Below are 56,258 nucleotides of genomic sequence, written 5' to 3'. Positions count from 1 at the left end.
AGCCCTTTGGAGGGCTAATAATAAACCACCAGTTGAACTGGTGGTTGCTAACTAGAACTAGTGGAATGGATGTTTCATTAAAGCCGATATTAAAAAAATTAGTTGCGGAAAATCCTGATGACAGATATGAAAATGTTTTTGAATTGAGAGCTGATTTTTCAAAACTATTTACACGCTTTTTGAATTTGGATAAAACAATTATTTTGACAGCGGCATACGAACGAATAAAGGAATTGAGAAACCTTAAATTATTACCACAGTCAATAAACATTAAAATGGCAACCGAAACGTATATGCCAGAGAACTTTTTAGATTTGTATGCATTTTGTAGAAAAGAAGAATCAAATGAGAATGAAGAAACGATGATTTACATCTTCTTAGGATTTAATTTTCAGGCAGAATGTGTGTTTGATGATGAGCAAAGCGTGTTTGACGTTGTAAAATTTAGAAAGATTCTTCCAATTGATCGTGATAGACTTAAGAAAAGATTTGCTAAAATTGAGGGTGAAATAAGATTTGTAGATAAAAGAATTGCACATAGAGAATTGAAAAACGATAGTTTCGAAATAAAAAATATTATCTATGATTATTACGAAAATTATATGTCAAACAATAATGTTGATTGTGAATATAAGGAAAAGTATGGAGTATGGAGAGATTTATTAGAATTAATAAGAGAAGATATCGAGAAAAATGTTGTAAGAGTACCATATGATTCTTATGAAGTAAAGAATAATCTTTTAAGATTTAAGCTTAAAAAGGGCACTTTTATAGATGAAGAACGTTTGAATAAAGAACAAGTATTTGTTTATGAAAAAAAAGTCGGAAAAAAGAAAGATAAAATAAAGCCTGTGACAGTAGGTACTTATGAAAATGATATTTATGAGAAAAATCAAGTAGTTTTAGAAATAAATAAGCAAGGAACAATAGGATTGCCAGCAAGCGGTTTTATTTGTTTAGATTATAGGAAAGATAAAATTAATGTTGAAAGACAGTTAGATGCTTTAAATGTTCTGGAAAAAGAAGATTATCAGTGCTCTTTTAATTTGAAGAGAATAATTTCAGGTGTGGAGCCCCCGTCTGTAAATGTTATTTCGAAACCGATACATATGTTTAATGAGAAATTAGATTTTCCACAAAGGACTGCGATAAAAAAAGCATTAGATGCAGATTCTATAGCAATTATTCAAGGTCCTCCAGGAACAGGAAAAACGAATGTTATTATCGAAATTATTTTACAAATACTGAAAGCAAACAAAAAGAATCCAGATGTTGAACCTAAGAAGGTGTTACTAGTTTCTCAATCGCATCCAGCAGTAGATAAAATGTTAGAAGATTTAATTAGGGAAAGTGACGAAAGACCTGATTTGCTTCGTATTGGAAGAGATGAAAAATTAAATGAGGAAATAAGAGAAGAGTATTCTATTAATGATGTGAAGGAAAAATGGTATCAAAATGTTAGAAGAATATGTAATGATTATACTAAAAATGCACTTGAGGAAATTGGAATTCCAGAAGAGGAGTTTGAAAAATATTTTTTGAAATTGGAAAATTCAAAAGTGGAAAACATGGATTTTTCAGTAGAAGATAAATTGTTTGTTGAAAATTTTATAAAAAAAACAAAAGGGGTAAAGTCAGAAAGGACAAGAAAAATACTGGAGATTCAGAGAGAATGGACAGAACAATTAAAAAAGTGTGATGAAGTAGAACTTTATATTATTAAAAGTACGGTAATTATTGCTGGTACATGTACAGGATTTGTGTCAAACAGGATTATACGTGATGTTGAATTTGACTATGTTATTGTAGATGAAGCAGCTAAGGCAACGTTTCCTGAATTAGCAGTTTCGTTAAATAAGGCACATAAAATTATATTGGTAGGTGATCATCAACAACTACCACCTGTTTTAGATACTGAAATAATTAGAAATAATAAGGAAAAACTTGATGAGGAGGGGTTGGCGCAAGGTATTTTTGAAAGAATGTATAATATGTTTCCAGAGGATAATAAACATCGTCTTACTATACAATATAGAATGCACCCAACTATTGGTACGTTGATTAGTCATGTGTTTTATAATGATGAGATCCAAAATGGAGTAGAGGCGCAGGATAGAGAATTGTGTATAGAAGGATATGAGGGAATTGCAATTGAGTGGATTAGTACATCCAAGTATTCGATAAAAGAGCGGTATGAAAAGGAATTTGATAATAATGGAAAAAAATCATATCAAAATTATCTTGAGCGAAATATTATTGAACGAAAACTATTGGAATTAGATTCTAAACTTGTCAAAAGGACTAAGGTTGCAGTAATTACAGGATATGGATCGCAAAAGTACATTTTGCAAACAATGGTAAAACAACATTCCTTTAAGCATATTGAGGTTGACGTAGATACTGTAGATGCATTTCAAGGTAGCCAAAAAGATATTATTCTGTATTCTACTGTTAGAAGTAGTGGAAACAAATACGGTATTGGCTTTTTGAAATCAGAAGCTAGAATTAATGTTGCATTTTCTAGAGCAAGATGCTTGTTGATTATTGTTGGAGATATGAAATTTCTTGATAATTATAAAATCAGAGGAAATAAATTTCCTGAAATTATCAAATATATTACAGAATCTGAAGGGTGTCGCATTATAGAAAAGTAGGAGAAAAGAAATGAAACAATTAGTAGCAGCAGTATCGAGAAAACTTCCCCGGGAGTTAAAAAATTTTCATTTAATTAAAAGACAGAGTATATTTATTCCGTATTGTGAAATAGGTATTACCTGTTTAACAAAGGAAGTAACAGAAATAAATTTGTTTTTTGAAACAATATTAAAATTAATTGATATCGAAGTGGCTGATGTATATGAGATATCTGCAATTATGGGGGTGGAGTTTAAATTATTAAAAGAAGCCATAGTAGATATGATTGAACAGAAGTATATTATCACTTCACAGAATAAATTGATTATGACACCTAGGGGGCGAAAAGCTTTAGCGGATAGAAAACAGGTTACTATTCGTAAAAGAAATATAAATGAACTTTCTGTAAATATGATTACGGGTAATATTGAAGAAAGTGGAAAAAATGCATTTGCAAAGCCTTCTAAGAGGGATCTTTGTTTAAGTGAAGAACAAACAATTACAAAAGATTATTTAGAAAGCAATTATGCAATTATAAATGAGATATATCAGCGAAATCAGATCGAATCAAATGTTTTTAACACGAAAATTTTACAGAGAGAGTTGTATAAGATATTAGATATTGCTTATGAGAAACTGTATTATGTGAAAGATGAACTTTTTATTTATAAAAATGATGATTCAGAAGATTATGAGTTTATTATTAAAGGTGACATTGGAGAAAGATACCAGAATAGCTTTTATCATCAAGTACGAGACGTGGTATATTCAGGGATGGAAAACTTTTTTGAAAGAGATTGGGATTTTTCGAAAAATCACTATGATAAAGGACTTGTCACTCAGGAAGATAGGCAATATACAAAGAGTTTAATTGAAAAATTAAATGGAAGTGAAATTATTTCAGATGAATTAGTAGACCAATATATACATACCCGAGCATTAATTGATGAGAAAGAATTAGAAGCTATATTTTCATGTAATCAAGAATTTGATTATCAAGGAATAGTTATTTCTTGTGAAAGATTGAAAAAATTACTAAATCCAGAGATTGTTTCTGCATTAAATGCAATATCTAAGAAAAGAATCTGGTTGTTATATGATCCAAAAGAATATAATGTAAATAAAATTCTTGAACAAAATTTTGGAGATAAAATAAAGAAAAAAGAAGTGTCTGTATCAGAAAACGAGAGAATAAGCGAGCAATTTATATGCTTCTATCCTAATATTCTGGTTGAGTATGTAGAGAAGACGGAAAAAGTTTTTGATAGACCGATTACAATTTTTGAAGGGCGAATAGAATTTGATTCAGATGTTATTAAAAACAAGATAGATAAAATAATAGATGAATATGAAATATCGTTTTCGTTATCTGAACCAGAACCGGAGAAAATGGGAAAGAACAAATATAATAAACATACAAAGAAAGGTATAGCTCATACTTATAAAAAGTACAAATATAAAGAGAAAAATAAATAATATACAGTACATAAAAATGCGTATACCTGATCAGTGAAATATTTATGAATATTCCTGTTAGGTATACGCAAAATCTGATTAAATGTTCATGGCTTTTGAGATATTTTTCACTATTAGGAGGGCCTTTTATTAGTAAGCGCTTAAATCTTGGGTAGCTTTACTGTCTACGTTTTTGAACTCATAATGATAGTAAATAAATTTTTACTACACTCCGCTTGATAGGAGATAGAAATTTACTACATTTGGAGGTTTCATTATGAGTAAGAAACGTGCTCCAGGGCGTTCCCTGGACGAATGGATGGAACTGGTAACCGAATGCAGACAAAGCGGTCTGACAGATGCTGCATGGTGTAATGAGCATGGGATATCTCCCAGCTGTTTTTACAATGCAGTTACCCGTCTCCGCAAAAAAGCCTGTCAGATACCGGATCCAGGTGGAAAAGCCAGCACTCTTGACCTTACATCCCATAAACAGGATGTAGTCCAGATTGCTATAGAACCGGAGTCTTCTCCGGCAGGACTGATCCCAGATAATGGAAACAGACCTATGCACCTTGACAATTCACATACGATTGAAATCGAAGCAGACGGATTGCTTATACGAATGAGTAATGAGATCAAACCGTTACTTCTGAAGATGCTTATGGATACGCTTAAGGAGTCGTTATGTTAGCGGACATCTCAAGCGTTGATGCGATCTATATCGTCTGTGGCAGAACAGATATGCGCAAGTCCATTGATGGATTATGTGCGATCATCCAGGAACAGTTTTCGATGGAGATCGACCATGCACTTTTTCTTTTCTGCGGTCGTAAATGCGACCGTATCAAAGCTATTTTAAAAGAACCTGACGGGATCGTTATGATCTACAAAAGACTGACCGCCCAGGGATCTTACCGGTGCCCCAGGAATAAATCTGAGGTCCGGAATCTTACATGGCGGGAGTTCGACTGGCTGATGTTTGGCATTGATATTGAGCAGCCCAAAGCGATCAAGGCAACGTAAAAAAGATGCACATAAAACTCTTGCTTTTTGCTGTATTTTCGGCACTTTCAAGATCTGGTAAATCCGCTGTTTTGCTGGGAAAAGCCACTGTTTTCTGGTATAATGGAAACATTAGAAACAGGAGGAAAAAGCAGTGGCAGACAGTTCCAAAGATATCCAACTCCGTGAGCTTAAGGACATGATAAACGATCTCAAAAAGATGATAAAAACACTTCAGGCAACTGTCGATGCTGCCAATAAACGGGAAGAGGCTCTCACCCAGGAGCGGGATAATCTGAAAGAAGAGATAGACCTTCTCCGTAAAAAACTGTTTGGCACCTCCAGCGAAAAAAGGACCCTCGATATTCCAGGCCAGTTAAACTTTTTCAATGAGGCGGAACTGGAACAGGATCCGAAAGCTGCAGAAGCAGAGGATCTTAAAGCAATTCTTCCGGAAAAAACAGCAAAAAAGCGAAAAGCAAGAGCTACAGATGCGGAGCGTTTTAAGGGAGTTCCTGTTGAAAAAAAAGTATCTGGAACTTTCTGAGGAAGAGAAACTTTGCCCTGTCTGTGGTACCCCGCTGAAAGAAATCGGGGAAGAGTTTGTCCGCCGGGAACTGGTTTTGTACCAGCAAAACTGAAAGTATATGAATACTACAGTAAGAGCTATGAGTGCCCGCAGTGCAGTCTTCAGGATATTCCGGTTATCAAAAAAGGAAAAGATGGTAGAGCTCATATGCTTTATGGAATGGCTTCTGCCGGAACAGTTGCCTGGGTAATGTACCAGAAGTTTTGTAATGGTCTTCCATACTACCGTCAGGAAAAAGACTGGAAACAGTATGACGTGGAGATCACCAGAGCTACTATGGCAAACTGGGTGATCCGAAATTCTGAAGCATTTTTTCTTACTATGTATGAATACTTCCACAGGAAACTTCTGGAACGAGGATTCGCGATGGCAGATGAAACGCCACTTCAGGTTCTGCATGAACCGGAACGCCGTGCACAGACCAAGTCATATATGTGGCTGTTCCGCAGCGGTGAAGACGGAGGACCACCTATTATCCTCTATAAATACTCGGAGACCCGAGCCGGGGATAATGCCGTAGATTTTCTTCACGGCTTCAAGGGTTATCTGATGTGTGATGGCTATAGTGGATACAATAAAGTTCCAGATGCCAAACGCACAGCCTGCTGGGCACACATCAGAAGATATCTGACAGATGCCATTCCCAAGGGAAAGGCTCTGGATTATACCCAGTCATCCGTACAGGGAATGCTGTACATTAACCAGCTCTTCCACCTGGAAGATGTGATCAGATCAAAGTATTCTTCCTTCGATGTTATCAAAAAGGCTCGTCTTGAAAAAGAAAAGCCGATAGTAGAAGGCTTTTTGTTGTGGCTTGATCAGCAAAGCCCTATCCGTGGAAGCAGAATGGATAAAGCTGTCACCTACATTCAGAATCGCCGTTCCTATCTGTCCACCTATCTGGAAGACGGCCGCTGCAGTTTTTCTAATAATCTCAGCGAAAATGCGATCCGCCCGTTTACAGTAGGCCGTAAAAACTGGCTGTTCTGCGATACACCAAACGGAGCCCAGGCCAGCGCTATCGTGTACACAATGATAGAAATGGCAAAAGCCAATGGAGTAAACGTCTATCACTATCTTACTTATCTGCTGGAAAAACTGCCTGAGGACAGGATGAGTCATAATGAATTAGAACTTCTGGCACCATGGAACGAAACCGTCAAAGCTGAGATCGAACGTCGTGCAAACGAATCAAATCAATCATATGTGAATTGTCAAGGTGCTCCGGCTACTGAAAAGTAGTCGGGGATTTTTCTATCATACCTAAAAATTAAGCGCTTACAGGACATATAATAGTCCGGTGGGAGATTATGCTGAATGGATTGTGAGTACGAAGCTTAATCTTTTACTAGAGAAAAACAGTAAGAAGGGTTATGATGCAATTGATGATGCTAGTGGTATTAGATATCAGATTAAGAGCCGTTGGATGCATCCTGGAAAAAATAGTCGTGAATTGAATGTGATAAGAAATTATGAAGAAAAACAGTTTGATTATCTTATTGCTGTTATATTTGGAAATGATTTTGAGGTCGCAGAAGCATATAAAGTACCACATGATGTTATAGGTGAATATTTTCTTTATAAGGAGCATCAGAATGGTGTTGTTGTAACACTGGGATCTAACTTTATTCAAGATACTCGTGGTGAAGATATTACATATATTTTTAGATGATAAAATAACAAATGATTAGCAGGAGGTGGTTCTGTGGCATTTGATCCAGGACTAAAGATAGGTCAGATACTAAAAAATGCGGATGTAGTTGATACATTCAAATGTGGAAATATGGGTGGTATGCGTCGTTCTAGAACTACGAATACTTTGGTAATAGTATCTGATTATACAAAAGGAATTTATCACGATAAGTGGATTGGTGGAGTTCTTCACTACACCGGAATGGGAAAGAATGGGACCAGAATATTAATTGGGCACAAAATGCAACACTTGCAGCGTGTGGGCGTAATGGCGTTGATGTGCATCTATTTGAGGTAATGGATGCAGGGGGAGTATATTTATTGCGGAAGAATTGAGTTAGTTGATAAACCATACACAGAAGAACAGCCTGGTGAAGATGGTGTTCCAAGAAAAGTATGGATGTTTCCGATTCGCCCGGTTCCTGATAATGATGTTAAGAAACCAGCTATGTTTGTATTTAAAGATATGGAAGACTTTAAGAATCGCGGTAAGGATGTTGATACGCAATATATGAAAATGATAGCTTCTAAGAAAAAAGGCAGCAGCAAACCAGCATATGTTCCACCAGTTATTCCAAAGTCTGAACCGAAACCACCTGTAGCTATTCCAGTAGATATTGTTGGAAAGCATGTAAAGCATAAGGCATTTGGTGTAGGAACGATTACTGCTATTGAAGGAACATCTATTGCTGTTGAATTTGATAAAGTTGGATTAAAAAGGATGGGATATGAATTCTGCATGGAAAAGAAAATGCTGGAATTTATTTGATGCGATATGAAGACGATAAAAGTAGTAGCTGCAGTAATCTGTGATTCGATCAAAGATAAGAAACAGATTTTTGCTACAGCAAGAGGATATGGAGAGTTCAAGGGCCAGTGGGAATTTCCAGGAGGAAAGATTGAAGAAGGTGAAACACCTCAGCAGGCTCTTTTGAGAGAAATAAAAGAAGAATTGGAAGTAGATATTAATGTTGGTGAATTGATTGATACTATTGAATATGATTATTCTGCATTTCACCTTTCGATGGACTGCTTTTGGGCGGAAATTATATGCGGCCAAATTGTGTTAAAAGAGGCTGAGGATGCAAAATGGCTTACGATAGATAAATTGGATAGTGTTCAATGGTTGCCGGCAGACGTTGCATTGATTTCATGTATTAAGAATAATTTGCGTGTTCAAGAAATGCTTGCCAGAAAAGTGAGTGTTGAAAAAATGAATGAGGAAAAAACAAAGAAGCTTTGGGGCGAAATAATCGTAGGTGTAGGAGGTCAGAAAATAGAATGGTGTTATACAGATGTCCTATACTCGTTTAAAAGTATGTATTTGTTAGGAATTAAAGCAAAGCATCAGGAGTTGGTTGAGGTATGTGGACATACCATTAGGCCACAAAATAGAAATTCCCCAAGAGAATTGGCATATAGCGAAGATTTTATTTTGAGTTGTGTTGATAAGTGTAGAGAACTCAATAATTATCAGGGCTTGCAACAATTTATCGATGTTTATGAAACTGTTGGAAATGTAATACCAGTTTGGCCGGGGGCAAATGTTCACAGAGGACAATTTTGTTGCTACGATTGTCCGGATATTTATTTTAATAATGAGAAAATCAGGGATCACGCATTGGCATTTTATAACAAATACTCAAATTCATATATGTGTGGAGATGATGCAATAATTGCTGGAATATACAATAACATGTCTGTAAAAAGTTTGATTAATATGGACAAAGACGAATATGAAAACTATATTGAGCATGCAATTAATGTCATTAAATGGAGAACTAAAAAAATAGAATGATACCGGAAGATGTTCTGGAGTCGTGTAAATATATTTTGGAAATGGAGATAAATTATGCCTAAATACACAGATGAAGATATTAGAAATATGAGTAAAATAACATGTAAGATAGCGGCAGATTACCTAGGCATATCCCCTATGGCGGTTAGTATCGGCATGAGAAATGATCTTTTACCGATCGGTTTTGCAATTCACAATGAAGAAAGAGATAGAACATATTCTGAGAGTTGGTCCTATCACATAATTGGTGAGAGATTGATTGCATATAAGTACGGGAAAACATCAGAAGTACAAGTTCAAAATATAGAAAAGAGTCTAAATACTATAATAGAACAGTTTGAAGAAATGAAAAAAGATTTGGTTTTTCTATTAAGCGAAAACGAGGATCAGCAGAATTAGAGCTTTATGAATATGCGTTTTCGCTGGGAAAATACAAAGATGTTGACAAAAAATATGCAGGAAAGGAGCTGCCAGGATGGAGAATGAAAAAGGAATAGTTAAATTGACTCGTAAGCAGCTCTATGATGAAATATGGGCTCTTTCAGTTGCAGGGGTAGCCAGAAAATATAATTTGAATTATGGTAAACTGATAGCAACTTGTAAAGTAGAAAATATATCTTTTCCTTCTTCTGGTTATTGGACTAAGAAGAATATGGGAAAAGATGTATCGAATGAGATTGTAGAATTTTCTGGATTGGAAGATACAGAAATTTCATTGATAACGAAAGACGCGGTTGTTAAGCGTATTCGGAAAGCTAAGGCAGAAGTAGTAGAGAAAGTGCATACTGACGTAACAGAAGAATTGGACGTAGTAACGGAGGAGGATTTACCGCAGAAAAAAACGGACAACATACCTGAGTGGCCGGATGGAATTCTTGATTATTTGGATGAGACGGAAAGAAATAAAGTATTAGAATATGCATGCAATCTGCAGATAAGTCAAAGTACACGATTGCATAAAATGTTGGTCCAATACAAGAAGGATATTGCAGATTATAAGTCAAAGCTGAAAGAAGTACAGAGTAGACCATACTATAATTCAAGACATAACAAACCAGAAAACGAGCCTGAATTCTTTAAGGAAATGTCTGATGAGTGTATGTCACGTGCAATTGCAATATTAGATACCGTATTCAAAACAATTGAATCTTTAGGTGGAAGTATTAATAGTGATTTGTCTGTGAAAATTAGAGATGATATTGTTAGATTTCGTATGGTTGAGAGTCAAGACCAAGTGAAGCATGAAATGACTAAGCAAGAGGCACAGGCGCTCGTAAAATATAATGATGATATCAAAAATCACAGATGGGTTTCAAAACCGCAAATTAGAAAGTATGACAAGGTATATAATGGTAAACTTCGTATTGTGTTTGGGGCGCGAAGCTACATAAGAGATAACGATTCTGAAAAATTAGAAGATAGACTGGGTGATATTTTGGTTACCCTGTATGAGAAGGCAGAAGAGAATAGAATTGTACGAGAAGCACGTGAAGAGGCAGAACGTAAGAGAGTTGAAGAAGAGAGACGCAGAGAAGAAAATAGACAAAGAAAAGAACAAGAAATTCGTCTTGTAAAAGAACTTGTAAACAAAGCTGAAGACTATAGAATTGCAAAGGAAATAAGAGAATATATTCAGGCTATGATAGATAGTGGAAATGAAGATATTACTCCAGAATGGATTGAATGGGCTCTGAAGAAAGCTGACTGGTATGATCCGTCTATAGCGACTGAGGATGAATATCTGGGAAAACGTCAGCATGAAAAAAGTGCTGAAGAAAAGGAAAAATCTTTGCAAGACAGTATCAGAAAGAGCTGGTATTGGTAAAAATGAATGGAGGCAATTTGATGGATAAAGATCCTTTTAAAGAGTATATAAGGCAATCAGAACCAAGTAAAAGAGACAAAGGTTACGCCTGGCATACAGCTATCGGACTTCAAGCAGTGGATGGATTAAAGCCTTCGAAGTATTTGATTGATACTGCAATAAAGAATATTGAAGGTGATATTTCGATTGATGAAGCGCAGAAACTTCTAAATACGTATTATGAAGAAAATCCAAAAGCAGATACAAACGACCGTACGGAAGAGGCCGACAAAGTTGCTGTTAGAATTGCAAAAATTTTATCGGAGAAAGCATTTAGTTTTACTCCGAATGAGTATATCTCTATTCATAAAAAGTTGTTTGCTGGGACTTATGGACATGCAGGAAAACTGAGAGATTATAATATTACAAAAAAGGAATGGGTGCTGAATGGAGCAACGGTTCTTTATGGAAGTGCATCAGAACTTCGCGCAACCTTGGACTATGATTTTGCAGAGGAAAAGAAGTTTAGCTATAAAAACCTGAGTATGGAAGATATTATTCATCACTTGGCACTCTTTGTATCAAGATTATGGCAGATACATGTATTCGGAGAGGGAAACACACGAACTACAGCAGTATTTTTTATTAAGTATCTTAGAACGCTGGGATTTGACGTAACCAATGATATTTTTGCGGAAAATGCGTGGTATTTTAGAAATGCACTTGTTAGGGCCAATTATAACGATTTGAAAAATGGTGTTCATGAGACAACTGAGTATTTGGAATTGTTTTTAAGAAATTTATTGTTGGATGAGAAGAATGAACTTCATAATCGTACGATGCACATTAGTGGAAGGTTTGCAGAAGTGGACATTGAAAGAGTAAAAGTGGACATTGAGAGTGGAAAAGTGGACATTGAAAGCACAAAAGTGGACATTCGAAATAAATTACTTTCTTTCTCAGATACGATTTCAGAAAAAACAATAAATCATACAATAGAAATATTTTCAAAATGTGGAAAAGAAAATTGTTTCGGAAGAACGATAGTTGAAGAAATTACTGGATTAAAGCCATCAGGAGCTTCCAAGTTAATAAAACTGTTGGTTGATAGTGAGGTAATCGTACCTGTAACAGGACATGGAAAAGGAAAATATCGGTTTCAATAAAAGTGAACATTGAAAGGGTGTTAATGCCATTCGCAAAAATGCTCAAAACAAATCGGCGTACCCGCCACACGTTTACAAAGTCAAACGGTCTGTACGCCATGTCTTAACCTTATGATTGCAGATATTAGCAACCTGTCAAAGAGTGTAAAAACTCAGTAACTATGCGGGTTCGCGTACTGTTAAAGCAGTGAAAAACGACACCGCATGTTGAGACGGTTGTTCTTTTGTCCCAACTGAAACAAAAGCCGGATGATTACATTAATGTCACGATTGAACTTGATGATATGGATATAACATCTGCAGAGACTAAGGCTACATATGATGAGATAAAGAAGTATGTGGCTGAACATAATGCCGGCATGAAGGTTTCCAATCTGTATATCTCACAGGTAAAGAGAAAATGCGGAATTGAGGTTGGAAAGAATTTGCGCGTTGCAACGAGGAGAATGGACTGCTTGCAGGGCAATTCGACGACTGCCGTGACAGACTTGGAACTTGTTCCAAGTCCTAATTTACCTAAAAATGAAGATAGCAGGCAACCGCAGTGTCCAGAAGATAAAGAGAGTGCAATTGTGGAGGCATTGAAGCATTTTAAGATGAATAGTTAATAAAGAGAGGTGCAGATGCTATGCCAGGTATACTCGTGGTTGAAGATGATGAAAATTTAAATCGTGGAATTACATTTTCACTGAAAAAATCTGGATATGAGGTTTTTTCAGCAGAATCAGTGAAAAAAGCGAAAAGAATTGCAAGTGATCATAATGTGGATGTTACCATTTGTGATGTGAATCTTCCGGATGGGAATGGACTGGAATTTGTAATGTGGATGAGATGCAATTATAATACATACATTATTTGTCTTACAGCACTAGATCAGGAGATGGATCAGGTCATGGGATATGAAGCAGGGGCAGATGATTATATTACAAAGCCGTTTAGTCTTTCGGTACTTCTTTTGAAAATAGAAGCACATTTCCGCCGCAGACAGGAGAAAACGGAAGCCGGAAAGATGATTTCGGGAGATATCGTATTTATTGCAGGAGAAATGAAAGTCCTGATAAAAAGTCGTGAAATCAGTCTGACAAAAACGGAGTTGAAAATGCTGACTTTTTTTCTTCAGAATCCGAAACAGATTCTTTCAAAAACACAAATATTGGAAAATGTGTTTGATCTGGAAGGGGATTTTGTGGATGAAAATACAATCGCTGTCAATATCAGAAGACTCCGTGAGAAAATCGAAGACAATCCGGCTGCACCGGCCTATATAAAGAATATCAGAGGTCTTGGGTATATATGGAATCAGGAGGTAAGGCAGTGACAAAGAGATATCGCAGGAAGATTACAGTAGTGCTCTCCTTGGTATTACCTGTCATATTATTGTTTGCAATATTAAATTGCTTTACCACGTATGTGTTTTATGAAGATTATAAATATAAAATGAATCTTATGACAGAGATTGCTGCAAAGGAAGAATTTTCCGGGCTGGATGCTGTTTCGGAATTGCTTAAGGATAAGGATATTGAAACCAACGAACAGGGAAAGCAATTATTGGAGCAATATGGATACTGGGGAAATAAAGGGAATGCATTTTATTCGCAATTCCAGCATCAGGTTATGGTGACCGGTGCTGTAAGCACTGTGATATGCGTGTTTTTTTTGACTTTTTTACTTTATTGGAAGAAAAAAGAAGATGCGTGTCATCAGAAAATATTAGACCAGTTGGAAGAAATTCTGATCAGATTCCGTGAAAATAAATTTGATGATTTACTGAAAACGGAAAATTACGCAGAACTGGAAAAATTGAATGACCAGCTTGAAGCAATCGGACATCATATTCAGTTGCTAAAGGAAGAAGCACGGACAGAAAAAGAGAGCACGAAAGAAATGGTTTCTGACATCTCACACCAGTTAAAGACACCGGTTGCAGCTTTGGATATATGTTTTAGTGTGCTGATGCAGAATGACTTAAGTGCCACAGAACAGGAGGAGTTTCGTATCCGTTGTCGGAGTGCTCTGGATGGATTGGAGACATTATTGCAGTCGCTTCTTGAAATATCCAAGATGGAAACTGGACTGATTCAGATGAATAAGAAAAAACTTCCACTTATAGATACTGTCATATCTGCTGTGAATCGTACATATCCAAAAGCGGATGAGAAAGAAATTGAATTCGTTTTTGACTATGAAAAAGAGCTGGAAACATGCACGATTATGCAGGATAAAAGGTGGCTTGGCGAAGCTGTGATCAACGTTCTGGATAATGCAGTCAAGTACAGTCCGGGTGGTTCAAAAATATTTATCCGGTTACAAAAAAGAAACGATCTTGTAAGAATGGAAATTGAGGATCAGGGAATTGGTATTCCGCAGAATGAGTATCACAAAATTTTTCAACGATTTTACAGAGGAAGTTCCAGGGAGGTCATGGAAAAGAGTGGTACAGGAATCGGACTTTTTCTATCGAGAGAAATTATCGAAAAGCACGCAGGTATGATTACGGTAACCTCCGGCAAAAAGAAAAAAGGAAGCACGTTTGTGATTCAATTACCCTATGTTAGTTAAATTTTAAATGAGCAGAAATCTTACAATTCTGTAAGACTTCTGCTCGTTTTTGAAAGTGAAATGAAAGATTATCCTGATACAATTTGGATGTAGGTTGAAAAATGACCAAATACATAAACAGGCAAAGAAAGCGTGTTGAAAAGGTACGTTTTACAGAATTGAAAAGGAGGTAGCACATTGAGTGTGATATTAGAAACCAAGCAGCTTTGTAAGTTTTATGGCGCAGGTGAGAATCAGGTCAAAGCGGTCAATCAGGTGGACATTCAGATTGAGCAGGGAGAATTTGTCGCAATTGTTGGAAAGTCAGGTTCCGGTAAAAGTACATTACTTCATATGCTTGGAGGGCTAGACACCCCGACAAAAGGCAGTGTTACTTTAGCAGGGAAAGATTTATACAGGATGAAGGAAGATGCCCTTGCTGTTTTCCGCAGAAGAAAAATCGGATTTGTTTTTCAGGCATTTAATCTGGTTTCATCTGTTAATGTCTGGGAAAATATTGTACTGCCACTGGGGCTGGATGGAAGAAAAGTGGATGAAGCGTATGTAAATGATATTATTGCAACTCTGGGGATTGAAAAGAGGATTTACAATTTGCCAAATCAGTTATCCGGAGGACAGCAGCAGAGAGTAGCAATTGCAAGAGCACTGGTGAATCGTCCGGAAATTATATTTGCAGATGAGCCGACAGGAAATCTTGATTCCAAGACCAGTGATGAGGTGATCGCCCTGCTTAAGATGACAGCAAAAAAATATGGGCAGACAATTGTAATGATTACCCATGATGACGAAATTGCACAGGTCGCTGACCGTATTCTGGTGATTGAGGACGGACAGGTGGTGGATTTCAGATGAAGACAATAAGCAGGATTGCATATAGCAATGACAAAAAGAACAAGACAAGAAGTATACTGATTATGATGTCCATATGTCTGACTACGATGCTGCTTGTGATTATCAGTACTGTGGGAAATGGAATGATACGTTTGCAGAAAAGTCAGGCGGCAGGCTCATATGGAAGCAATTATGGTCTGTTTGTCGCAGCAGATGGTACGCAATTAAAAGAAGTGGAACGCAGAGCTGAGATATCTGATATCGGCATCATGTGTACGGAGGGCATCCTGAAAGGAAATGAAAATGGCGGGTTTGTCTGCATGGATGAGACTGCAAGAAAAATGCTTCCCTATAATAAGGAATATGAGTTAAAGGAAGGAAAGTATCCGGAAAAAATGCAGGAAATTGCCGCCGGAAGAGCTTTTTTTCGTGCAATGGGATATGATGATGTAAAGGTCGGAGATACGGTTACACTGGATTACCGTGTAGGGATGCGGTCAGAATATAAGCCGGAAGAGTTTGTTGTCAGCGGAATCCTATATGATCGGGATGAGTATACCATCGAGGCATCTTATGTTGCTTTCGGGTCACAGGAGTTTTATGATGAGCACGTCGCAGAGAATGACAGACAGTATAATATCTATTTTACGTTAAACGATTCTGCAAATGTATCTATGAATAATATTGAACCGGTTATAAAGCAGATTGCAGCATCTTGTGGAATCGAAGAAAAAAACGTTATAGTCAATGATCTCTATTTGCAATGGGTCTTGCAGCCGAGTTATGAAACGATTGCGGTATGTGGAATTCTGATTCTTGCAATTGTACTTTTCTCTGTTGTGGTCATTTATAATATTTTTCAGGTCGGTATTGTCAACAAGATACAGGAGTATGGAAAAATCAAGGCTCTGGGAGCGACAAAAAAGCAGATGAAACAACTGATCTTCAGAGAGGGCATTTTTTTGACCATTTTTTCCATACCAGTTGGATTGCTTCTTGGTTTTCTGATTGCAAAATGCGGTTTTAACTGGCTGGTAGAACAGGGAAACCTTGTATCAACCGGAACTGGCTCTATGGGAGTTCAAAATCAGCAGGTGCCTCTGTTTTCCCTGCCTGTTATGCTTCTCTGTATTTTCGTATCATTTCTTACCGTTGCTTTGGCACTGCGTAAACCAATGAAAATTGTTTCACGGATTTCACCTATCGAAGCAACACGGTATTTAGAAAATGCAGAAACACACAAAAAAGGAAAACGAAATGGCAGAAAAAATGTCACCGTGTTTTCTATGGCAATGGCAAATGTAACGGGTAATCCCAAAAGAACTATTGGTACTATCCTCACAATGGGTTTTTCTTGCGTATTGTTTGTGATTATCTCTAATTATGTGGGAAATATTGACACGGAGCATGAAGCACGTCTTTCCGTTAATCATGGACAATTTGAACTGCAGCTTGACTATTCTGCTGAGTATGATGAAAGATATCCGGAGAATAACCTGGATACGATTCTGACGGATGATCCATTGAATGATTCGCTGATTGAAGAAATCAAAAGCATTCCAGGAGTGACAGATGTCATGACGAGAGAGATTGTCTCTGTAAATCTGAACGGAACAAGATTTCCGGCTGATATTGTGAGTAAAAATGATTTTGATTTTATGCGCCAAGACGGGGATATTGGCTCTATGGACTATGATCAGGCGGTAAAGAATGGTGAGATTTTCTTTGGCTGGTCGACGTGGATGGAACAAGATGGATATGCTCCGGGAGAATCCATTGCATTTGACTTTGAGAATGGAAGTGAAACCTATACCTATCAGGGAAAGATTGCAGGATCCTTTGTAAGTGCGGACACTTATCTTGTCATTCCGGAAGGTGTATACCGTTCCATGAATCAGAGGGGAACAGCCTATGGCTATCTGTGGGTGGACTGTGATAAAAAAGATGTTGCATCTGTGGAACAGAGTCTGAATACTTTGATTTCTAATACTTCGCATATAAAAATGGATACCTATCATGCACAGTTACAATCTGCAGAATACGCAAGCCGTATGATGAAGCTTGGCTGCTATCTGTTCATGGCAATTGTCGGTCTCATTGGGTTTATGAATCTGGCAAACACCATGATCATCAATATCATCACGAAGAAGCAGGAATACGGTGTGCTGCAAGCGGTAGGCATGACCAATAAGCAGTTGAATCTGAGCTTACAAATACAGGGCTTGATTTTTACGGTTGGCACCATCTGCGTCGCACTTGCTGCCGGTCTGCCCCTTGGCTATGCACTGTTTTCCTATGCGAAGCATAATGGGATTTTTGGAATGAACGTTTATCACGTTCCTCTTATCCCGATTCTTGTTATGATTCTTCTGGTTGGTATTCTACAAATTGTGCTTTCCTGTATTTTAAGCAGTAATCTGAAAAAGGAAACGCTGGTAGAAAGAATAAGGTATCAGGGATAGCAAGTAATATGTAATGAACTAGGTCTTAACGAAGAGGAGAAATAGATAACTTCCATTTTGTATGTATGATAAATCTAAACAGTATTTTAGCAACATTTCCTGAGTGGGGACAGAAAGTGCCCCCACTTTCACGATTTGGGGGCGAAAAGCACCACCATATATCATAAATGATGGATTCAAGGGAAAAATCCCTTATAAGTTTTTTGAAAACTGTCGTTTGGTAAAATCTATTCCATTTTTAAAAGCCTTGCGATAAAATATGTTCTGTGAGACGGTAGTTCTTTTGTCCCAACAAAAGCCAGATGACACGATAGAGATCGACTTAGATTTAGAAGTTGGATGCAACCAGTGCTGAGTTGAAAGCTCGTGATCAGATGGAATGGGTCAGATTGGTAAATGGTATTCGTAATATGGCAGAAGAACTTGTGCTAAAAGAATTGGTGTAGATCTAAAGCGTGGAAAACTCCTTCGGGAGCTTTTGGCTGTTTATAAGATAAATTCTGTCGGAGATTTATTATAAAACATTGCTTTACAAGAAGAATAAAAAAGCATATAATTCTTTTATAATATATTTAATAAAAGAGGGTAAGAAAACGGAAAATAAAGATAAAAAAAATACAACAAGAAAAAAAATAATTAATTATGTGCTAAACAAGCATGTTACATCCAAGGCGGAAATCGCAAAAGAGTTAAACTTGAGTATGCCGACTGTGTTAGCAAATGTGAATGACTTATTAGAAAAAATGGTGTTGGAAGAAACTGGGGAATATGCTTCGACCGGTGGACGAAAGGCAAAAAGTATAGGGATTAATAAGTCATACTGTCATGCAATGGGAATTTTGATTACAGCGAATCATATAGAAATGGTATTAGTAAATCTTGGAGATGAGATTATAAAAAAAGATCGCATCCGTTTAAAATTTACGGCAGAATTATTCTATTGTACAGAGGTGGCACAAAAGGTCAAAACTTTTCTTGAAGGCGAATTAGCGAAGGACACGCTACTTGGGATTGGAGTGGCGATTCCAGGAATTATTGATCAGAAAGAACGGATCGTTTTAAAATCCCATGCTTTAGGTATAGAGAATTATAGTCTGCGCTTTTTAGAGCAGGCTTTGGAAATTCCAGTATATTTTGAAAACGATGCTAATGCTGCAATGCTTGCAGAAAAAAAGCAAAAATATCCAAATGCGATATATCTGTCTTTGAACCACACCTTAGGAGGTGCATTCTGCATAGATGGAAAGCTGTTTCGCGGGCAGAACCAGAAAGCAGGGGAGTTTGGTCACATGATACTCGTTCCCGGTGGAAGAAAATGTTATTGTGGTAAATCAGGATGTGCAGATGCATATTGTGCAGCAAGTGTACTGACACAAGATAACAGGCAGTCACTGGATGCATTTATGGAAAAAATTGAAAGTGGTGATGAAAAAAATTTGCAGACATGGAATGAGTATTTGGATCATCTTGCTGTTTTGATATCAAATCTGCGGATGGCATATGATATGGACATCATACTAGGAGGTGATGTGGGAGGCGTATTGTCAGATTATATGATACCATTGGGAGAAAAAGTGATGGCATATAATGGCTTTGAGCATGATGTTTCATACTTGAAAAATTGTTCGTATAAGAAAGAAGCGTCGGCTGTTGGAGCCGCGAAATACTTTTTTACAAAACATATGGTAGAATTGTAATTTTTTTGAACGCAGATAAGCAGTCCACCGCATCTGGTGCGTAGGGAATTAAGCGTTGGGTAAGGGGATGTTTAGTCTGTTGGAGTTAAAAACTCCCACTGACAAGTTGCAAAGCGAATGCGATGTCCGATTTATATGTGTGAAAAACGAGAAGTTGTGTAAAATTAGAAAAAGATATTATAGTAAAAAAACGGAAAGAAAACAGTAACTACGGTTTCCTTTCCGTTTTTTGCATATTAATTGTGAAAAATATACAAAAAATATATTTTGAAATTATGAAATATATAAAAATATGAAAAAACATATTGACAAATTGTGTTTATAGGACAATAATATAATTACTTTAATAAAACGTTTTATAAAACGCATAACAATATAAAAAAGGAGGAAACAACTATGTTACAGCAGGTAATGACAAATCCAGGAGAAATTATTTTCAGAGAGATTCCGGTTCCGGAGGTAAAGGAAAATCAGGTGTTGGTAAAGATTATGAATATTGGTGTTTGTGGATCAGATATTCATGTTTATCATGGAAAACATCCGTTTACAAAATATCCGGTAACACAGGGACATGAGGTTTCTGGTGAGATTACAGAACTTGGAAAAAATATCACCGAGTTTCATGTGGGACAGAAGGTGACGATAGAGCCGCAGGTATATTGTGGACATTGCTATCCATGTCGTCATGGAAAGTATAATCTCTGTGAGGAATTAAAAGTAATGGGATTTCAGACGACAGGAACAGCATCTGAGTATTTTGCAGTGGATGCATCTAAAGTAACACCTATTCCGGAAGATATGTCCTATGAAGAAGGAGCTATGATCGAACCTCTTGCTGTGGCAGTTCATGGTGTAAAACAGATGGGCGATGTGGCTGGCATGAATATTGCAGTCCTTGGAGCAGGACCGATCGGAAATCTCGTGGCACAGACAGCAAAAGGAATGGGAGCAGCGAAAGTGATGATCACAGATATCAGTGATCTTAGATTGGCGAAGGCAAAAGAATGTGGAATTGATGTGTGTGTGAATACCAAAAATAAAGACTTCGGTGAGGCGATGATCGAAGCATTTGGACCGGATAAGGCAGATGTGATCTACGACTGTGCCGGAAACAATATCACAATGGGACAGGCAATTAAATATGCAAGAAAAGGAAGCACGATCGTACTGGTGGCTGTTTTTGCAGGAATGGCAGAAGTAGATCTTGCAGTGGCAAATGACCACGAACTTGACATTAAGAGCACGATGATGTACCGCCATGATGATTACATAGATGGAATCAGACTGGTAAATGAGGGCAAAGTTCATTTGAAACCGCTCATCTCAAAGACATTTGCTTTTAAAGATTATCTGAAGGCATACCAGTATATTGATGATAACCGCGAGACAACGATGAAAGTAATTATCAACGTCAGTGAAAAGTAAGGAGTTCGTATGGAAAATAAATATGGAATTGTCGGAATTGCCAATGTCGGGCTTCCGACAAACGATTTACAGAAAACAGTTGAGTTTTATAAGAGTCTTGGATTTGAAGTAATTATGCAGTCTTATAATGAAAAAGCAGGGGAAAAAGTGGCATTTTTACAGATAAAAAATTACTGCATAGAGACTTTTGAAAATGGGAAGGCGGAAATGTCAGACGGTGCATACCAACATGTTGCACTTGATGTGGAAGACATTGAAAGTATGTATCAGAAAATCTGCAATGAAAAATACACAGTTATTACAGACGGAATCGAAGAACTGCCATTTTGGGAAAAAGGTGTGAAGTTTTTTATGATTAAGGGACCAAATGAGGAAAGAATAGAGTTCTGTCAGAAAATCTGATAAAAATAGGAGGGCCATATGGGAGGCGAAAGCAAAAATGGAAAAGTACCGCTGATCAGTAAGATTGCATATGGGTTTGGTGATGTTGGATGTAATTTCAGCTGGATGTTTGTCAGTAATTTTCTGATGATATTTTATACAGACGTGTTCGGAATCAGTATGGCGGCTGTGTCAGCACTGATGCTTTTTTCAAGATTCTGGGATGCAATCAATGATCCAATCGTCGGGGGACTTACGGATAAAACAAAATCGAGATGGGGACGGTACCGTCCATGGCTGTTAGTAGCGGCACCAATTACAGCAATTCTTCTTGTGATGACATTCTGGGCAAGACCTGACTGGCCGCAGAATGGAAAGATCATTTATATGGTAATTACATATTGTCTGCTGGTTTTGGGATATACCTGTGTGAATATTCCATACGGAACCTTGTGTGGTGCTATGACACAGGATATTGATGAACGTGCAAAAATAAATACATCCCGTTCGGTTGCAGCGATGATTGCAATTGGTGTGTTAAATATTATCACAGTTCCGCTGCTCAGCAAATTCGGCAGTCACAGTGCAAAGACAGGATATCTGACGGTTGCGGTCATATATGGATGTATTTTTACAGCCTGTCATTTCTTCTGCTTTGCGAAGACGAAAGAGGCAGTGATTACTCCGGAAAAAGAAAAAATTTCTGTAAAGGTTCAGTTGAAAGCAGTCATGCAGAATAGACCATATCTTCTTGCATTGGCAGGGCAGATATTATTTGGATTTACATTATATGGTAGAAACGCAGATATTCTGTATTATTTTACATATGTGGAAGGAAATGCCTCTTACTACACAACTTATTCGATGTGCATCATTATTCCTTCTATCATCGGGGCAGCCTGTTTTCAACCATTATTCCGCAAGCTGAATAATAAAGGAAGAACAGCATCTCTCTTTGCTTTGTTTACAGGAATTTCCATGTTGTCTATGTTTTTCTTCAATGCCAAAGAATCATCAGCTATTTTTTATGCATTATCTGGTCTTACACAGTTTTTTTTCTCTGGATTTAATACCGCAATCTATGCAATTATTCCAGACTGTGTGGAATATGGGGAGTGGAAAACCGGACTTAGAAATGACGGTTTTCAGTATGCATTTATTTCACTTGGAAATAAAATCGGAATGGCAGTTGGAACAGCACTTTTAGCAGGATTACTTGGAAAATATGGTTATATTGCAAATCAGACACAAAATGCAATTGTACTTTCAATTATGAAACATGCATTTACGACGATTCCAGGTGCACTGTGGATTGTGACTGCGGTTGTATTATTTTTCTACCGGTTAAATAAAAAACGTTATAACGAGATTGTGGAAGAACTGAAAAATGGAAGAAAAAGTTGATATCGTGGCATTGGAAGAATTGCTGATTGATTTTACGGAAGCAGGACACAGCCAGGATGGGAGGAAATTAAAATACCGATACCAATAGAAATTTTAAAATCGGATACAATCTGAATGGCGTTTGCTTTTCTTCCGCCGGTGGATGCAAAAAGCCGTTTTTTTTTCTATCAGACCTTCCTGCTCCAGAAGGTTGAGGTTCTGGCTGACTGTGGATAAACCCATCTGCAGTTCCTGAACGATCTGCTGCTTGGAGGTCTTTTTCTTTCTGTAAATATATTGGTAAACCTTTGAGTTATTTATTTTTTGAGACTAATGTTGGTCAGTCCCTTTTCATTCATGATGTTCTCCTGATTGTGTTACAAGATAATATTAAGTATCAAAATTATTGTAGCATAGAACGAAAAAAAGCAATAAAAAGGATATGCATTACAGAAAGCTGACGGAAAAGCAACAACGATACACAAATATGTTGGAATGATTTCTGGAAAGGGTTTACATATCTTCAAAATGCCATTAATATAAAGAAGGGATCTTCCCATCCATAAAAAATAAGATACGGAGAATTAACATGAAAAAACAATTGAAGGATACTCAGATTCTGTTGGAAATCCTGATCCTGACAGCAGCTGTTGCTATTATTGCAGCGGCAGTCTATTTTTTTCTGGTACCAAGCCATACTTCTGTCAGCAGTATTTCGGGTCTTGGTATCGTACTTTCCAACTTTGTACCGTTGCCCCTTTCCGCCATCACCATGATTCTGAACGTAGTACTTCTGATCATCGGCTTTTTTACCTGCGGAAGAGAATTTGGTGTAAAAACCGTCTACACCAGTATCATGCTTCCTGTTTTTCTTGGACTTTTTGAAAAAATCTTCCCGGATTTTGGTTCAATGACAAACAGTCAGGAGCTGGATGTTCTGTGCTATACACTTGTAGTCAGTGTGGGACTCAGTATTCTTTTTAACAGAAATGCTTCTTCCGGCGGACTTGATATTGTAGCAAAGATCATGAATAAATATCTTCATATGGAGCTTGGAAAAGCCATGTCTCTGTCTGGTATGTGTGTTGCTCTGTCTGCAGCACTCGTTTACGACAAGAAAACGGTAGTCCTGAGTATTCTTGGAACGTATTTTAACGGAATTGTTCTGGATCATTTTATTTTTGACCATAATATCAAACGCCGGGTATGTATCATCACTCCAAAGGAAGAAGAACTTCGGGAATTTATTCTTCATGAGCTGCACAGCGGTGCTACGATCTATGAAGCCTATGGTGCCTATAACATGCAGAAGCGCAAAGAAATCATCACGATCGTAGACAAGACCGAATACCAGAAGCTGATGAATTTTATCAACAAACTTGATCCGAAAGCGTTTATCACAGTTTATAATGTATCCAACATGAGATATCAGCCTAAAATGTAAAAAAGTTCCGCAGCACCTCAATCACAGAAGTGCTACGGAATTTTTTTACCGTAATTTCCTGTGAAAACGTTTCTTGAATTACCCCATGGAGCAAAAACTCCGGCGCGGCGGAAGGAGAAGAAGGGTGGACGGATTCAGATGGATACGATCAATGACGTATATTTTTTTTCAGCAGATGAAACAGGCAGATACCTGTTTTGAGGTCGCGATCGTGCAAATAAGGACACTTTTTTAGACAAAGCGTGTTCTTTTTTTACCACATAAAGTTATCTATAATTAGAGACAGAAAATGGAGGAAGGGTATGAAAAGATATTATTTAGCAATTGATATAGGAGCATCCAGCGGAAGACATATTCTCGGGCATATGGAAGATGGGAAAATGGTTCTCGAGGAAATTTACCGTTTCCCGAATGGAATGCAGAAACGGGACGGTGAGAAGGTGTGGGATATCGAGGCACTCTTTGAAGCCGTGTTGGCCGGAATGAAAAAATGCAGAGAACTTGGAAAGATCCCGGTGAGTGTCGGAATTGATACATGGGCAGTTGATTTTGTCCTTCTGGACAAGGATGATCAGCGGATCGGAAATGCCGTTGCTTATCGCGATGACCGCACGAAAGGAATGGATGAGGAGGTTTATCGCACAGTGCCGGAGGAAGAACTCTATGCATCGACCGGTATTCAGAAACAAATTTTCAACAGCATTTATCAGCTCATGGCGTGGAAGAAGAAAAAGCCGGAACAGCTGGAAAAAGCAGAGACTCTTCTGATGATTCCGGATTACCTGAATTTCCTGCTTTCCGGCGTGAAAGCGCAGGAATACACAAATGCAACAACGACCCAGCTTGTCAATCCGGAAACCGGGGACTGGAACAGGGAGATGATTCAAAAACTGGGATATCCGGAGAAAATCTTCCTGCCGATCCGTGAACCGGGGACTGTGATCGGTCGTCTGAAAAAAGAAATTCAGGAGCAGGTCGGCTTCGACTGTGAGATTGTTCTTCCCGCAACACACGACACAGGCTCCGCAGTAGTCGCTGTGCCAAGCAATGAGGAGCACGTGCTCTATATCAGCTCCGGAACCTGGTCTCTGATGGGAACAGAATTAAAAGAGGCCGATTGCGGGACAGAAGCCATGCAGCACAATTTTACCAATGAAGGCGGCTACAACAGAAGATACCGTTTTCTGAAAAACATTATGGGGCTGTGGATGATTCAGTCTGTACGAAAAGAAATCGCAGAGGAGGTAAGTTTTGGAACCATTTGCGAAATGGCATCGAAATGCAGGATTTCATCCATCGTGGATGCAAATGACGATCGTTTTCTGGCACCGGAACATATGACAGCAGAAGTGCAGAAGGCATGTGAAGAAAGTGGCCAGCAGGTACCGCAGGGAATTACAGAGATCGCAGCAGTGATCTACAACAGTCTGGCAGTATGCTATGCCAAGACATTAAAAGAACTGGAAGAACAAACGGGCTGTCAGTACCGGAAGATTCATGTTGTAGGTGGCGGCGCCAACGCCGATTATCTGAACCGGCTGACAGCAGAAAAGACCGGAAGGACCGTACTGGCGGGACCGACAGAGGCAACTGCCATCGGCAATCTGGCGGTGCAGATGATCACCGGAAAGGAATGCAGCAATTTGAAAGATGCGAGAAACTGTATTTTCCATTCCTTCGAAATCAAACAATATGAGCCATAAAAAATGAGACGAAAGGTTAAAAGGGGCAAAGAACATGTTAGTTGAAACAAAAGCAAAAGTAGGTGTATTTGCAATCGCACTGGGTGCATATCTGCCGCAGTTCCCGACGCTGGTTCCGGAATTTGAGGCACAGTATGATGCGTTCAAAAAGACGATTCCCGATACCGTTGAAATGATCGATGGTGGAATCGTTACAACGAAAGAATTATCCATGGAAGCAGGAGATAAGTTCCGTGCAGCGGATGTAGATCTTGTTATTTTACAGCTTCTGACCTACGCGACCAGCTACAATATGCTCCCGGCAGTCCGTGACCTGAATGTGCCGGTTGTGCTTGTGAATGTGCAGAAACGGAAAGCACCGGATTATGCCAATACCGATACGCCAAAATGGCTGGGTGAGCTGTATGCCTGTGGAGCAGTCGGTGAGATGGTAGCCGATCTGGAGCGTGCAGGAAAACGTCATGCCGTCATCACCGGTGTTGTAGAAGGCGGAGATGCTTACGTGGCAAAGGAAATCGATGAGTGGTGCCGGGCAGCCCAGGTACGCAGAAGATTCCGTTACACCAATATTGCCCAGATCGGAAGACCATATCCGGGAATGATGGACCTGTATATCGATGAAACCAATCTTTACAACCGGATGGGACTTTATACGAAACAGTTCGACTGGGAGAAAATATGGGCAATCGCGGATCCTGTTACAGATGAGGCCGCAATCCGCGCCAAGGCAGAGGAGATTCTGGATACCTTTGACATCGAGGGCGGTGCAACGGTAGAGACCGTATGGGATATGGCAAAATATGTCGTTGCTTTTGAAGAATGGGTAAAAAAAGAAGATCTTGGTATGGTGGCATCCCATTATGACGGCTTTGCCAAGGGGGTTGCCGGAAAACTGGACAGCATGCTGATCCCGGCATTTTCCATGCTGATTAAACAGGGCACAGCCTGCGCCGTAGAGGGTGATATGAAAGTTGCAATGGCAATGAGCATTCTGAAAACAATCGCCGGAACCGGTCAGCTTTCTGAGATGTATTCGATCGATTTCAATGAGGATATCTGTATTATCGGCCATTCCGGATCGGGAGATGCTGATATTTCGCAGGTGAGAAAACCGTCTATGAAAATCGTTGATGTCTTTCATGGCAAGACGGGCGGCGGATATCTGACGCAGTTTTATCCGCCGGTTGGCGATGTTACATACCTTGGAATTACGCAGGATAAAGACGGTCACTTTAAATTTGTTGCTGCAGAGGGTGTCAATGAGGATGGTCCGATCTTTACCTTTGGCGATACCAATATGAGAACACGTTTCTCTATTGGGGCAAGAGAGTTCTGCAACAGATGGAGTGAAGCGGGACCAACACATCATATGGCAGCTGCGGTCGGACACCATATTGATACGATTCTGAAAGTGGCAAAAATCCTGGATGTGCCGGTAGAGGTTGTGTGCCGGTAAATATCGATAAAAGAAGAGGAAAAGAGAGAAAGAAGAGGGAAAAAACATGAAATTTTTAGATGCAGAATTTGTAAAGGGCTTTATCCGCATGGCAAATGACGGCTGGGAGCAGGGATGGCATGAGAGAAACGGCGGAAACCTTTCTTACCGTGTGAAACCGGAAGAGGTTGAAGAGGTAAAAGAAAACTTTGAGGCCAGAGAGTGGAATCCGATCGGAACCGCCGTTCCAAATCTTGCGGGAGAGTATTTCCTGGTAACCGGAAGCGGAAAATATTTCCGAAATGTCACAATCAAACCGGAAGACAGCATCTGTATGATTGAGCTGGATAAAAAAGGTGAAAATTACCGCATCGTCTGGGGCCTCGTCAACGGAGGACGTCCGACCTCAGAGCTTCCGAGCCATCTGATGAACCTGGAGGTAAAAAAACTGCAGGACGAAAGATACCGCGTTGTTTACCATGCACATACCACCAACGTGATCGCGCTTACCTTTGTTCTGCCGCTGGAAGATAAAGTATTTACCCGCGAACTCTGGGAGATGGCAACCGAGTGCCCTGTTGTATTCCCGTCCGGAATCGGTGTCGTTCCGTGGATGGTTCCGGGAGGCAGAGAGATCGCCGTTGCCACGAGCGAGCTGATGAAGAAATATGATCTTGCTATCTGGGCACACCACGGCATGTTCGCCGCCGGCTTTGATTTTGACCTGACCTTTGGGCTGATGCATACCGCAGAAAAATCTGCAGAAATTCTGGTAAAAACACTTTCCATGCAGCCAACGAAACGTCAGACGATCACACCGGATGAATTCCGCCATCTGGCAAAGGATTTTGGTGTAACACTGCCGGAAGAATTTTTGTATGAGAAATAAAACTGGAAACTGATAGTGAAAAATGGCCGTCTGATCCTTGCACTGAGGAATGGGACGGCCATTTTTTTGCTGTGCAGAAGAAAAAGTCTATTAATTTCTTTTGGAATTTGATAAACTATAAGATAAGATTATCGATTAGAAAACAGTGGAACATTTCATTATCAGACAGAAAATGCTGGTGTGTCTGCGCTCAGAAAGGAAAGATGAAATATGACTTCAGCGATTAGTATAGGAAAGCAGGATTTTGCTTCCCTTCGAGAAAATCATTATTTTTATGTTGATAAAACCGATTTTATCAGACAATGGTGGGAAAGTGGAGATGACATTACGCTGATCACACGTCCGAGAAGATTTGGCAAAACATTGAATATGAGCATGCTGAATTGTTTCTTTTCCAGACAGTATGCAGAAAAAGGTACCATCTTTGAAGGGCTTTCCATCTGGAAACAGGAAAAATACCGCAGACTGCAGGGAACTTATCCGGTGATTTTTCTGAGCTTTGCGGACGTAAAACAGAATAACTATCAAGATGCAGTGCAGAAGATAAAAAATATTATTGTAGATGCTTATCGCCAACATCGGTATTTGGAGCAGGAAGAATGCTTTACGCAAAATGAGAAACAGCAGATGCTGGAAATTACAGAAAAAATGAGTGATGTGACAGCACAGGATGCATTAAAAAATCTTTCCAGTTATTTGAATCTTTTATATGGAAAAAAAGTTTTGATCTTTCTGGATGAATATGACACGCCCATGCAGGAAGCCTATATTCATGGATACTGGGATGAATTTGTAGGATTTATGAGAAGCCTTTTCAATGCGACATTCAAAACAAATCCATATCTGGAACGCGCTGTGATGACTGGAATTACCCGTATTTCCAAAGAATCTGTCTTTTCAGACCTCAATAATCTGACAGTTATTACAACAACATCGGATGCCTATGCAGACTGTTTTGGTTTTACAGAAGAAGAGGTATTTCAATCATTAGATCAATTTGGAATGCCGGAAAAGAAAGATCTGGTAAAGCAATGGTATGACGGATTTTGCTTTGGCACGCATCGTGATGTTTACAATCCGTGGTCTATTACAAATTATCTGAAAGAGAAAAAACTGCGGCCCTACTGGGCAGCTACAAGTTCCAATGGATTGATCAGCAAACTCCTGCAGTCGGCATCGGTAAATATGAAGGAAGAACTGGAAAAACTGATCAACAGACAACAAATTGTAGTTAATTTTGATGAGCAGATTATATTTGGACAATTAGAACAGGATGAAAGTGCGGTATGGAGTCTGTTGGTGGCAAGCGGTTATCTGAAAGTGGAGGAGATTGAATACAGAGGACTGACGCTGGAGCCGTGGTATTCTCTTTCCATCACAAATCTGGAGACTGTGAGCATGTTTTCGAATATGTTCAAAAGCTGGTTTGCAGCGGCATCTGCCAATTATAATGAATTTATCAAAGCATTGCTGAATGGGGATGTAAAAGCGATGAACCTCTATATGAATGATATTGCACTTGCTACATTTAGTAATTTTGATGCTGGAAAACATGCGTCCGAGCGGAGCCAGCCAGAGCGGTTTTATCATGGATTTGTACTTGGGCTGCTGGTGGAAGTGCGAGATCTTTATGAGGTGCGTTCCAATCGGGAAAGTGGGTATGGAAGATACGATGTGATTCTAATTCCCAGAAATTTGGATCGAGATGCTATGATTCTGGAATTTAAAGTAAAAGAAACGGAAGAAAAAACGCTGCAGGAAACGGTACAAAAAGCACTGGCGCAGATTGAAATAAAGAAATACGACGTGGAACTAAAAGAACGGGGAATTCCAAAAGAAAGAATCCGGTATTATGGATTTGCGTTTGAAGGGAAAAAGGTACTAATTGGGTAATAGAAAACGCTGTCAATGCTTCTCTGGAAGGGGAAGCGGGACAGCGTTTTTCTGTTAATTGTGATTAGAGTACCATTTGAAGCAGCATCGCCAAAAGCGGCATCGTCACAATAGAAGCCAGCATAGTAACAACATTGATGGCACTGGCATAGCGTGAATCGTTTCCGTATACCTGGCACATCTGTGTAACTGTAGAGGCAGATGGCGTGATGACGGCGAGAAAAACAATCAGAATCAGCGTCGGTCCGTCTGCAGAAAGATCGGCAAGATGGCTGATTTTCAGAAGAACAAGCGCCATCAGCGGAACGGCGATCAGGCGGAGAAAGGTCACGAAGTAAATCCGTTTATTCGCAAAAATCTGCCGGAAGTCCATGCCGGCAAAAAGCATACCCGTAACAATCATACTGGCAGGGCCAACCATGCTTCCGACAGAATGAAGCGTATTGTTGACCAGCGCAGGAAGCCGGATGCCCGTGAAAAAAAGAAGAATTCCGACGAAAATAGAAATAATATTGAGGTTCAGAACAATCTTCTTCCAGTCATAGGAAGCCTCACGGCTGATCACCTTTTTGCAATGCGTCCAGAAAAAGACAAGCTGTACGCTCATATAAACACAGCTGTAAAGCACCCATTCCGCTCCTAAAACAGCCGTCACAAGCGGCACAATCAGATTGCCGGAATTGGAGTAGTAAACAGAAGTTATCTCAACCGCATCCAAATGAAACACCCGTCCAAGAGCTGAAACCGCAAAAAGAAGCACAACCTGCATCAGAAACGAAGCCGCAAACGCAACCAGCAGCCCCCGCACCGTTTCCGGCGTGTAATCGACCTGAAACGCATTCAGAATCACGCAGGGAATGATCAGGTACAGCACAATTTTCGACAGAACTTTGCTGTCCTCATCCTTTAAAAGTCCGGCTTTTACGATTAAAAAGCTCATAAAAATCATAAGAAAAAGCTGCGCGATCTGCTGCGCAAGAAGAATACTGATCATCATAAAATCCACCCGTATTTGTGCCTTATGGGAAATATTATAAGACGATGGGGAGGGAATTTCAAATTCTTTTTTGGGGGATTTTGGTTGAAAAGGATGACAAACATGTAAGAAAAATGGCTGTTGACCAAAAGAAAATGCTGTCGTATAATATATTTGACAAGAGAACCGTTGGTCAGTGCACACCTGACCGCCGGATAAAGTTTTTAGCTAAAAATAGCGCTTTACTTTACCAGAGCAGGAGCGCTATTTTTGATTTGACAAAGTTATACTATTGCAATACAATATATACTGCAAGACAGCTGGAAGGTGAGCGCAATCACCCATCTGGCGAAATGTTAAATAGCTATAAGAAATGGTCATCCATGCTTACCAGAGAGCAGGATGGCCATTTCTTATGTGCATATATTTGAAAAATTGATTACATGTAAAAAGAATAAATGGATGGATTTGTTCTGACCGTTTCCTTTTGAATAAGTGTTTTGATTTGTACACTCTAACCAATGCAGGCGTTTTTACCTGCATATTTATTATAGGTGTTGTGCGAAAAAAACAATAAAAATTAAAAATGAATACTACAATTCAATGTGAATTGATTTTATTTACGATTTGTCCTATAATTTTGAGTAAAGAACAGATCTGCAAATCTGGATTTAGCGAGAGGTTTATGGAAATCTATTTGTATAATTATCAATGCAAATTGTAAAAAAGGATGTTATGGTGGATCAATTAAAGAAGGAGTAGAGCGTAAATGGCGGATAAAAATACAGCGAATATTGGATTTGAAAAGCAGATATGGGATGCTGCATGTGTACTGCGTGGTAATCTGGATGCTTCGGAATATAAGAGTGTAGTTTTGGGGCTAATTTTTCTGAAATATATTTCTGACAGATTCGACGAGAAATATCAAGCCTTGGTTGAGGAGGGGGAAGGTTTTGAGGAAGATATTGATGAATATACTTCCGAAGGAATCTTCTTCGTACCAGCAGGAGCCCGGTGGAATGAAATTGCGGCAAAAGCGCACACGCCAGAAATCGGCACAGTAATTGATGATGCCATGCGTGCAATTGAAAAAGAAAATAAACGATTGAAAGATATTCTGCCAAAGAATTTTGCACGCCCCGAATTGGATAAGCGAAGACTGGGTGATGTTGTAGACTTATTCACAAATATCCAAATGATTGAGCATGGAAGTGAAAAAGATATTCTTGGACGAACCTATGAATATTGTCTGTCTATGTTTGCAGAACAGGAAGGAAAACGTGGTGGTGAATTCTTTACGCCATCCTGTGTGGTTCGGACTTTAGTGGAAATTTTGAAACCATTTAAAGGCCGTGTCTATGATCCATGTTGTGGATCGGGTGGAATGTTTGTACAGTCGGCAAAATTTGTAGAAAATCATAGTGGAAATATTAGTAACATTTCTATTTATGGACAGGATTCCAATCCGACAACCTGGAAGATGGCACAGATGAACCTTGCCATTCGCGGAATCGAACCAGATCTTGGAAACTATGCGGCAGATACCTTTCTGGAAGATCAGCATCCTACTCTTCGAGCAGATTATATTATGGCAAATCCGCCGTTCAATCTTTCTGACTGGGGAGCAGATAAGTTAAAAGAAGATTTACGCTGGAAATATGGAACACCACCGGCGGGAAATGCCAACTTTGCATGGCTGCAGCATATGATTTATCATCTCAATCCTACGGGAGGCCAGATCGGTATGGTGCTTGCAAATGGATCGCTTTCTTCACAGTCTGGCGGAGAGGGAGAGATCCGAAAAAATATTATCAATGCAGATCTGGTAGAATGCATCATTGCTATGCCGACGCAGTTATTCTATACCACACAGATTCCGGTATCACTTTGGTTTATCAACAACCATAAGAAACAGACAGAGAAGACGTTGTTTATTGATGCACGTAAAATGGGAACCATGGTAAGCCGCAAACTTCGGGAACTGACAGAGGAAGATATCAAGAAAATTGCGGATACTTATACGGCGTTTGTAGATGGAACGTTAGAAGATGTGAAGGGATTTTGTGCAGTAGCAGACACCACAGAAATTGAAAAACAAGACTACATCCTGACACCAGGACGGTACGTCGGCATCGAAGAGCAAGAAGACGATGGGGAACCATTTGAAGATAAGATGAATCGATTGACATCGGAACTTTCGGAAATGTTTGCGAAGAGTCATGAGTTGGAAGAGAAAATACGGAAAAATTTGGGGGCTATTGGATATGAGATCTGAGTGGAAAGTTGTAAAATTATCTGACATTGCAGAATTTAATCCTAGAGAATCTCTTCCAAAAGGAACTATTGCAAAAAAGGTGGCAATGGATAAACTTCAACCGTTTTACAGAGATATTCCGTCGTATGAGATAGAAGCGTTTAACGGGGGAACGAAATTTCGAAATGGCGATACTATAATGGCTCGAATCACACCTTGTTTGGAAAATGGAAAAACAGCAAAAGTAAATATCTTAGAAGAAAATGAGGTTGGTTTTGGATCAACAGAGTATATTGTTTTTCGTGCAAAACAAGGGGTAGACGCAGATTATCTTTATTATTTGATCAGTAGTCCTTGGGTACGGGAACCAGCAATTAAATCAATGGTAGGATCATCGGGAAGGCAACGTGTTCAAACGGATGTGCTTCAAAATTTGAAAATTTTAAATCCGGCATATAATGAACAGAAAAAAATTGGTGGTATTTTAAGTGATTTGGACGACAAAATTGCGATGAATGCAAGGATAAACAAGAATTTATATGCGGCTTAGAGGTCGATGTCGGAGACGTCGATCTCGCCGGACATGAGTTTCGGAAGTAAAGAGTCTCTAATTGCTGCAAGATTCTCGGATTCTTTATTGTTATAGGATGCAGTCTGATAAAAGGGAGACACTTGTGCTTCAAAAGTTGAAAGCATTTGATCATCAGGAATCTGGAGTGGAATGGCGTTAAGGATCTTAGTGGTCATGCTAGGAACGGCAGATCCGGCGTTCATGGATGCTAAATCCTTCCCTTTAAGGAAATGAAAAACAAACTTTGCAACATTCTGTCGCTTCATTTTCGTAAAGAACATCGTATCCACTGACCAGAATGGCTCGTTAACATACATAACGTTGTTGAGTGTTCCTTTACGAGGAACGAGAACCGATTCCTGTTCATATAAAGCCCGATCAACATGGCGCATAATACCTCCTGAACCATAAACAGGTATATCGCCATCATGCAGTTTCTTATGATCTTTGCCATAACAAACTTCGATGAGATCAGAGAGCTTGCCTTCAGGCCATAAAGAATCTGCGTCAGTGATGAACATTTTCGTGTATATGGCTTGAGCTTGCTCAAGTAAATTCTTGTTTAACCTAAATACTCCCACCAACGGCGGGAGCTAAAGCCAACGGAACTGCCGTTGAGTCGTTCTCTGGAAAATAAATTTGAAGGAGAATGACCTATGAAACAACAAATTATTTCAGAGGTGGTGCAGCAAATGCTGCCACACCTCGACAATGCCCAGATGCAGCAACTGCAAAAGGTGCTTGAAAATGCACTGTTTGGCTGCGAGATTACAGCGCAGACAGAAAAGAGCGATACAGACAACAACCCAAAGCTGATAGACGCTTTTGTTGCAGCAAAACGGATTGAAGGCTGTTCAGAAAAAACGCTGAAATATTACCGCACAACCATTGAAACGATGGTGGCTTCGATAAACAAAGGTATTCGCCACATTCAGACGGAGGACCTGCGTTCCTATCTGACAGATTATCAAGGTAAGAACCAGTCCAGCCGTGTGACGATAGATAATATTCGCAGGATTTTGTCCAGCTTTTTCTCATGGTTGGAGGATGAGGATTATATTTTGAAAAGTCCTGTTCGCCGTATTCATAAGGTGAAAACGGCAACTAATATCAAGGAAACATACACAGACGAGGACTTGGAGAAAATGCGCGACAACTGCGCAGAACTTCGGGATCTGGCGATGATTGATATGCTGGCCTCTACCGGAATGCGTATCGGTGAAATGGTTTTGCTGAACAAAGCGGACATCAATTTTAACGAGCGTGAATGTGTGGTTTTCGGTAAAGGCGATAAGGAACGCATCGTATACTTTGATGCTCGGACAAAGATTCATCTACAAAACTACATTGACAGCAGAACGGATGATAATCCGGCATTGTTTATTACCCTGCGTTCTCCGCATGAGAGAATCAAAATCGGCGGCATCGAATCCCGTCTGCGTGAAATGGGTAAACGGTTGGATATTCCGAAAGTCCATCCACATAAGTTCCGAAGAACGCTTGCAACGATGGCGATTGATAAAGGAATGCCGATTGAGCAGTTACAGCAGCTCTTGGGACATAAACGAATAGATACGACCTTGCAGTACGCAATGGTCAAACAGAGCAATGTTAAGTTGGCTCACAAGAAATACATAGGTTAAGGAAGGTGGTTATATGACGCAAATTAAACACTATGAATTGGGTGAACTTGCTGATGTTACAAAGTTGGCAGGATTTGAGTTTACAAAGTATATAAAATACAATAATTATGGGGAAATTATAGCATTAAGAGCTTTGAATCTTCGGCATGGAGAACTGGATTTAACAGATATCAAAAGAATTGATAGAAGTGTATCTGAACTTTTACCGAGAAGCAAATTATATATAAACGATATTTTGCTTACATATACAGGAAATGGGTATGGAGATTGTGCAATTATTGAGGAAAATGATAAATATCATTTAGCACCCAATATCTGTAAAATTGCATCGAATGTTGAAAAAGTTGTTCCATATTATTTATATAGCTATATTAGAACCAATGAATTTTATAAGATTATGTCGAGTCATATGACAGGATCAAGTCAGCCAACAATACCGATGAAAACAATTCGAATGCTTCCGATTCCACTTCCACCTATTGTTGTTCAGGAAAAGATTGCAGAAGTTGCATATTGCATAAATGAAAAAATAAGGAAAAATAATGCCATAAACAAGAATTTAGAGCAGCAAGCTCAGGCTATATTTGCAAATGAGTTTTTATCTCTTGAGACGTTACCCGAAGGCTGGAAACAAGCCAGTTTGATAGACATTGCAGACTATCTAAATGGTCTTGCTATGCAAAAATATCGTCCAACCGCTGACGAAAGCGGCATTCCGGTTCTTAAAATCAAGGAACTTCGTCAAGGGTGTTGTGATGATAATAGCGAGTTATGCTCTCCAAATATTAAATCCAATTATATCATTCACGATGGTGATGTTATTTTTTCTTGGTCGGGCAGCTTATTGGTTGACCTTTGGTGTGGCGGTATCTGTGGTTTGAATCAGCATTTATTCAAGGTCACATCAAGCAAATATGACAAATGGTTTTATTATGCTTGGACAAAGCACCACCTTGACCGCTTTGTAGCTGTTGCCGCCGATAAAGCTACAACCATGGGGCATATTAAACGAGATGAACTTGCAAAAGCAGAAGTTCTTATTCCTAATAAAAAAGACTATGACCGCATAGGTGCTTTACTCCAGCCCATCTATGAAATGATCATATCAAATCGAATAGAGAATAAAAAACTTGCCGCAACAAGAGATACTTTGCTTCCTAAGCTGATGAATGGTGAAATTGATATATCGGAGGTGGATTATGAATAAGAAAGACCTCTCAATACCATTTAGTGCACCGCTTAATCCACAAGATACCGAACAACAGACCTATGGTTGCAGAGCCAACAATCCAGACATATGCGGAAATAATGGCTTACCTAACATCTGTGCTTTTTCTTCTACGGATTGTATATGCAAAAAGCCGTCAAGAGCTTGGAAAAAGCAATACAACAAACTCAAGGATTAAGCCGCTAAATTCTTGTTTAATTATTCGTGGAGGAATATTTTATGCTCAAAGATTGGAATTTTTGGTGTTCTATAATCACGGCGTTAGTAGCTATAGTGGCATTGTTTTTATCAATTCATCAAATAAAACTTAGCAATAAACAGAGTTTATTTGATCGTAGATTGAAAGCATATATGTTGGCAAATGGACTGATTTCCCTTTGCAAGGATAATTATAAGTGGATCTCGGAAGAAAGAGAGGCTGAACCTCAGTTAGCCAATGATTACAATTTTAAGTTGCTAACTAATAATACTTATATGGAAAGCCAGGCAGATGCCATTGATCATCCATTGGAACAGCCTTTTCATAAAGAATTTTTGCGGAAACGAGAAGAACTCAGAAATTCAGCAATGGAAGTTGAGTTAATTTTTAGAGGAGAAGCTGCCCTAACATATAGCGAATTTTTGAGGGCATATGAGTCTGCGTTGGCTACGATGTATCAATATCAGATTATCATTGACAAAATGATGAAAGAAAATGAAAAACATCCTATGACTCTGGAAAAAGCTGGGAAAATGTTTTCGGAAGAAAATTATAGGAATAATCTTTATAATGCATTAGAAAAATTAAAAAAAACATATGATGTAGCGATTCAAGACAACATAAAAAAGCAGATGGAAAAACAACTTAGATTGATATAAGAGCATTGATAAGGTACATTTAAGTGAACTATGAGATTCTATCATAGAACCACAATAAAAACCACAGGAGGCCAGTCATGCCAAGTTTATTTACAGAAGATACCTACGAACAAGCCGTCATCGAGCTGTTCGAAAATATGGGCTATGATCACCTGTACGCCCCGGAGATGGAGAGGGACTACACGAGTCCTCTGCTTGATTCTGTCTTGCGGGATAGTTTGGTGCGCATTAATCGTGGTCTGCCTGTAGATGCGATTGAAGAGGCAATAACGAAATTAAGAACCTTTGATACAGGAAGTCTGCTGCAGAAAAATATCATTTTTATGGACTATTTGCAAAATGGAATCACAGTTAAGTTCTTTGTAAAAGGGGAAGAGCAGTCATCTATTGTGCGGTTAGTTGACTTTGAGAAAGAACAGAATAATACATTTTATGCAGTGAATCAGTTTACCTTTATTGAAAATGGAAACAATCGACGCCCTGATATTATTCTGTTTATCAATGGCCTTCCGCTGGTGCTGATGGAGCTGAAAAGTCCTGCAAAAGATGAGGTCGGAGCAGAAAATGCATATAATCAGATCCGTAACTATATGCAGGACATCCCCGCTATGTTTTATTACAATGCGATTTGTGTAATCAGCGATTTGTCTACGAATAAGGCAGGAACGATTACATCCGGTCTGGATCGTTTTATGGAATGGAAAACAAAAGACGGGGACTATGAAGAGACGGCATATGCGCAGTTTGACACGTTTTATGAAGGCATGTTTCAGAAAGCACGACTGCTTGATCTTTTGAAAAACTTTATTCTCTTTTCCGGCACAGGAGCAGGGCGTTTTAAAGTTTTAGCAGGATATCATCAGTATTTCGCAGTCCGTAAAGCAATTGAAAAAGCCAAAATAGCAACAAAAACAGATGGTAAAGGTGGTGTGTTCTGGCATACACAGGGATCAGGAAAATCGCTGTCTATGGTATTTTATGCTCATTTACTACAAGAAGCATTAAACAGTCCGACAGTGGTTGTTATGACAGACCGCATTGATCTGGATGACCAGCTTTATGCACAGTTTTCACAGTGTGCAGATTTTCTGCGTCAGACACCAGTTCAGGCGGAGAGCAAAGAACATTTGAAAACACTTCTTGAGGGAAGAAGTGCGAATGGAATCATTTTTACTACGATGTTTAAGTTTGAACGGGGAGAAAAACCGTTATCGGAGAGACGAAATATTGTGGTAATGGCGGATGAAGCGCATCGGGGCCAGTATGGATTTGATGAAAAGATCGTGATTTCTGAAAATGAAGATGGAGAAAAAGAGGCCCGTACCGTGATTGGAAATGCGCGTGTTATTCATGATGCATTGCCGAATGCAACGTTTATCGGATTTACAGGAACGCCTATTTCAGCGAAAGACAGAAATACAAGAGAAGTATTTGGCGATTACATTGATGTTTATGATATGACGCAGGCGGTAGAAGATGGTGCGACAAGACCAGTTTATTATGAGAGTCGAGTTGTTCACTTGAAGCTGGATGAAAATACATTGGCATTGATCGACTCTACGTACGATATTCTGGAGCAGCAATCTGACAGCGCAACGATTGAGAAAAGTAAGAAAATGTTGGGACAAATGGAAAGCGTGCTGGGAGCAGATTCTACGATTGAGTCTCTTTGTGATGATATTGTTGAGCATTATGAAAAATACCGGGAAAATCTGCTGACAGGAAAAGCGATGATCGTAGCGTATTCACGAAAGATCGCAATGAAAATTTATCGCCAGATTTTGAAAATTCGTCCAACGTGGGAAGAAAAAATCGGAGTGGTCATGACAGGGGGCAACAGTGACCCAGAAGACTGGAAAAAAATAATTGGTACAAAAACACATAAGGAAGAACTGGCGAGAAAATTCAAGGACAATAACGATCCGATGAAGATTGCGATTGTTGTGGATATGTGGCTCACGGGATTTGATGTTCCTTCGCTGGCAACGATGTATGTATACAAGCCGATGCATGGATATAATCTTATGCAGGCGATTGCGCGTGTGAATCGTGTGTTTAAGGATAAAGAAGGCGGATTGATTGTGGATTACGTCGGCATTGCATCAGCGTTAAAAGCGGCAATGAAAGAATATACGAAACGGGATCAGTCAAGATATGGTGATATGAATATCGCAAAAGTGGCATATCCGAAATTTCAGGAGAAGCTGCAGGTCTGCAAGGATTTACTGTATGGATTTGATTTTAGTGGTTTTATTGACGGGTCGCCGCTTACGATGGCAAAACTTATTACAGGCGGCGTCAATTTTGTATTGGATGCAAAAGTACCGAAACGGAAAGAGCTGTTTTTGAAAGAAGCTATGCTTTTAAAGCAGTCTCATTCCCTGTGCTCCAGCATGACGACAGAACAGGAGCGTCATGAGGCAGCATATATGGAGGCTGTCCGGTCTACGGTTACGAAGATTACTTACGGTGGTACAGGTGGAAAGAATCTGTCTCTGAAAGAAATCAATGAGCAGATCAATGCACTTTTAAAAGCAGCAATTCAGAGTGAAGGTGTGATTAGTTTATTCGACAGCAGCAAAACGGGCGGCGAAAAATTCAGTCTTTTTGATCCGGCGGTGCTGGATGAGATTTCGAGGATAAAGGAAAAGAATATTGCCGTAGAAATATTGAAAAAATTGATGACTGAACAGATTACCCTGTACAAAAGAACAAATGTAGTGCAGTCGCAGAAATTCTCTGAGAAAATAGCAAAGTTAATGAATGCATATTACAATGGATTGATTACAAATGAAGAAGTTATAAAAGAGCTTTTGAGAACAGCGGAAGAAATTGCGGCTTTACATAAAAATGGTCAGAAACTAGGCTTGTCACAGGAAGAACTGGCTTTTTATGATGCGTTGACAAAGCCGGAGCATATCAAAGATTTTTATCAAAACGAAGACCTTATCGCAATGACTAAAGAACTCACAGAAATGCTTCGTAGAAATCGTACCATTGACTGGCAAAAGAAGGAGACGGCCAGAGCATCTATGCGAAAGATGGTTAAGCGTCTTCTGAAAAAATATAAGTATCCGCCGGAAGATTATGATTTTGCAATTAATACAGTGATTAGCCAGTGTGAGTTATGGACAGATCACGCAGAAATGCCAGAGATAGAGAAAAAAACTACAGTCTATGCCATGAATCAGGAGCAGGTGCTTGGAATGGTGGCAGAAGAAGATGGGGGATATGGGAAGAAAAAATAATAAGGGTAAGAAAATTATTTCCATGGACAAAAGAAGATAGAAATTGTACCATGTAGGTATCAAATGATACCACATGGAGAGCGACTAAGTTGTCTATGGAAACAAGATCTCGAATTGAGTCGGAACAAGAAGTTAAAGCATATATACAAGATTTAAAGTTTGCTCTCAACAATGGAGCAAGAATAGATTTTCAGGCACGGAGAAAAGTGGACGAAAAGCGGAAAGAAAAATATACAAATCAATATACAGTAGAGGCATTATTTCCGAATGAGAACCCATTAGAGGCATTGAAAAGAGAACTGTTGACACTTTTTGTGGAAGAATATATGAGAACGGTAAAAGATCTCGCTTTCCCGGGAGAAAAGAAATGCGGGAATTTGGAAAAGTCTATAATGGGAAAGATGACGTATACATAAAAATAAGAGTGGAATTATTTGGAATGTATGGAAATGCAACAACATTTGTCATGTCGTTCCACTTTGCTGAGAAACCATTTACAGCAGAAATGTTTCCCTATAGGAGGTAGGAGGTGTTTTCATGCATATGAAAATTATAAAAAGTGAAAAACGTTTGTGCACATGTTGCATGGAAGAGCATGAAGTGAAAACAGTTCTTGTTGAGGAGCAGATGACATTTAAGAATGTGAAAGTTGCTTATAAAGCGACCTATTTTTATTGTGATGCAGCTGAAGAATTCTATATGGATGAGGAGCAGATACAGGAAAATGATATACATCTGAAAGATGCCTATCGAGAAAAAGAAGGACTTTTGACATCGGGACAGATTCGGAGCATTCGGGAGAAATATGGAATTAGCCAGAGTGATTTATGCACGTTGCTTGGATGGGGCGGCAAAACAATTACCAGATATGAAAGTCATCAGGTCCAGGATAAAGCGCACGATACTATTTTGAAAAAGATAGATCAGGATCCAGAATGGTTTTTGACACTGCTGGATGATGCAAAGAGCGATTTATCTGAGAGTGCTTATGAAAAGTATTTAAATAAAGCAACGTCCTTATATGAAGAAGATCAGGATCTTTATTTAAAAAAAGCAATCGAAGCGAGCTATGTAAAATTTCAGGGAAATACAAGTGCGCAGGGAAATACAAAATTGTCTCTGAATAAAGTTGTTGATGTGATCCGATATCTGGCCGCATCCAAAAAAGTTACGAATCTTTATAAAGTCAAGTTGATGAAGCTTATGTGGTATGCAGATGCATTATCTTACCAAAAAAGAGGATTTGCTATTACTGGATTGGTGTACCAGGCATTGCCAATGGGGGCTGTTCCGGTGGGACATAATTCAATTATTAATTTGAAAGATGTGCCATGCGAAGAAGTAGATATGGGAGAGACAAATGCGTATCATTTTTCTTTAAAAGGGGAACAGAAATTTTCTGCATTGTCAGGGGAAGATATTAAAATTCTGGATGTTGTAATAGAAAAACTTGGTCGGATGTCAAAAAATGAAATTGTATCATTTATGCATAAAGAGCAGGCGTATGAGAGGACTTTACCAAGAGATAATATTTCTTTTGAATATGCAAAACAACTGAGAATATAAGAAAAATGGAAGGATAAAAACGCTTCTACTCTATTGTGGATTGGTATTTTAAAGAAATCTGCCAGGTTAAAATCAAAATTCATTTGTATGGAAAAGAAAACTTACGAAAATAAAAAAAGAAACGAGCAACCCGATTGAGCCCTAAGGCTGTACACGACAAAAAACCCATTTCTTAATTTCTATAATAAAGGAAGGCTGAATTATAGTCAAGAAATTTTTGCGATTTTAAAACAAAGTAATAAAAAGTGTGATATAATAACCTCATAATGAAAAGTAAAATTCCGCCTATTTTTCAACATTGTAGGCGGCAATTTTACACCTACAAGTTAGTGAATCCTAATAAAAGTAAGATGGAGGTACCTGCCTATGATGGAATACACCAGTAAATACTGGAATATGCTGACTCCTTTAATAAAGAAAAGTCTGCTAAAACGCTACGGAAAAGAGGAGACCGCAGAGCTTCTCCGCAAGACTAACCAGATCTACCGCGACATGCTTCGCCGCGCCGATGATATCGGAAAGGACAACCCGATGGCGTCGAATCTCTATGAAGGCCTCATTTTTCTTGCGCTCTGGGATGCGTCGGACAGACAGATTTCTGTGGATGAACTGCGTACAATCTCAGAGGAGATGATGTCCTTCCCGTTTCTGAAAGCCATGGGCCTGATGATTAATGCGAATAAGAAGAGCGGCATGGCGCGGATTGCGAAGATGATGCATAAGGATGCCGCCTGGCTGGAAGCACATCCGCAGTATAAGGCGTATTCGTGGGATTTTCATTTTGATGAGACGAAGCATCAGGACGGTTTTTATTACCACTTCACCCAATGTCCCCTGAACACCCTCGCCCGAAAAGAGGGCTATCTGGAAGTGCTGCCGATTATGTGCGACATTGATTACAAGACAGCAGCCCTGATGCACGCGAAGCTCTACCGTGACCATACACTGGCAGGCAGCGGTGAGGTCTGTGATTACTGGTTCGTGGGGGACAAGGTGGAAAATCCGAAATAAAATAAGACCGGGACGGAACCGGTGAAATGGAAGGGAGATCACCCAGAATGAGCAATGAAAAAATAAAACCAAAACTGAACGGAACTGCCGAGACGATGCTGCAGTGCTTCTACGCCCGTGCCATGCACAGCAGAAATCCGAAAAACAAGTTCCGCGACACCAAAGCAGAAGAGCTGATTGACCGCATCGACTATGATTTCAGCAATGCGAAAAAGGACACAGCAATGAGCGGCGGAATCGTAGCGCGGAGTGTTGTGTTTGATGAGCTGGTCAGCGACTTTATCCGAAAAAACCCGGATTGTACCGTCGTCAACATCGACTGTGGTCTGGACACTCGTTTTTACCGCATGGATAATGGAAAAATTACCTGGTACAATCTCGATCTGCCGGAGACGATTGAGGTGCGCGATTCGATCTATCAGGAATCCGGCCGCGTTTCCACGATTGCGTGTTCCGTGCTCGACCCGGCATGGGCCGATCAGGTAAAAGTGTGGGGCAAAATGCTTTTCATTATCGAAGGTCTGACCATGTACATGAAAGCGGATGAGGTCAGAATGATGCTCGCCATCATCCGCGATCATTTCGACAATGCCTACGTCTGCATGGAAACGCTGTGCCCGTACTTTGTAAAGAAAGAAAACATCGAAAAATCTATTCAGGCGACGGGCGCGACGTTTACCTGGGGTGCGAACAGCTTTGCAGACCTGGGCGACATTGCCGCCGGTTTCCGAAAAGTAAAAGACGACAACATCGCCCGCGGTATGGAAACGCTGAATCCCATCTACAAGCTGGTGATGTGGATGCCGATCATCCACAAATTCGCAGAGAAAATTCTGGTGTTTGAAAAAGCGTAAGAAAAGAAATGAAAAGAAACAGGCAGCCCGGCAGCGGAAAAGCCCCAAAAGCTTCCGTGCAGGGAATCTGTTTTTTGCTTGTACAGGAAATTAACAAATCATTCATCCGGCCACACAAAGTGTGCGTTTCCCGCCTCAAGTCCGTCGATCAGAATATTCTGTCCCGTGCAGAACCGGTTCGTCACGGTCATAAAATACGCCCAGTCCGCCGTTTCCTCGACGGTCATCCACCGTTTCAGCGGTGTCAGATCCATGATCTGATCCCAGAGCTTTTGGTCTTCTGTGACAGGCAGATTCAACTCGGTCAGTACGCCGCCGAAATCAAGGCTGTTGCACGTTCCGCCATACGGTGCAATGCGGAGTGCCACGTTTTTCGTGTAGGCGAGCACACCGCCCTTGCTTGCCGTGTATTCCGGAAACTCAGCTCCGGTATGGCCGCTGGCCGAGCCGATCATAAGGACGGCGCGGATGGTGTCATGAATGCCATACGCCTCTGTGATTGCGATGGTTCCCTTTAAATTGATATCAATATCATCCTCGTTCTGCACACCGGCGTTGTTGATGACAATATCGAAAGGCGCAAGCGCCGGATACTGTTCCCTGTCGCGGATATCAAGGCAGAAATGAGTATACGAATCCTGGCTGATGGAAGCCTCCTTCCGGTCAAATCCGGTAACATCAAAGCCTTCTTTTAAAAATTTCTCCGCAATCGCCTTTCCGATTCCGGAGCTGGTTCCTGTAATAAGTACACGCATACGATAACCTCCCGATGAAATATTACCCTCATTATACCGCAAACACAGCATGCGATCCAGAAGAAACGAAAAAGAATGCAGGAAAAGAAAATGTTACGGGAAAAATCACTGCATAAAACAAAAGAGTCTCTCAAAACCACAACAAATAATTGACAGATTTTAGGAGAAGGAGTAGAGTTTTTGAAAGGGGGATTATCCCTGCAAAGAGTGAAAACAAAAGAGGTGCAAATATGCTGAAAGTAGACAATCTTACCTTTGAAGTAAACGAAGAGGGAAGAAAACGCTGCCTCGTCAACCACATCAGTTTTGAGGTAAAGGACGGGGAAATGCTGGTGATTACAGGACCGAACGGTGGCGGAAAATCAACGCTGGCCAAAGTGCTTGCAGGAATTGAGGACGCCAATGGCGGAGAAATCTTCCTGGATGAGGAAAATATTACCGGTTATGATATTGACCACCGTGCAAACGCCGGCATCGGCTATGCATTCCAGCAGCCGCCGCGTTTTAAAGGAATGACGGTGAAAAAAATGCTGTCGCTGGCAGCCGGAAAAGAACTGACGGAAGCCGAGAGCTGTAAACTCCTCTCCGCCGTCGGACTCTGCTCTGCCGATTACCTGAACCGTCAGATGGACGGTACGCTCTCGGGAGGAGAGATGAAGCGTCTGGAGATCGCAACGGTGCTTGCAAAACCGCATAAGGTCAGCATTTTCGATGAGCCGGAGGCCGGCATTGACCTGTGGAGCTTTTCCATGCTGATCAGGCGGTTTGAAGAAATCCACAAAGAGAAAAAAGAATGTCTGATTCTCATTTCCCATCAGGAACGCATTATCCAGATGGCAGACAAGATCATGGTGATCGAGGACGGCCAGGTGAAAGAATACGGTACAAAGGAAGACGTACTGCCGACCCTGTTCCAGCAGAAAACAGGCCGGATGTGCGGCCAGGAAGGAGGCACATGCTGATGGTACAGGTAGATGAGACAACCCAGGGCGTATTAAATCAGATCAGCGAGGGATTTGAGCAGAAAGGGGCATACAATCTCCGCCAGAACGGCATTCCGCTCTGCCATGGTGACAGTGAACATATCAAAATCCGCAAAAAAGAGGATAAGCCGGGCATTGATATTTTGATTGACGGCGAGACAAAAGGCGAAAAAGTATTTATCCCGGTTGTCGTCAGCGTTTCCGGTATGACGGATCTTGTTTACAATGATTTCTACGTTGCGGACGGCGCCGATGTTACGATTGTAGCGGGCTGCGGCATTCACAACGGCGGCTGCAACGACAGCCGGCACGACGGTATCCATACGTTCCATGTAGGAAAAAATGCCAACGTGCGCTACGAGGAAAAGCATTACGGAGAGGGAAACGGAACGGGACAGCGGATTCTGAACCCGGTGACAAATATTGAAATCGGAGAAAATTCCGTTTTTACGCTGGATACCGTACAGATTAAGGGCGTTGACTCAACAATTCGTACGACGAATGTTGTGATGGATGCAAACTCCAAACTGTTCGTGCTCGAACGTCTGATGACAGACGGTGACCAGAAGGCAGAGTCGGATATTGAAGTATGTATGAACGGAAGCGGTTCTTCCGCACAGATTATTTCACGTTCTGTCGGAAAGGGCAATTCCTCCCAGGTCTTCCATCCGAAGGCAGTCGGCAAAAACAAATGCCACGCCCATATCCAGTGCGATTCTATCATCATGGATCACGCACAGGTCGGATCTATTCCGGAGATCCAGGCAAAACATGTGGATGCGGCAATCATCCACGAGGCGGCGATCGGACGGATCAATGACGAGCAGCTGTTGAAACTCAGAACGCTCGGCATGACGGAAGCGGAGGCGGAAAACGTCATTATTGAAAACTTCCTGAGCTGAAGAAAAAAAGGAAACAAGAGAAGTGTTTGCAACTTAATCAGCAGACACTAAATATAGATTATCGCAGCTGTCAGGAATTTCCCAGTCGTCACTGGGAAGAATCATGGCGCAGGAAAACCTGCCGTCGCTGATCACACTTGAAAAAATATGTGCAGCTTTGGGCGTGACATTATCGCAGTTTTTTCAGGAAGGTAATTCAGAGAATCTGACAGAAAAACAGAAAGAAGTTCTAGGGATATGGAACGATCTGAGTACAAATGAGCAGGAAACAGTAATGTCAATGCTGCGTGGACTTCGGAAGTAGAAGAACAGTTCGAGTATATGTATCGGCTGTTCTTTTTTTATTTTTTGGCGTTAAAACGGTAATGTTTTTCTTGTGTACAGTAGAGTGCTATAGTATAATAAAACCAGTTTTTTGCATAAGTATTAAAGCTATAATATGGAAATCGGCAAACCAGATGAAAGTCTGGGACGCAAAGCTACAGGGCCTGTAAAATGGCAGCCAGTTGCATAAAATGAGGTGCACTGTCTGTCTGACAGTGCTTTTTTGTGGTGTTATTTCATAGACGTGACAATAATAAATTTTATTAGGGGGACTTGTAATGAAAAAGAAAAGATGGAGCAAGGTTTTGTCTGTATGTTTAGTGATGGTGACCTCTTTATCACTTTTGTCAGGATGTGGCGAGAAGAGTGCAAAAAAAGAAGACGAAGAAACCATCACGGTGTATTTATGGAACACAAACCTGTATGAAAAATATGCACCATACATCCAGGAACAGCTCCCGGATATCAATGTTGAATTTGTAGTAGGGAATAATGATCTGGATTTCTATAAGTTTCTTGATGAAAACGGTGGATTGCCGGATATTATAACCTGCTGTCGTTTTTCCCTGCATGATGCAAGTCCCCTGAAAGACAGTCTGATGGACCTTTCCACAACCAATGCGGCAGGTGCTGTCTATGATACCTACCTTAGCAATTTCAGGAACGAGGATGGAAGCGTAAACTGGCTTCCTGTGTGTGCGGATGCACATGGTTTTGTAGTGAACGAAGATCTTTTTGCAAAGTATGGTATCCCGTTGCCAACAGATTACGAGAGTTTTGTTTCCGCCTGCCAGGCATTTGACAAAGTGGGTGTTCGTGGATTTACGGCAGACTATTCTTATGATTATACCTGTATGGAAACACTGCAGGGTCTGTCTATATCAGAGTTGTCTTCTGTGGAAGGACGCAAGTGGCGGACGGTCTACAGTGACCCGGAAAATACAAAGAGAGAAGGTCTGGACGATACCGTCTGGCCAGAGGCTTTTGAACGTATGGAACAGTTTATTCAGGATACAGGGCTTAGTCAGGAAGATCTGAATATGGATTATGATGATATTGTTGAGATGTACAAAAGTAGCAAGCTTGCCATGTACTTTGGCAGTTCTTCCGGTGTAAAAATGTTCCAGGATCGGGCATTAACACAACATTCCTGCCATTCTTTCAGGAGAACGGTGAAAAGTGGATTATGACTACGCCATATTTCCAGGTGGCCTTAAACCGTGATCTGACAAAGGATGAAACACGCAGAAAGAAAGCAATGGAGGTACTGGATACAATGTTTTCAGAGGATGCGCAGAACAGGATTGTTTATGATGGACAGGATCTGTTAAGCTACAGTCAGGAGGTGGATATGCAGCTTACGGAATATCTGAAAGATATAAAACCTGTGATCGAAGAAAACCATATGTATATCCGTATTGCGTCAAATGACTTTTTCTCTGTTTCCAAGGATGTGGTTTCGAAGATGATCTTAGGAGAATACGATGCAGGGCAGGCATACCAGTCATTTAATTCTCAGCTTCTTGAGGAAGAAACTGCTTCTGAGGATATCGTGCTGGATTCACAGAAGTCGTATTCCAACCGTTTCCACAGCAGTGGAGGAAATGCAGCATATTCTGTTATGGCAAACACGCTACGTGGCATCTATGGGTCAGATGTGCTGATCGTAACCGGAAACAGCTTTACGGGAAATGTGCTGAAAGCCGGCTACACAGAAAAAATGGCAGGTGACATGATCATGCCAAATGGTCTGGCGGCTTACAGCAGCAAGATGAGTGGGGCTGAGCTGAAAGAAATGATCAAAAACTTTGTAGAAGGCTATGAGGGAGGATTTATTCCGTTTAACCGTGGTTCTTTGCCAGTGGTTAGTGGTATTTCTGTGGAAATTAATGAAACGGAAGATGGCTATACATTAAGTAAAGTTACAAAGGATGGAAAGGCAGTTCGGGATGAGGATGCTTTCACGGTGACCTGTCTTGCCACACCGCAGCATATGGAAACTTATCCTGTAGATGAAAATATGATATTTGATGGAGAAGCTACCTCTGTGAAAGATACCTGGACAGCATATGTTTCAGGTGGCAATGCCGTTCTTGCAGAAGCTGAAGATTACATAACCCTGAGGTGAGAAGAATGGATGTTAAGAATTCTAATAGAAATAGAAAGAAACCTGTCAGGAAAAAAGGATTGAGAATAGTTGCCTTTCTTCTTCTCTTTATAGGAGTTGTTCTGGCTGTTTTCCGATATTATAAGTTTATGTCGAAATCTATTTATGAGGAAAGTGTTTCTCATCTGACGGAAGTTTTTCATCAGTCTGATCAGATGCTGAGAGAACTGACAAATAAGAACCTGACTTACCTCCATATTTAGGGTGAAAATCTGCAGAATATCTCTGGTGAAAGCGAAATCCTTGATTATATAGAGCAAGCACAGGAAGATGCAGGTTTTTTAGACTTCTATTTTCTATCAGCGGTCGGAGACTATAAGAGGGTAACAGGAGAAACTGGGTACCTTGGATTGCAGGAAAATATTGAAGAGGAGATCCGGCAGGGAAAAGATGTGATCGCGAATGTAGCAGTTCCCGGAAAATCCCAGCAGCTTGTTTTTGCCACACCTGAGGCTCATGGAATTTATCAGGGATTTGAATACGATGCAATTGCCATTGCTTATGAAAATTCTGATATCGTAGATGTGCTGGATATTTCTGCTTTCCATGGAAATGCTCAGAGTTTTATTGTTCATTCGGATGGTCGTGTTGTAATTGCTCATTCTTCCGAGTTATGGGGGAACGTGTATAATTTCTTCGGCTTTCTGAGAAGGCATTCTGATATGTCTGAAAAAGAGATCAATGTCCTTTTGGAGAAGTTTAAAGCGGGACATACTGATGCGATGTTGCTGAATCTGGATGGAAGAAATTATTATCTGGTCTATGAAAAATCGGATATTCAGGACTGGATGTTTCTGGGACTTGTCCAGTCTGATATTGTCAATGCCAGTATGAATAATCTGCAGTTTACCACGATGCTTCTTGTTGGAGCTGTTGTACTTTGCATTGCTGCCTTTTTTATCAGTCTTATTATCCAGAAAAACAGGACAAATCTCAGAAGAAAGGATGCGGAGATCCGGTACCGTGATGAGCTGTTTCAAAAGCTTTCCATGAATGTGGATGACGTTTTCCTGATGCTGGATGCCCAAACATATCAGACGGATTACATCAGCCCTAATGCGGAAAAACTGCTGGGTATTACAGTAGAACAGATCCGCAAGGATATTCGTGTTTTAAGAAAACTGCACCCTGCAGATTCCGAAGACTCGCAGAAGAATCATCTGAAAGAAATTCCGGTTCATGAACAGCAGGAGTGGGATTTTGAATCTATACATCAGAAGACAGGGGAAAGGCGCTGGTTTCATAATATTGCAATGGGAAGTGAGGTAAACGGGGAAAAGAAATATATTCTGGTTATGTCAGACCGTACCTCTGACTGGAAAATGAACCAGGCTCTTTCTGAGGCAGTCCATGCGGCAGAGACTGCAAATAGGGCGAAGAGTATTTTTCTTTCCAATATGTCTCATGATATTCGGACACCAATGAATGCGATTATTGGATTTACGACACTGGCTGTAAGTAATATTGATGACAAAAATAGGGTTCAGGATTATCTGGGCAAAATTCTTTCTTCCAGTAAGCATTTGCTTTCACTGATCAATGATATATTGGATATGAGCCGGATTGAGAGCGGAAAGATCCATCTGGAAGAAACAGAAGTCTGTCTGTCGGATGTGCTTCATGATCTGAAGACGATCATCAGTGGACAGATTCATGCGAAGCAGCTGGAGCTTTATATGGATGCCATGGATGTTACGAATGAGGATGTCTATTGTGACAAACTGCGGCTGAACCAGATACTGCTGAATCTTTTGTCAAATGCGGTTAAGTTTACTCCGGCAGGCGGAACCGTTTCTGTCCGTCTCAGACAGTACCCGGGAAAAGCAAAAGGCAGCGAACTGTATGAATTTCGGGTAAAGGATAACGGAATTGGAATGAGTCAGGAATTTGTACAGAAGATCTTTTCTCCTTTTGAGCGAGAGCGGACTTCTACAGTCAGCAGGACTCAGGGTACGGGACTTGGAATGGCCATTACCAAGAACATCGTGGATATGATGGGCGGTACTATTGAGGTTCAGACAGAGCAGGACAAGGGCACCGAGTTTATAGTCCGTCTGCCATTTCGGACTCAGCCTGAGCATCATTGCATAGAGAAGATTTCGGAACTAGAGGGTCTTAAGGCATTGGTTGTAGACGATGACTTTAACACCTGTGACAGTGTAACAAAGATGCTTGTAAAGGTTGGAATGCGTTCGGAATGGACAGTCTCGGGTAAAGAGGCTGTTCTCCGTGCACGACAGTCAATGGAGCTGGGGGATGCATTTCATGCTTATATCATCGATTGGCTTCTGCCGGATATGAATGGAATTGAAGTTACACGTCAGATCCGGAGTCTTGATGACAATACGCCGATCATTATTCTGACTGCATACGACTGGTCAGATATCGAAACAGAAGCCAGAACTGCAGGAGTGACTGCATTCTGCGCGAAACCTCTGTTTATGTCAGATATCAGAGAGACTCTGATGGCTGCCATCGGTCAGAAACAGGCCCGGGCAGAGGATAAGATTCTTCCGGCAGCAGATTTAGATTTCAGAGGCAGGCGTATACTTCTTGTGGAAGATAATGAACTGAACAGTGAAATTGCAGTGGAAATTCTGAAAGCATATGGATTCCTGGTTGATACAGCAGAAAATGGAGCAGAGGCAGTGGAGAAAATTAAAAATTCAACACCGGAGGATTATGATCTGGTACTGATGGATGTGCAGATGCCTGTAATGAATGGATATGAGGCTACCAGGCAGATTCGTGCGCTTACTGATCCGGCACTGTCGGGAATTACCATTCTTGCCATGACTGCTAATGCTTTTGATGAGGACAGAAAGAAAGTTCTGGAATGCGGTATGGATGGATTCTTATCCAAGCCAATAATTATTGAAGAATTGATTGATACGTTACAAAAGAATCTGGATTAGGCGCCTGGAACATCATAAAACCCACAAGGTAGAAGAGGGAAATGGAAATCAGGCAATCAGGAGCCTTCCAGGTGCATGGGAAAAGCAGACAGGAAACAGAGGCTGTGTATCGGAGAAACTGTATCAGCTTTGTGATACAATGGTTGCACCGGAATATCGTCCGCTGATACGTCCATTTCGGGTGTTTCTACACTTTCAGCCAGATTGAAGACGGAAGAATGTATTTATACAGAATACAGGATGTGTGATGGCAGCTGGCACAGGATGCTTTTTATTGTAAAAAAGCGGGATGAGTCTGGAAATGTAACCCATGTTTTATGAAAATCCGGCAGTGCAGGCGAAGGTGAATGAGCAGGTAACAGTAATGTCCATGCTTCGTGGACTTCGGAAGTAGAAGAACAGTTCGAGTATATGTATCGGCTGTTCTTTTTTGTTTTTGCACATTAATACGACAATGTTTTTCTTGTATACAGTAAAGCGCTATAGTATAATAAAACTAGTTTTTTTACATACGTTTAAAAGCTATAATAAGGAAATCGGCAAACCAGATGAAAGTCTGGGACGCAAAGCTACAGGGCCTTTAAAATGGCAGCCAGCTGCATGAAATGATGTGCACTGTCTGTCTGACAGTGTTTTTTTGTGGTGTTATTTCATAGGCGTAACTATAATAATTTTACTGGGAGAGAGAAAAATATGAAAATAAATAAATCAGTATTGCAAAGGGGTATCATTTTAGTATTGTGCAGCTGCATCCTTTTTTCAATCTGTCCGGTTTATGCTTTTGCAGCAGAAAATCAGAAAGAGAGAGTTGTCAGGATTGGTGTACCGGATGATACATATGATAAGATAAATGAAAATGGAAAAAGAAGCGGATACGGCTATGAATATCTGCAGAAAATCGCAGGTTATACCGGGTGGAACTATGAATATGTAGATTGTACATGGGAAAATTGTTTTGACAAATTAAAAAATGATGAGCTGGATATGATAGAAGGAATCTCTTATACGGAGGAACGGGCAGAGACTATGCTTTTTTCCGCTATTCCAATGGGAGACGAAAGATATTATGTCTACGTAAAACCCGATCATACAGACATCTCATCCTCTGACACTGCATCTTTCAATGGGAAAAAGATTGGGGTGCTTATGGGTTACCTGTCGGAAATGGTATTGAACGAGTGGGAAAAGAAATATGATCTGCATACACAGCATGTCAATGTTTCAAATAATGAAGATGCTTTGAAGAAAATTGCAGACGGAGAAATTGACGTTTTTGTATCGTTAGAGGATTCCCGTCTGGGTGGGTACGGAATGGTGGCCTTAACGAATCTCGGAAGTTCAAAAATATATTTTGCGATTGGCCAGAGTCATTCTGATTTAAAGACAGAGCTGGATAATGCTATGAGAAGGATCACAGATGATGATCCTTATTATGCAGATGAACTGCATAAGCAGTTTCTGTCAGTGGCCAGTGTATATTTTCTGACGGGAGAAGAACAAAAATGGCTGTCAGAGCATGGAGAAATCAAAATCGGTTATTTGATAAACGATGGCGGGGTCAGTACTCTTGATACAGAAACCGGAAAAGTGAGCGGCCTGATCACGGATTACATCCAGCTTGCACAAAACTGCCTGAAAGGGCAGACTTTGAAATTTAATATCAAGGGGTATGATTCACAAGAGGATATGCAAAAAGCGTTGCATGATGGAGAAATTGATATGATTTTTCATGTGATGCAAAATACGAATGCTGCCGAAGACCTGGGCTATGATCTGACAGATACTGTCTGGAAGTATAATATGGCGGCTGTAACGGTTAAAAAGAGTTTTGATGAAAATGCTGAAAATACGGTTGCGATACCAAGAGAAGAGAGTGATTTGAAGTCTTATGTTTCCTATAATTATCCACAGTGGCATGTGAAGGAATATGCTACCTGGATGCAAAAAAGGCTGTATATAATGGAAAAGCAGACTGCATGATTATGGCCTCAGGCAAGCTGAAACAATATTCCGATGATAATAAACTGTACAGTGTTTTTCTGGAAAAGTACGGTATGGTGTCGTTTGCAGTCAGACGTGGAAACAGCATGCTGCTGTCTGTCCTGAATAAGACGATAAAAACAATGTCTGCTTCAAAATTCTCCAATGCTGTGTATATGTATGACAGTAATCTGAAGAAAGTTACGGTAAAGGAGTTTATAAGGGACAATTTCTGGAGTTTTATGTTGCTTGTTGTATCTGTTTTTTTGATCGTGCTGATACTGATACTTGGATTCCTCCGAAAAGCCAGAATTGCAGAGAAAAAGGCAAAAGAGGCACAGCAGCAGGCAGAAAAGGCGAACAGTGCAAAGACACATTTTTTGAGACAGATGAGCCACGATATCCGGACACCTTTAAATGGAATTATTGGGATGATCAATATATCAGAGCGTTATTATGGCGATAAAGAAAGATTATATGAATGTAAAGCAAAGGTAATGGAATCCATGGACTATCTGCAGTCCCTTCTAAATAATGCTCTGGATATCGGAAAAGTAGAATCTGGAACATTACAGTTGGTAAACAAGCCATTTGATCTGGTTGCAATGCTCGTAAAACAGATTTCGATTATTGAGACAAATGCAAAGGAGTATGGTATCCGCTTTGAAGGCGGAGCTTCCATGAGTACTTTTCATCACAGATATGTTATTGGCAGTGAGGAATATCTAAACCGTCTTCTTATGAATCTTGCCGGAAATGCCGTTAAATATAACCGAAGAGGTGGTAAAGTAAGCCTGTATTTCAATGAGATTTCAAGTGATGACAAGACGGCAGTTTTTGAATTTGTATGTTCCGATACGGGACTTGGTATGAGCGAAGAATTTCAGAAACATGCATTTGAATCCTATGCCCGGAAAGGAAAAGAAACAACGAATGGATATAGTGGTGCCGGACTTGGACTTTCTATTGTAAAAGATATTGTGGACAGGATGAATGGAACAATCAAACTGGAAAGTAAAGAAAATGTAGGTACAACGTTTACCGTTACGATACCACTTGAGATTGATCATAATGCTGAGAAGGAACAGCAAAAAAAAGTGGAAAAGCCTGATCTGTCGGGGAAGAGTGTATTATTAGTTGAGGATAATGAGCTAAATCTGGAAATTGCAAAAATGCTGCTGGAAGATGAAAAAATGGTTGTGACTACGGCAGAAAATGGCAAGGAGGCTGTGGATATTGTTTCTCAGTCAGTTCCAGGCAGATTTGATTTTATTTTTATGGATATTATGATGCCGGTAATGGATGGATTAGAAGCAGCCAGACAGATAAGAACATTGAACCGTAAAGATACAAAAGAGATACCCATCATTGCGATGACAGCGAATGCATTTCAGGATGATATCAGGAACTGCATAGATGCCGGAATGAATGCACATATTGCAAAACCCATTGACAGTAAAAAAATAGAGGACACTTTGCTATTGGTTTTAAAACAAAAAATGCAGTAAGAAAATTCTTTGTGTTGTGTTTCTGGCAGCCCCGGTCAGGGCGGCAGATTCAGATGAAGATATTGATGCGGCAGTGCAATTTTGTTAAACCAGGAGGTTGACAAGGAGATGTATAGAGAAATATATTTGACAGACAGACAGACAGACAGACAGACAGACAGACAGACAGACAGGAGATTTAATATGATTTCGAGAGCAAAGAAATATGTGGCAGTATTACTGGCTTTTGTATGCGTGTGTATGATATTTTCTCCCCAGACTGCATATGCA

44 protein-coding genes, 6 pseudogenes and 2 riboswitches are annotated in these 56,258 nt (G+C 40.1%); of the genes and pseudogenes, 47 read left to right on the top strand and 3 right to left on the bottom strand.

The window, feature by feature from the left end:
- From DW769_RS02780 to DW769_RS02650, 27 genes and pseudogenes are all read left to right on the top strand, one after another.
- Positions 1-2,654, top strand: a 2,654-nt coding sequence (locus DW769_RS02780) for an AAA domain-containing protein (protein ID WP_118749941.1), incomplete at its 5' end; no start/stop codon positions are given.
- Positions 2,655-2,664: 10 nt separating this feature from the next.
- The gene (locus tag DW769_RS02775; RefSeq protein ID WP_117801911.1) at positions 2,665-4,110 is read left to right on the top strand and encodes a hypothetical protein; all 1,446 of its coding nucleotides are present in this window, start codon (positions 2,665-2,667) and stop codon (positions 4,108-4,110) included.
- Between the two features lie 256 nt (positions 4,111-4,366).
- Complete coding sequence (gene tnpA / locus DW769_RS02770) at positions 4,367-4,783, top strand: IS66 family insertion sequence element accessory protein TnpA (protein ID WP_117801912.1); 417 nt, start codon at positions 4,367-4,369, stop codon at positions 4,781-4,783.
- The gene (gene tnpB / locus DW769_RS02765; RefSeq protein ID WP_118749935.1) at positions 4,777-5,115 is read left to right on the top strand and encodes an IS66 family insertion sequence element accessory protein TnpB; all 339 of its coding nucleotides are present in this window, start codon (positions 4,777-4,779) and stop codon (positions 5,113-5,115) included. Before tnpA ends, tnpB begins: the two co-directional genes overlap by 7 nt.
- Before the next feature lie 133 nt (positions 5,116-5,248).
- Positions 5,249-6,925 (top strand): annotated as a pseudogene (gene tnpC, locus DW769_RS02760) (IS66 family transposase).
- A 58-nt stretch (positions 6,926-6,983) separates the two neighbouring features.
- Complete coding sequence (locus DW769_RS02755; RefSeq protein ID WP_147343064.1) at positions 6,984-7,355, top strand: DUF6998 domain-containing protein; 372 nt, start codon at positions 6,984-6,986, stop codon at positions 7,353-7,355.
- Positions 7,356-7,388: 33 nt separating this feature from the next.
- Positions 7,389-7,673, top strand: a complete 285-nt coding sequence (locus DW769_RS16760) for a hypothetical protein (RefSeq protein ID WP_238061362.1) — start codon at positions 7,389-7,391, stop codon at positions 7,671-7,673.
- A 3-nt stretch (positions 7,674-7,676) separates the two neighbouring features.
- Positions 7,677-8,144: a hypothetical protein gene (locus DW769_RS16755; RefSeq protein WP_238061361.1), complete on the top strand. Its 468-nt coding sequence runs from the start codon at positions 7,677-7,679 to the stop codon at positions 8,142-8,144.
- A gap of 6 nt (positions 8,145-8,150) precedes the next feature.
- A pseudogene (locus tag DW769_RS17240) lies at positions 8,151-8,546 on the top strand ((deoxy)nucleoside triphosphate pyrophosphohydrolase); the annotation flags it as partial.
- 681 nt (positions 8,547-9,227) lie between these two features.
- Positions 9,228-9,572, top strand: a complete 345-nt coding sequence (locus DW769_RS02740) for a hypothetical protein (protein WP_005339644.1) — start codon at positions 9,228-9,230, stop codon at positions 9,570-9,572.
- Between the two features lie 76 nt (positions 9,573-9,648).
- A complete protein-coding gene (locus DW769_RS02735; protein WP_117801916.1) occupies positions 9,649-10,998 on the top strand; it encodes a hypothetical protein in 1,350 nt (449 codons plus the stop codon).
- A 20-nt stretch (positions 10,999-11,018) separates the two neighbouring features.
- Positions 11,019-12,143, top strand: coding sequence for a Fic family protein (locus DW769_RS02730; RefSeq protein WP_118749934.1), 1,125 nt, complete (start codon positions 11,019-11,021; stop codon positions 12,141-12,143).
- 197 nt (positions 12,144-12,340) lie between these two features.
- Positions 12,341-12,751: pseudogene (locus tag DW769_RS02725) on the top strand (hypothetical protein); the annotation flags it as partial.
- A 20-nt stretch (positions 12,752-12,771) separates the two neighbouring features.
- Positions 12,772-13,461: a response regulator transcription factor gene (locus tag DW769_RS02720; RefSeq protein ID WP_118749933.1), complete on the top strand. Its 690-nt coding sequence runs from the start codon at positions 12,772-12,774 to the stop codon at positions 13,459-13,461.
- On the top strand, positions 13,437-14,702 hold the full coding sequence (locus DW769_RS02715) for a sensor histidine kinase (protein ID WP_118749932.1): 1,266 nt from the start codon (positions 13,437-13,439) through the stop codon (positions 14,700-14,702). The genes DW769_RS02720 and DW769_RS02715 overlap by 25 nt, the downstream gene beginning before the upstream one ends.
- Positions 14,703-14,879: 177 nt before the next feature.
- Entirely contained in the window at positions 14,880-15,554 is a 675-nt protein-coding gene (locus tag DW769_RS02710; RefSeq protein WP_015520995.1) for an ABC transporter ATP-binding protein, read from the top strand.
- Positions 15,551-17,995: an ABC transporter permease gene (locus DW769_RS02705; protein ID WP_118749931.1), complete on the top strand. Its 2,445-nt coding sequence runs from the start codon at positions 15,551-15,553 to the stop codon at positions 17,993-17,995. The genes DW769_RS02710 and DW769_RS02705 overlap by 4 nt, the downstream gene beginning before the upstream one ends.
- Positions 17,996-18,342: 347 nt before the next feature.
- Positions 18,343-18,441: pseudogene (locus DW769_RS17135) on the top strand (TnpV protein); the annotation flags it as partial.
- Between the two features lie 78 nt (positions 18,442-18,519).
- Entirely contained in the window at positions 18,520-19,692 is a 1,173-nt protein-coding gene (locus DW769_RS02695; protein ID WP_330415454.1) for an ROK family transcriptional regulator, read from the top strand.
- Positions 19,693-20,088: 396 nt separating this feature from the next.
- Positions 20,089-21,117: a zinc-dependent alcohol dehydrogenase gene (locus tag DW769_RS02690; RefSeq protein ID WP_055268459.1), complete on the top strand. Its 1,029-nt coding sequence runs from the start codon at positions 20,089-20,091 to the stop codon at positions 21,115-21,117.
- A 9-nt stretch (positions 21,118-21,126) separates the two neighbouring features.
- Entirely contained in the window at positions 21,127-21,519 is a 393-nt protein-coding gene (locus tag DW769_RS02685; protein WP_118749930.1) for a VOC family protein, read from the top strand.
- An 18-nt stretch (positions 21,520-21,537) separates the two neighbouring features.
- A complete protein-coding gene (locus DW769_RS02680) occupies positions 21,538-22,902 on the top strand; it encodes an MFS transporter (RefSeq protein WP_118749929.1) in 1,365 nt (454 codons plus the stop codon).
- Between the two features lie 568 nt (positions 22,903-23,470).
- Positions 23,471-24,325 carry a YitT family protein gene (locus tag DW769_RS02670; RefSeq protein WP_022461234.1) on the top strand — a complete coding sequence of 285 codons (855 nt, stop codon included), beginning with the start codon at positions 23,471-23,473 and terminating at the stop codon, positions 24,323-24,325.
- Positions 24,326-24,627: 302 nt separating this feature from the next.
- A complete protein-coding gene (gene rhaB / locus DW769_RS02665) occupies positions 24,628-26,028 on the top strand; it encodes a rhamnulokinase (RefSeq protein ID WP_118749928.1) in 1,401 nt (466 codons plus the stop codon).
- 34 nt (positions 26,029-26,062) lie between these two features.
- Complete coding sequence (locus tag DW769_RS02660) at positions 26,063-27,484, top strand: arabinose isomerase (protein ID WP_118749927.1); 1,422 nt, start codon at positions 26,063-26,065, stop codon at positions 27,482-27,484.
- Between the two features lie 46 nt (positions 27,485-27,530).
- Positions 27,531-28,352, top strand: a complete 822-nt coding sequence (gene rhaD / locus DW769_RS02655; RefSeq protein ID WP_118700342.1) for a rhamnulose-1-phosphate aldolase — start codon at positions 27,531-27,533, stop codon at positions 28,350-28,352.
- 210 nt (positions 28,353-28,562) lie between these two features.
- On the top strand, positions 28,563-30,245 hold the full coding sequence (locus DW769_RS02650) for an AAA family ATPase (RefSeq protein ID WP_118700341.1): 1,683 nt from the start codon (positions 28,563-28,565) through the stop codon (positions 30,243-30,245).
- Between the two features lie 64 nt (positions 30,246-30,309).
- On the opposite strand, the gene DW769_RS02645 is transcribed toward DW769_RS02650, so the two are convergent.
- Positions 30,310-31,242: an AEC family transporter gene (locus DW769_RS02645; RefSeq protein ID WP_118749926.1), complete on the bottom strand. Its 933-nt coding sequence runs from the start codon at positions 31,240-31,242 to the stop codon at positions 30,310-30,312.
- A 44-nt stretch (positions 31,243-31,286) separates the two neighbouring features.
- Between DW769_RS02645 and DW769_RS02640 the strand changes: the two genes are divergently transcribed.
- From DW769_RS02640 to DW769_RS02630, 3 genes are all read left to right on the top strand, one after another.
- Positions 31,287-31,652, top strand: a complete 366-nt coding sequence (locus tag DW769_RS02640) for a hypothetical protein (RefSeq protein WP_118749925.1) — start codon at positions 31,287-31,289, stop codon at positions 31,650-31,652.
- 338 nt (positions 31,653-31,990) lie between these two features.
- A complete protein-coding gene (locus DW769_RS02635) occupies positions 31,991-33,496 on the top strand; it encodes a class I SAM-dependent DNA methyltransferase (protein WP_118749924.1) in 1,506 nt (501 codons plus the stop codon).
- Positions 33,486-34,025, top strand: coding sequence for a restriction endonuclease subunit S (locus DW769_RS02630; protein ID WP_118749923.1), 540 nt, complete (start codon positions 33,486-33,488; stop codon positions 34,023-34,025). The genes DW769_RS02635 and DW769_RS02630 overlap by 11 nt, the downstream gene beginning before the upstream one ends.
- Here the strand turns inward: DW769_RS02630 and DW769_RS02625 are convergent.
- Positions 34,022-34,567, bottom strand: coding sequence for a restriction endonuclease subunit S (locus tag DW769_RS02625; protein ID WP_118749922.1), 546 nt, complete (start codon positions 34,565-34,567; stop codon positions 34,022-34,024). The two genes, DW769_RS02630 and DW769_RS02625, sit on opposite strands and share 4 nt — an antisense overlap.
- A 135-nt stretch (positions 34,568-34,702) precedes the next feature.
- Between DW769_RS02625 and xerA the strand changes: the two genes are divergently transcribed.
- The 9 genes from xerA to DW769_RS02580 all read left to right on the top strand — a co-directional run bounded on the left by xerA (position 34,703) and on the right by DW769_RS02580 (position 44,454).
- Positions 34,703-35,689 (top strand): site-specific tyrosine recombinase/integron integrase, encoded by a 987-nt coding sequence (gene xerA, locus DW769_RS02620; RefSeq protein WP_118749921.1) that lies wholly within the window; start codon positions 34,703-34,705, stop codon positions 35,687-35,689.
- 13 nt (positions 35,690-35,702) lie between these two features.
- Positions 35,703-36,896 carry a restriction endonuclease subunit S gene (locus DW769_RS02615; protein WP_118749920.1) on the top strand — a complete coding sequence of 398 codons (1,194 nt, stop codon included), beginning with the start codon at positions 35,703-35,705 and terminating at the stop codon, positions 36,894-36,896.
- The gene (locus DW769_RS02610; protein WP_118749919.1) at positions 36,889-37,095 is read left to right on the top strand and encodes a hypothetical protein; all 207 of its coding nucleotides are present in this window, start codon (positions 36,889-36,891) and stop codon (positions 37,093-37,095) included. Before DW769_RS02615 ends, DW769_RS02610 begins: the two co-directional genes overlap by 8 nt.
- Before the next feature lie 41 nt (positions 37,096-37,136).
- A complete protein-coding gene (locus DW769_RS02605; protein WP_118749918.1) occupies positions 37,137-37,775 on the top strand; it encodes a hypothetical protein in 639 nt (212 codons plus the stop codon).
- A 77-nt stretch (positions 37,776-37,852) separates the two neighbouring features.
- A complete protein-coding gene (locus tag DW769_RS02600; RefSeq protein WP_118749917.1) occupies positions 37,853-41,023 on the top strand; it encodes a type I restriction endonuclease subunit R in 3,171 nt (1,056 codons plus the stop codon).
- A gap of 89 nt (positions 41,024-41,112) precedes the next feature.
- Positions 41,113-41,439, top strand: a complete 327-nt coding sequence (locus DW769_RS02595) for a hypothetical protein (protein WP_243105414.1) — start codon at positions 41,113-41,115, stop codon at positions 41,437-41,439.
- Between the two features lie 127 nt (positions 41,440-41,566).
- A complete protein-coding gene (locus DW769_RS02590) occupies positions 41,567-42,589 on the top strand; it encodes a type II TA system antitoxin MqsA family protein (protein ID WP_243105412.1) in 1,023 nt (340 codons plus the stop codon).
- A 366-nt stretch (positions 42,590-42,955) separates the two neighbouring features.
- Positions 42,956-43,600, top strand: coding sequence for an L-2-amino-thiazoline-4-carboxylic acid hydrolase (locus DW769_RS02585; protein WP_118749916.1), 645 nt, complete (start codon positions 42,956-42,958; stop codon positions 43,598-43,600).
- A 47-nt stretch (positions 43,601-43,647) separates the two neighbouring features.
- Positions 43,648-44,454, top strand: a complete 807-nt coding sequence (locus DW769_RS02580) for a class I SAM-dependent methyltransferase (protein WP_118749915.1) — start codon at positions 43,648-43,650, stop codon at positions 44,452-44,454.
- Between the two features lie 98 nt (positions 44,455-44,552).
- Here DW769_RS02580 and DW769_RS02575 read toward each other — a convergent pair whose 3' ends face one another.
- Complete coding sequence (locus DW769_RS02575; RefSeq protein ID WP_118749914.1) at positions 44,553-45,209, bottom strand: SDR family NAD(P)-dependent oxidoreductase; 657 nt, start codon at positions 45,207-45,209, stop codon at positions 44,553-44,555.
- Positions 45,210-45,439: 230 nt separating this feature from the next.
- Between DW769_RS02575 and DW769_RS02570 the strand changes: the two genes are divergently transcribed.
- From DW769_RS02570 to DW769_RS02540, 8 genes and pseudogenes are all read left to right on the top strand, one after another.
- Entirely contained in the window at positions 45,440-46,171 is a 732-nt protein-coding gene (locus DW769_RS02570) for an ABC transporter ATP-binding protein (protein ID WP_055265841.1), read from the top strand.
- Entirely contained in the window at positions 46,171-47,094 is a 924-nt protein-coding gene (locus DW769_RS02565) for a SufB/SufD family protein (protein WP_055219683.1), read from the top strand. The genes DW769_RS02570 and DW769_RS02565 overlap by 1 nt, the downstream gene beginning before the upstream one ends.
- Positions 47,095-47,152: 58 nt before the next feature.
- Positions 47,153-47,398 (top strand): annotated as a pseudogene (locus tag DW769_RS02560) (helix-turn-helix domain-containing protein); the annotation flags it as partial.
- 134 nt (positions 47,399-47,532) lie between these two features.
- Positions 47,533-47,608, top strand: a riboswitch (cyclic di-GMP riboswitch).
- A gap of 88 nt (positions 47,609-47,696) precedes the next feature.
- Positions 47,697-48,608 (top strand): ABC transporter substrate-binding protein, encoded by a 912-nt coding sequence (locus tag DW769_RS16735; protein WP_242991143.1) that lies wholly within the window; start codon positions 47,697-47,699, stop codon positions 48,606-48,608.
- Positions 48,605-49,546: a hypothetical protein gene (locus DW769_RS16730; RefSeq protein ID WP_242991142.1), complete on the top strand. Its 942-nt coding sequence runs from the start codon at positions 48,605-48,607 to the stop codon at positions 49,544-49,546. The genes DW769_RS16735 and DW769_RS16730 overlap by 4 nt, the downstream gene beginning before the upstream one ends.
- Before the next feature lie 5 nt (positions 49,547-49,551).
- A pseudogene (locus DW769_RS02550) lies at positions 49,552-52,500 on the top strand (response regulator).
- A gap of 528 nt (positions 52,501-53,028) precedes the next feature.
- Positions 53,029-53,104: riboswitch (cyclic di-GMP riboswitch) on the top strand.
- An 89-nt stretch (positions 53,105-53,193) separates the two neighbouring features.
- The gene (locus DW769_RS02545) at positions 53,194-54,480 is read left to right on the top strand and encodes a transporter substrate-binding domain-containing protein (RefSeq protein WP_117509698.1); all 1,287 of its coding nucleotides are present in this window, start codon (positions 53,194-53,196) and stop codon (positions 54,478-54,480) included.
- Between the two features lie 176 nt (positions 54,481-54,656).
- Positions 54,657-55,988, top strand: a complete 1,332-nt coding sequence (locus tag DW769_RS02540) for a response regulator (protein ID WP_242991147.1) — start codon at positions 54,657-54,659, stop codon at positions 55,986-55,988.
- The last annotated feature ends 270 nt before the right edge of the window (positions 55,989-56,258 follow it).

The sequence above is a fragment of the Blautia sp. AM29-29 genome, assembly GCF_003480555.1.
GTDB lineage: Bacteria > Bacillota > Clostridia > Lachnospirales > Lachnospiraceae > Fusicatenibacter > Fusicatenibacter saccharivorans.
This window is presented reverse-complemented; position numbering and strand designations above follow the sequence as displayed.

What these genes read in the sequence shown, in the direction of transcription:
- DW769_RS02775 (WP_117801911.1), top strand. Translation starts at nt 2,665, where the DNA reads ATGAAACAATTAGTAGCAGCAGTATCGAGAAAACTTCCCCGGGAGTTA.
- tnpA (WP_117801912.1), top strand. Translation starts at nt 4,367, where the DNA reads ATGAGTAAGAAACGTGCTCCAGGGCGTTCCCTGGACGAATGGATGGAA.
- tnpB (WP_118749935.1), top strand. Translation starts at nt 4,777, where the DNA reads ATGTTAGCGGACATCTCAAGCGTTGATGCGATCTATATCGTCTGTGGC.
- DW769_RS16755 (WP_238061361.1), top strand. Translation starts at nt 7,677, where the DNA reads ATGCAGGGGGAGTATATTTATTGCGGAAGAATTGAGTTAGTTGATAAA.
- DW769_RS02740 (WP_005339644.1), top strand. Translation starts at nt 9,228, where the DNA reads ATGCCTAAATACACAGATGAAGATATTAGAAATATGAGTAAAATAACA.
- DW769_RS02735 (WP_117801916.1), top strand. Translation starts at nt 9,649, where the DNA reads ATGGAGAATGAAAAAGGAATAGTTAAATTGACTCGTAAGCAGCTCTAT.
- DW769_RS02730 (WP_118749934.1), top strand. Translation starts at nt 11,019, where the DNA reads ATGGATAAAGATCCTTTTAAAGAGTATATAAGGCAATCAGAACCAAGT.
- DW769_RS02720 (WP_118749933.1), top strand. Translation starts at nt 12,772, where the DNA reads ATGCCAGGTATACTCGTGGTTGAAGATGATGAAAATTTAAATCGTGGA.
- DW769_RS02715 (WP_118749932.1), top strand. Translation starts at nt 13,437, where the DNA reads ATGGAATCAGGAGGTAAGGCAGTGACAAAGAGATATCGCAGGAAGATT.
- DW769_RS02705 (WP_118749931.1), top strand. Translation starts at nt 15,551, where the DNA reads ATGAAGACAATAAGCAGGATTGCATATAGCAATGACAAAAAGAACAAG.
- DW769_RS02690 (WP_055268459.1), top strand. Translation starts at nt 20,089, where the DNA reads ATGTTACAGCAGGTAATGACAAATCCAGGAGAAATTATTTTCAGAGAG.
- DW769_RS02685 (WP_118749930.1), top strand. Translation starts at nt 21,127, where the DNA reads ATGGAAAATAAATATGGAATTGTCGGAATTGCCAATGTCGGGCTTCCG.
- DW769_RS02680 (WP_118749929.1), top strand. Translation starts at nt 21,538, where the DNA reads ATGGGAGGCGAAAGCAAAAATGGAAAAGTACCGCTGATCAGTAAGATT.
- DW769_RS02670 (WP_022461234.1), top strand. Translation starts at nt 23,471, where the DNA reads ATGAAAAAACAATTGAAGGATACTCAGATTCTGTTGGAAATCCTGATC.
- rhaB (WP_118749928.1), top strand. Translation starts at nt 24,628, where the DNA reads ATGAAAAGATATTATTTAGCAATTGATATAGGAGCATCCAGCGGAAGA.
- DW769_RS02660 (WP_118749927.1), top strand. Translation starts at nt 26,063, where the DNA reads ATGTTAGTTGAAACAAAAGCAAAAGTAGGTGTATTTGCAATCGCACTG.
- rhaD (WP_118700342.1), top strand. Translation starts at nt 27,531, where the DNA reads ATGAAATTTTTAGATGCAGAATTTGTAAAGGGCTTTATCCGCATGGCA.
- DW769_RS02650 (WP_118700341.1), top strand. Translation starts at nt 28,563, where the DNA reads ATGACTTCAGCGATTAGTATAGGAAAGCAGGATTTTGCTTCCCTTCGA.
- DW769_RS02645 (WP_118749926.1), bottom strand. Translation starts at nt 31,242, where the DNA reads ATGATGATCAGTATTCTTCTTGCGCAGCAGATCGCGCAGCTTTTTCTT.
- DW769_RS02640 (WP_118749925.1), top strand. Translation starts at nt 31,287, where the DNA reads ATGGGGAGGGAATTTCAAATTCTTTTTTGGGGGATTTTGGTTGAAAAG.
- DW769_RS02635 (WP_118749924.1), top strand. Translation starts at nt 31,991, where the DNA reads ATGGCGGATAAAAATACAGCGAATATTGGATTTGAAAAGCAGATATGG.
- DW769_RS02630 (WP_118749923.1), top strand. Translation starts at nt 33,486, where the DNA reads ATGAGATCTGAGTGGAAAGTTGTAAAATTATCTGACATTGCAGAATTT.
- DW769_RS02625 (WP_118749922.1), bottom strand. Translation starts at nt 34,567, where the DNA reads ATGTTCATCACTGACGCAGATTCTTTATGGCCTGAAGGCAAGCTCTCT.
- xerA (WP_118749921.1), top strand. Translation starts at nt 34,703, where the DNA reads ATGAAACAACAAATTATTTCAGAGGTGGTGCAGCAAATGCTGCCACAC.
- DW769_RS02615 (WP_118749920.1), top strand. Translation starts at nt 35,703, where the DNA reads ATGACGCAAATTAAACACTATGAATTGGGTGAACTTGCTGATGTTACA.
- DW769_RS02610 (WP_118749919.1), top strand. Translation starts at nt 36,889, where the DNA reads ATGAATAAGAAAGACCTCTCAATACCATTTAGTGCACCGCTTAATCCA.
- DW769_RS02605 (WP_118749918.1), top strand. Translation starts at nt 37,137, where the DNA reads ATGCTCAAAGATTGGAATTTTTGGTGTTCTATAATCACGGCGTTAGTA.
- DW769_RS02600 (WP_118749917.1), top strand. Translation starts at nt 37,853, where the DNA reads ATGCCAAGTTTATTTACAGAAGATACCTACGAACAAGCCGTCATCGAG.
- DW769_RS02590 (WP_243105412.1), top strand. Translation starts at nt 41,567, where the DNA reads ATGAAAATTATAAAAAGTGAAAAACGTTTGTGCACATGTTGCATGGAA.
- DW769_RS02585 (WP_118749916.1), top strand. Translation starts at nt 42,956, where the DNA reads ATGATGGAATACACCAGTAAATACTGGAATATGCTGACTCCTTTAATA.
- DW769_RS02580 (WP_118749915.1), top strand. Translation starts at nt 43,648, where the DNA reads ATGAGCAATGAAAAAATAAAACCAAAACTGAACGGAACTGCCGAGACG.
- DW769_RS02575 (WP_118749914.1), bottom strand. Translation starts at nt 45,209, where the DNA reads ATGCGTGTACTTATTACAGGAACCAGCTCCGGAATCGGAAAGGCGATT.
- DW769_RS02570 (WP_055265841.1), top strand. Translation starts at nt 45,440, where the DNA reads ATGCTGAAAGTAGACAATCTTACCTTTGAAGTAAACGAAGAGGGAAGA.
- DW769_RS02565 (WP_055219683.1), top strand. Translation starts at nt 46,171, where the DNA reads ATGGTACAGGTAGATGAGACAACCCAGGGCGTATTAAATCAGATCAGC.
- DW769_RS16735 (WP_242991143.1), top strand. Translation starts at nt 47,697, where the DNA reads ATGAAAAAGAAAAGATGGAGCAAGGTTTTGTCTGTATGTTTAGTGATG.
- DW769_RS16730 (WP_242991142.1), top strand. Translation starts at nt 48,605, where the DNA reads ATGACTACGCCATATTTCCAGGTGGCCTTAAACCGTGATCTGACAAAG.
- DW769_RS02545 (WP_117509698.1), top strand. Translation starts at nt 53,194, where the DNA reads ATGAAAATAAATAAATCAGTATTGCAAAGGGGTATCATTTTAGTATTG.
- DW769_RS02540 (WP_242991147.1), top strand. Translation starts at nt 54,657, where the DNA reads ATGTATGACAGTAATCTGAAGAAAGTTACGGTAAAGGAGTTTATAAGG.